Origin of the sequence: Thioclava sp. (assembly GCF_048263065.1) — a bacterium.
Lineage (GTDB): Bacteria > Pseudomonadota > Alphaproteobacteria > Rhodobacterales > Rhodobacteraceae > Thioclava.
Genome location: NZ_JBLXEM010000008.1, coordinates 1 through 53891, shown reverse-complemented (window position 1 = coordinate 53891; position 53891 = coordinate 1). Strand labels below are relative to the sequence as shown.

At 59.4% G+C, this 53891-nt stretch carries 62 protein-coding genes, 1 tRNA gene and 3 pseudogenes (1 of these 66 running past the window's edge); 22 read left to right on the top strand and 44 right to left on the bottom strand.

Annotation, left to right across the window (positions count from 1 at the left end; translation table 11 throughout):
• On the top strand, positions 1-505 hold the final stretch of the coding sequence (gene carB / locus ACN0SD_RS12635) for a carbamoyl-phosphate synthase large subunit (RefSeq protein WP_417808591.1). Its footprint begins 2825 nt before the window's first position; 505 of the gene's 3330 nt are visible here — the last part of the coding sequence; the start codon falls outside the window, past its left edge; the stop codon is at positions 503-505.
• 70 nt (positions 506-575) lie between these two features.
• On the opposite strand, the gene ACN0SD_RS12630 is transcribed toward carB, so the two are convergent.
• The 4 genes from ACN0SD_RS12630 to ACN0SD_RS12615 form a co-directional block, all read right to left on the bottom strand.
• Positions 576-1394, bottom strand: a complete 819-nt coding sequence (locus ACN0SD_RS12630) for a GH25 family lysozyme (protein WP_417808590.1) — start codon at positions 1392-1394, stop codon at positions 576-578.
• A gap of 123 nt (positions 1395-1517) precedes the next feature.
• Positions 1518-1751 carry a hypothetical protein gene (locus ACN0SD_RS12625; protein WP_417808589.1) on the bottom strand — a complete coding sequence of 78 codons (234 nt, stop codon included), beginning with the start codon at positions 1749-1751 and terminating at the stop codon, positions 1518-1520.
• Between the two features lie 88 nt (positions 1752-1839).
• Positions 1840-2184, bottom strand: a complete 345-nt coding sequence (locus ACN0SD_RS12620) for a carboxymuconolactone decarboxylase family protein (protein ID WP_417808588.1) — start codon at positions 2182-2184, stop codon at positions 1840-1842.
• Positions 2185-2312: 128 nt separating this feature from the next.
• Positions 2313-2873, bottom strand: coding sequence for a YqgE/AlgH family protein (locus ACN0SD_RS12615; RefSeq protein WP_417808587.1), 561 nt, complete (start codon positions 2871-2873; stop codon positions 2313-2315).
• A 193-nt stretch (positions 2874-3066) separates the two neighbouring features.
• Here ACN0SD_RS12615 and ACN0SD_RS12610 point away from each other — a divergent pair, with 193 nt between their 5' ends.
• The gene (locus ACN0SD_RS12610) at positions 3067-3873 is read left to right on the top strand and encodes a protein-disulfide reductase DsbD domain-containing protein (RefSeq protein ID WP_417808586.1); all 807 of its coding nucleotides are present in this window, start codon (positions 3067-3069) and stop codon (positions 3871-3873) included.
• 6 nt (positions 3874-3879) lie between these two features.
• Here ACN0SD_RS12610 and ACN0SD_RS12605 read toward each other — a convergent pair whose 3' ends face one another.
• From ACN0SD_RS12605 to ACN0SD_RS12595, 3 genes are all read right to left on the bottom strand, one after another.
• Complete coding sequence (locus ACN0SD_RS12605) at positions 3880-7248, bottom strand: efflux RND transporter permease subunit (protein WP_417808585.1); 3369 nt, start codon at positions 7246-7248, stop codon at positions 3880-3882.
• A gap of 1 nt (position 7249) precedes the next feature.
• Positions 7250-8710: an efflux RND transporter periplasmic adaptor subunit gene (locus ACN0SD_RS12600; protein WP_417808584.1), complete on the bottom strand. Its 1461-nt coding sequence runs from the start codon at positions 8708-8710 to the stop codon at positions 7250-7252.
• A gap of 158 nt (positions 8711-8868) precedes the next feature.
• The gene (locus ACN0SD_RS12595) at positions 8869-9693 is read right to left on the bottom strand and encodes a uracil-DNA glycosylase (protein ID WP_417808583.1); all 825 of its coding nucleotides are present in this window, start codon (positions 9691-9693) and stop codon (positions 8869-8871) included.
• A 97-nt stretch (positions 9694-9790) separates the two neighbouring features.
• Between ACN0SD_RS12595 and ACN0SD_RS12590 the strand changes: the two genes are divergently transcribed.
• From ACN0SD_RS12590 to ACN0SD_RS12570, 5 genes are read left to right on the top strand one after another with little or no spacing between them, the layout of a single operon-like run.
• Positions 9791-10756: an aspartate carbamoyltransferase catalytic subunit gene (locus ACN0SD_RS12590; RefSeq protein WP_417808582.1), complete on the top strand. Its 966-nt coding sequence runs from the start codon at positions 9791-9793 to the stop codon at positions 10754-10756.
• The gene (locus ACN0SD_RS12585) at positions 10749-11252 is read left to right on the top strand and encodes a hypothetical protein (RefSeq protein ID WP_417808581.1); all 504 of its coding nucleotides are present in this window, start codon (positions 10749-10751) and stop codon (positions 11250-11252) included. Before ACN0SD_RS12590 ends, ACN0SD_RS12585 begins: the two co-directional genes overlap by 8 nt.
• 49 nt (positions 11253-11301) lie before the next feature.
• Positions 11302-12576: a dihydroorotase gene (gene pyrC / locus ACN0SD_RS12580; protein WP_417808580.1), complete on the top strand. Its 1275-nt coding sequence runs from the start codon at positions 11302-11304 to the stop codon at positions 12574-12576.
• A gap of 30 nt (positions 12577-12606) precedes the next feature.
• Positions 12607-13215 (top strand): glycerol-3-phosphate 1-O-acyltransferase PlsY, encoded by a 609-nt coding sequence (gene plsY / locus ACN0SD_RS12575; RefSeq protein ID WP_417808579.1) that lies wholly within the window; start codon positions 12607-12609, stop codon positions 13213-13215.
• A gap of 21 nt (positions 13216-13236) precedes the next feature.
• Entirely contained in the window at positions 13237-13650 is a 414-nt protein-coding gene (locus ACN0SD_RS12570) for a DUF805 domain-containing protein (RefSeq protein ID WP_417808578.1), read from the top strand.
• A 135-nt stretch (positions 13651-13785) separates the two neighbouring features.
• Here ACN0SD_RS12570 and ACN0SD_RS12565 read toward each other — a convergent pair whose 3' ends face one another.
• On the bottom strand, positions 13786-14442 hold the full coding sequence (locus tag ACN0SD_RS12565) for a GntR family transcriptional regulator (protein WP_417808654.1): 657 nt from the start codon (positions 14440-14442) through the stop codon (positions 13786-13788).
• Positions 14443-14505: 63 nt separating this feature from the next.
• On the bottom strand, positions 14506-15201 hold the full coding sequence (locus tag ACN0SD_RS12560; protein ID WP_417808577.1) for a M48 family metallopeptidase: 696 nt from the start codon (positions 15199-15201) through the stop codon (positions 14506-14508).
• Positions 15202-15321: 120 nt separating this feature from the next.
• Here ACN0SD_RS12560 and ACN0SD_RS12555 point away from each other — a divergent pair, with 120 nt between their 5' ends.
• Entirely contained in the window at positions 15322-15651 is a 330-nt protein-coding gene (locus ACN0SD_RS12555; RefSeq protein WP_417808576.1) for a TIGR02300 family protein, read from the top strand.
• A gap of 191 nt (positions 15652-15842) precedes the next feature.
• A tRNA-Ala gene (locus ACN0SD_RS12550) sits at positions 15843-15918 on the top strand.
• A 1604-nt stretch (positions 15919-17522) separates the two neighbouring features.
• On the opposite strand, the gene ACN0SD_RS12545 is transcribed toward ACN0SD_RS12550, so the two are convergent.
• Both ACN0SD_RS12545 and ACN0SD_RS12540 read right to left on the bottom strand, forming a co-directional pair.
• Positions 17523-18011, bottom strand: coding sequence for a DUF3124 domain-containing protein (locus tag ACN0SD_RS12545; RefSeq protein WP_417808575.1), 489 nt, complete (start codon positions 18009-18011; stop codon positions 17523-17525).
• A 753-nt stretch (positions 18012-18764) separates the two neighbouring features.
• A complete protein-coding gene (locus ACN0SD_RS12540) occupies positions 18765-19082 on the bottom strand; it encodes a DUF1127 domain-containing protein (RefSeq protein ID WP_417808574.1) in 318 nt (105 codons plus the stop codon).
• 574 nt (positions 19083-19656) lie between these two features.
• On the opposite strand from ACN0SD_RS12540, the gene ACN0SD_RS12535 reads away from it, so the two are divergent.
• Both ACN0SD_RS12535 and rnk read left to right on the top strand, forming a co-directional pair.
• The gene (locus tag ACN0SD_RS12535) at positions 19657-20109 is read left to right on the top strand and encodes a hypothetical protein (RefSeq protein WP_417808573.1); all 453 of its coding nucleotides are present in this window, start codon (positions 19657-19659) and stop codon (positions 20107-20109) included.
• 85 nt (positions 20110-20194) lie between these two features.
• Positions 20195-20638 (top strand): nucleoside diphosphate kinase regulator, encoded by a 444-nt coding sequence (gene rnk, locus ACN0SD_RS12530; protein ID WP_417808653.1) that lies wholly within the window; start codon positions 20195-20197, stop codon positions 20636-20638.
• Between the two features lie 385 nt (positions 20639-21023).
• Here the strand turns inward: rnk and ctaD are convergent, their stop codons facing one another.
• On the bottom strand, positions 21024-22688 hold the full coding sequence (gene ctaD / locus ACN0SD_RS12525; protein ID WP_417808572.1) for a cytochrome c oxidase subunit I: 1665 nt from the start codon (positions 22686-22688) through the stop codon (positions 21024-21026).
• A gap of 437 nt (positions 22689-23125) precedes the next feature.
• On the opposite strand from ctaD, the gene ACN0SD_RS12520 reads away from it, so the two are divergent.
• A complete protein-coding gene (locus tag ACN0SD_RS12520; protein ID WP_417808571.1) occupies positions 23126-23551 on the top strand; it encodes an RrF2 family transcriptional regulator in 426 nt (141 codons plus the stop codon).
• A gap of 33 nt (positions 23552-23584) precedes the next feature.
• The gene (locus ACN0SD_RS12515) at positions 23585-24001 is read left to right on the top strand and encodes a DUF6522 family protein (protein WP_417808570.1); all 417 of its coding nucleotides are present in this window, start codon (positions 23585-23587) and stop codon (positions 23999-24001) included.
• Between the two features lie 357 nt (positions 24002-24358).
• On the opposite strand, the gene ACN0SD_RS12510 is transcribed toward ACN0SD_RS12515, so the two are convergent.
• Positions 24359-25267 carry a LysR family transcriptional regulator gene (locus tag ACN0SD_RS12510; protein ID WP_417808569.1) on the bottom strand — a complete coding sequence of 303 codons (909 nt, stop codon included), beginning with the start codon at positions 25265-25267 and terminating at the stop codon, positions 24359-24361.
• Positions 25268-25323: 56 nt separating this feature from the next.
• Between ACN0SD_RS12510 and ACN0SD_RS12505 the strand changes: the two genes are divergently transcribed.
• The 5 genes and pseudogenes from ACN0SD_RS12505 to rsgA all read left to right on the top strand — a co-directional run bounded on the left by ACN0SD_RS12505 (position 25324) and on the right by rsgA (position 29013).
• Entirely contained in the window at positions 25324-26313 is a 990-nt protein-coding gene (locus ACN0SD_RS12505; protein ID WP_417808568.1) for a quinone oxidoreductase family protein, read from the top strand.
• A gap of 3 nt (positions 26314-26316) precedes the next feature.
• A pseudogene (locus ACN0SD_RS12500) lies at positions 26317-26860 on the top strand (transposase); the annotation flags it as partial.
• Positions 26861-26931: 71 nt separating this feature from the next.
• Positions 26932-27105: pseudogene (locus ACN0SD_RS12495) on the top strand (IS5/IS1182 family transposase); the annotation flags it as partial.
• Positions 27106-27301: 196 nt separating this feature from the next.
• Positions 27302-27842: pseudogene (locus ACN0SD_RS12490) on the top strand (hypothetical protein); the annotation flags it as partial.
• A gap of 13 nt (positions 27843-27855) precedes the next feature.
• Positions 27856-29013, top strand: a complete 1158-nt coding sequence (gene rsgA / locus ACN0SD_RS12485) for a ribosome small subunit-dependent GTPase A (RefSeq protein WP_417808567.1) — start codon at positions 27856-27858, stop codon at positions 29011-29013.
• Between the two features lie 17 nt (positions 29014-29030).
• On the opposite strand, the gene ACN0SD_RS12480 is transcribed toward rsgA, so the two are convergent.
• A complete protein-coding gene (locus ACN0SD_RS12480) occupies positions 29031-29762 on the bottom strand; it encodes an SDR family NAD(P)-dependent oxidoreductase (RefSeq protein WP_417808566.1) in 732 nt (243 codons plus the stop codon).
• Between the two features lie 142 nt (positions 29763-29904).
• Between ACN0SD_RS12480 and argB the strand changes: the two genes are divergently transcribed.
• Genes argB through ACN0SD_RS12465 form a run of 3 tightly spaced genes read left to right on the top strand, consistent with a single transcriptional unit; the run spans position 29905 to position 31921 of the window.
• Positions 29905-30783, top strand: a complete 879-nt coding sequence (gene argB / locus ACN0SD_RS12475) for an acetylglutamate kinase (RefSeq protein ID WP_417808652.1) — start codon at positions 29905-29907, stop codon at positions 30781-30783.
• A 2-nt stretch (positions 30784-30785) separates the two neighbouring features.
• A complete protein-coding gene (locus ACN0SD_RS12470; RefSeq protein ID WP_417808565.1) occupies positions 30786-31406 on the top strand; it encodes a ferredoxin in 621 nt (206 codons plus the stop codon).
• Complete coding sequence (locus tag ACN0SD_RS12465) at positions 31403-31921, top strand: SixA phosphatase family protein (protein WP_417808564.1); 519 nt, start codon at positions 31403-31405, stop codon at positions 31919-31921. Before ACN0SD_RS12470 ends, ACN0SD_RS12465 begins: the two co-directional genes overlap by 4 nt.
• Positions 31922-32022: 101 nt before the next feature.
• On the opposite strand, the gene ACN0SD_RS12460 is transcribed toward ACN0SD_RS12465, so the two are convergent.
• From ACN0SD_RS12460 to rpmC, 29 genes are all read right to left on the bottom strand, one after another.
• The gene (locus tag ACN0SD_RS12460) at positions 32023-32814 is read right to left on the bottom strand and encodes an amino acid ABC transporter ATP-binding protein (RefSeq protein ID WP_417808563.1); all 792 of its coding nucleotides are present in this window, start codon (positions 32812-32814) and stop codon (positions 32023-32025) included.
• Positions 32815-32826: 12 nt separating this feature from the next.
• Positions 32827-34143: an amino acid ABC transporter permease gene (locus tag ACN0SD_RS12455; RefSeq protein ID WP_417808562.1), complete on the bottom strand. Its 1317-nt coding sequence runs from the start codon at positions 34141-34143 to the stop codon at positions 32827-32829.
• A 1-nt stretch (position 34144) separates the two neighbouring features.
• The gene (locus ACN0SD_RS12450) at positions 34145-35410 is read right to left on the bottom strand and encodes an amino acid ABC transporter permease (RefSeq protein ID WP_417808561.1); all 1266 of its coding nucleotides are present in this window, start codon (positions 35408-35410) and stop codon (positions 34145-34147) included.
• 138 nt (positions 35411-35548) lie between these two features.
• Positions 35549-36565: an amino acid ABC transporter substrate-binding protein gene (locus ACN0SD_RS12445; RefSeq protein WP_417808560.1), complete on the bottom strand. Its 1017-nt coding sequence runs from the start codon at positions 36563-36565 to the stop codon at positions 35549-35551.
• Between the two features lie 221 nt (positions 36566-36786).
• Entirely contained in the window at positions 36787-37497 is a 711-nt protein-coding gene (locus ACN0SD_RS12440) for an ATP12 family chaperone protein (RefSeq protein ID WP_417808559.1), read from the bottom strand.
• Positions 37494-38159: an HAD-IA family hydrolase gene (locus ACN0SD_RS12435; RefSeq protein WP_417808558.1), complete on the bottom strand. Its 666-nt coding sequence runs from the start codon at positions 38157-38159 to the stop codon at positions 37494-37496. Before ACN0SD_RS12435 ends, ACN0SD_RS12440 begins: the two co-directional genes overlap by 4 nt.
• Complete coding sequence (locus ACN0SD_RS12430; protein ID WP_417808557.1) at positions 38156-39196, bottom strand: RluA family pseudouridine synthase; 1041 nt, start codon at positions 39194-39196, stop codon at positions 38156-38158. The genes ACN0SD_RS12435 and ACN0SD_RS12430 overlap by 4 nt, the downstream gene beginning before the upstream one ends.
• Positions 39193-39570 carry a fluoride efflux transporter CrcB gene (gene crcB / locus ACN0SD_RS12425; protein WP_417808556.1) on the bottom strand — a complete coding sequence of 126 codons (378 nt, stop codon included), beginning with the start codon at positions 39568-39570 and terminating at the stop codon, positions 39193-39195. Before crcB ends, ACN0SD_RS12430 begins: the two co-directional genes overlap by 4 nt.
• A 44-nt stretch (positions 39571-39614) precedes the next feature.
• Positions 39615-40931: a replication-associated recombination protein A gene (locus ACN0SD_RS12420; protein WP_417808555.1), complete on the bottom strand. Its 1317-nt coding sequence runs from the start codon at positions 40929-40931 to the stop codon at positions 39615-39617.
• Between the two features lie 80 nt (positions 40932-41011).
• The gene (locus ACN0SD_RS12415) at positions 41012-41602 is read right to left on the bottom strand and encodes an acyl-homoserine-lactone synthase (protein WP_417808554.1); all 591 of its coding nucleotides are present in this window, start codon (positions 41600-41602) and stop codon (positions 41012-41014) included.
• Positions 41603-41656: 54 nt separating this feature from the next.
• Positions 41657-42268, bottom strand: coding sequence for an autoinducer binding domain-containing protein (locus ACN0SD_RS12410; RefSeq protein WP_417808553.1), 612 nt, complete (start codon positions 42266-42268; stop codon positions 41657-41659).
• A 244-nt stretch (positions 42269-42512) separates the two neighbouring features.
• A complete protein-coding gene (gene rplQ / locus ACN0SD_RS12405; protein WP_038130303.1) occupies positions 42513-42932 on the bottom strand; it encodes a 50S ribosomal protein L17 in 420 nt (139 codons plus the stop codon).
• Between the two features lie 144 nt (positions 42933-43076).
• A complete protein-coding gene (locus tag ACN0SD_RS12400) occupies positions 43077-44093 on the bottom strand; it encodes a DNA-directed RNA polymerase subunit alpha (protein ID WP_417808552.1) in 1017 nt (338 codons plus the stop codon).
• 119 nt (positions 44094-44212) lie between these two features.
• Entirely contained in the window at positions 44213-44602 is a 390-nt protein-coding gene (rpsK, locus tag ACN0SD_RS12395) for a 30S ribosomal protein S11 (protein WP_295536862.1), read from the bottom strand.
• A gap of 15 nt (positions 44603-44617) precedes the next feature.
• A complete protein-coding gene (rpsM, locus tag ACN0SD_RS12390) occupies positions 44618-44986 on the bottom strand; it encodes a 30S ribosomal protein S13 (RefSeq protein WP_417808551.1) in 369 nt (122 codons plus the stop codon).
• A 184-nt stretch (positions 44987-45170) separates the two neighbouring features.
• A complete protein-coding gene (locus ACN0SD_RS12385) occupies positions 45171-45824 on the bottom strand; it encodes an adenylate kinase (protein WP_417808550.1) in 654 nt (217 codons plus the stop codon).
• Positions 45825-45848: 24 nt separating this feature from the next.
• Positions 45849-47213: a preprotein translocase subunit SecY gene (secY, locus tag ACN0SD_RS12380; protein WP_417808549.1), complete on the bottom strand. Its 1365-nt coding sequence runs from the start codon at positions 47211-47213 to the stop codon at positions 45849-45851.
• 104 nt (positions 47214-47317) lie between these two features.
• Positions 47318-47785, bottom strand: a complete 468-nt coding sequence (rplO, locus tag ACN0SD_RS12375) for a 50S ribosomal protein L15 (RefSeq protein WP_417808548.1) — start codon at positions 47783-47785, stop codon at positions 47318-47320.
• A 470-nt stretch (positions 47786-48255) separates the two neighbouring features.
• A complete protein-coding gene (gene rpmD, locus ACN0SD_RS12370; RefSeq protein WP_038130290.1) occupies positions 48256-48444 on the bottom strand; it encodes a 50S ribosomal protein L30 in 189 nt (62 codons plus the stop codon).
• A gap of 12 nt (positions 48445-48456) precedes the next feature.
• Entirely contained in the window at positions 48457-49023 is a 567-nt protein-coding gene (rpsE, locus tag ACN0SD_RS12365) for a 30S ribosomal protein S5 (RefSeq protein ID WP_417808547.1), read from the bottom strand.
• 111 nt (positions 49024-49134) lie between these two features.
• Complete coding sequence (rplR, locus tag ACN0SD_RS12360; RefSeq protein WP_038130286.1) at positions 49135-49494, bottom strand: 50S ribosomal protein L18; 360 nt, start codon at positions 49492-49494, stop codon at positions 49135-49137.
• Between the two features lie 11 nt (positions 49495-49505).
• Positions 49506-50039, bottom strand: coding sequence for a 50S ribosomal protein L6 (gene rplF, locus ACN0SD_RS12355; RefSeq protein WP_417808546.1), 534 nt, complete (start codon positions 50037-50039; stop codon positions 49506-49508).
• A 10-nt stretch (positions 50040-50049) separates the two neighbouring features.
• A complete protein-coding gene (gene rpsH, locus ACN0SD_RS12350; protein ID WP_417808545.1) occupies positions 50050-50448 on the bottom strand; it encodes a 30S ribosomal protein S8 in 399 nt (132 codons plus the stop codon).
• A gap of 13 nt (positions 50449-50461) precedes the next feature.
• Entirely contained in the window at positions 50462-50767 is a 306-nt protein-coding gene (rpsN, locus tag ACN0SD_RS12345; RefSeq protein WP_417808544.1) for a 30S ribosomal protein S14, read from the bottom strand.
• A gap of 18 nt (positions 50768-50785) precedes the next feature.
• Positions 50786-51343 carry a 50S ribosomal protein L5 gene (rplE, locus tag ACN0SD_RS12340; RefSeq protein WP_417808543.1) on the bottom strand — a complete coding sequence of 186 codons (558 nt, stop codon included), beginning with the start codon at positions 51341-51343 and terminating at the stop codon, positions 50786-50788.
• A complete protein-coding gene (gene rplX, locus ACN0SD_RS12335) occupies positions 51343-51648 on the bottom strand; it encodes a 50S ribosomal protein L24 (RefSeq protein ID WP_417808542.1) in 306 nt (101 codons plus the stop codon). The genes rplE and rplX overlap by 1 nt, the downstream gene beginning before the upstream one ends.
• Entirely contained in the window at positions 51648-52016 is a 369-nt protein-coding gene (gene rplN, locus ACN0SD_RS12330) for a 50S ribosomal protein L14 (RefSeq protein ID WP_295536884.1), read from the bottom strand. Before rplN ends, rplX begins: the two co-directional genes overlap by 1 nt.
• 81 nt (positions 52017-52097) lie before the next feature.
• The gene (gene rpsQ, locus ACN0SD_RS12325; RefSeq protein WP_038130273.1) at positions 52098-52328 is read right to left on the bottom strand and encodes a 30S ribosomal protein S17; all 231 of its coding nucleotides are present in this window, start codon (positions 52326-52328) and stop codon (positions 52098-52100) included.
• Positions 52329-52339: 11 nt separating this feature from the next.
• The gene (rpmC, locus tag ACN0SD_RS12320) at positions 52340-52540 is read right to left on the bottom strand and encodes a 50S ribosomal protein L29 (protein ID WP_038130271.1); all 201 of its coding nucleotides are present in this window, start codon (positions 52538-52540) and stop codon (positions 52340-52342) included.
• A gap of 188 nt (positions 52541-52728) precedes the next feature.
• Between rpmC and ACN0SD_RS12315 the strand changes: the two genes are divergently transcribed.
• Complete coding sequence (locus ACN0SD_RS12315) at positions 52729-53454, top strand: 2OG-Fe(II) oxygenase family protein (RefSeq protein ID WP_417808541.1); 726 nt, start codon at positions 52729-52731, stop codon at positions 53452-53454.
• A gap of 104 nt (positions 53455-53558) precedes the next feature.
• Here the strand turns inward: ACN0SD_RS12315 and ACN0SD_RS12310 are convergent.
• Positions 53559-53891, bottom strand: a 333-nt coding sequence (locus tag ACN0SD_RS12310; protein ID WP_417808540.1) for an integrase core domain-containing protein, incomplete at its 5' end; no start/stop codon positions are given.

Sequence of the window (53891 nt, the reverse complement as noted above, 5' to 3'; positions counted from 1 at the left end):
TGTCGATACGCTGCTCGGGCCGGAAATGCGCTCGACTGGCGAAGTCATGGGCTGGGATCGCGACTTCCCGCGCGCCTTCTGGAAAGCGCAGCTTGGCGCAGGCACGGTGCTGCCCGACGAAGGCCGCGTGTTCTTCTCGATCAAGGATAGCGATAAATACGACGAACTGGCCGAAGCCGCACGCGATCTGATCGCGATGGGCTTTGAGATCGTGGCCACCAGCGGCACCGCGAAGTGGCTGGCCACGCATGGCGTCGAGGCACAATCGGTGCTTAAGGTCTATGAGGGCCGCCCCAATATCGTGGACCGGCTGAAAAACGACGAAATCGCACTGGTATTCAACACCACCGATGGCAGCCAAGCGATTTCCGACAGCCGCGACATCCGCGCCGTCGCGCTGTATGACAAGATTCCGTATTTCACCACGGCAGCGGCGAGTATTGCAGCCGTGTCGGCGATTAAAAGCCGGAAAGAGGGGGATGTAAGTGTGCGCAGTTTGCAATAAGTCGCTTGATCCAGAATGCAAAAGGCCGCCTCGAAAAGAATCGGGGCGGCCTTCTCTATGGGCAAGACCCTTACTGCCTGCGCACCGCCAACCAATTGCGCCACGCCGCGTCCGAGCCGTGAAACGCGTTCATATCGACCGTTCCGGGTACGCCGGGGACGACTCCGGTGCCGCTATATTGCCAGAACGTCCAGCGTGCATCGGCATAGCGTGACGACGGGTGCCCTGCGACCGAGCGCAGCCAGAAATCATAGCCTCGGAATTGATCGAGGCCGTTATCTTCCCAAAAATCAATCGTCGTGTAGATCACCGGTTTTGTGCTGTAATGCGCCTCAAGCGTGCGCAGGAACACTCGCATCTCGTCACGCACTTTGGCGGCGGCGGGGCGGCGCTGGCAACTGGGTGAGGTGTGGTTCCATTCGATATCCAGCACCGGGGGCAGATCGCCCGGATTGCGCTTGACCTGCTTGATGAACCAGCGCGCCTGCTCGGCGGCAGGGCGGCAGAAATAGTAGAAATGATAGCCCCCCACCGGCACGCCAGCGGCGCGCGCGGCACGGGCGTTCTGATGAAAACCGGGGTCGACATGATCGCCCCCCTCAGATGCCTTGAGCCACGCAAATGACACCCCGGACGCGCGCGCGCGTCGCCAGTCAATCACGCCCTGATAACGTGCAGCGTCGATGCCGTGGATCGGCTGATTGATCGGGGACATGCCCGACCAATCATGCGGCGCGGTATCGCCAAAGCGCGCGGGAATACCATCGGCGCGAAACTGCATCGCGTTCAGCATCCTTGGCTCCATCAGGCGGGCTGATTTCGGCTTACTCGTACATCCCGCCAGCGACAGCGCCGCCCCCGAGATGAAAATCCTTCTTGAAAGGCCCATACGCCGCTCCCTGATACGCCACTGAGATCACGATTTCATGAGAAGGCCCGGCTGTCACGGGGGCAGTTGGGTCTTTTTGAGGATTAAGCGACAAAACGCTGGCGGTTCAGGGGGGCATCAGACTTACTGCGCTTTGCCAAAGTTAGCCGCCGCGATCACACCATCGCCATTGCGGTCGCGCATCTTGAACCATGTGTCGGTCTCGGCCAAAAATTCTGCGCGCATGATGGTGCCGTCACCATTGGCATCAAGCATTGCCAAGCCTTCAGCCGTGGGCATATCCATCATCGCCTGATCGGTGGCCCGCCCGCCTTTACCTCGCCCCATGCCTTTGCCCGGTCCCTTGCCCTGTCCCATCCCCTCGGGCTGGTTGCCGCCCGGTCCTTTGCCAGCCCCGCGCCTTACGACGCGGGCCGAACATCATCATGTCACATCAGGGGGCAGTTCAGCCCTTGGCAGCCGCCAGTTCGTCCCAGCAAGCCATCGCGTGACCAGCATACATCACGCCGGGGCCGCCGCCCATTTGGATCGCCATCGCCAGCACATCGCTCAATTCCTCACGTGTGGCGCCCGCTTTCATTAGTGCCTCGGTGTGGAACATAATGCACGGCTCGCAGCGCAGCACAACTGCCATGCCCAGCGCGATAAATTCCTTGGTCTTGCCATCCAGCGGGCCGTTCTCCTTGACCGCCTTGGAGAGCGTCGCAAAGCCGCTCATCGTTTCGGGAATAGATTTGCCCATCACGCGCAACTCGTTGCGCATTTCGTCAATCTTGGCTTTGTAGCTCATGTCAAAAATCCTTTTCGTTCCGCTTGACGTCGGTGTCGCATGTCATGGCTACCATTGCGTTGACTTGCATCAAGATTTCGCTGCAGTCCAGCTATACCGCTGCCGCATACCGGCCCCGCATCGGCCCGTCAGGCGTGACCGGCAGCCGCCGAAAGCGTGCGCGGATCAACCCCCATCGCGGCCAGCGCGCGCAACCATTTCGTCGCATAATCGCCATCCAGCGCCAGATCAGCATCGCCTTCGCTCGTCAGCCAGCCGTTCTCAAGGATCTCGGCCTCAAGCTGACCCGGCCCCCAACCCGCATAGCCCAACGCCATCAACGCGCGATCAGGACCGCGCCCGGCAGCGATATCTTCGAGAATATCGCGCGTGCCAGTCATGCGAAGCCGGTCGGAAATCCGCATCTGCCCCTCCTCCGCGCCCCAATCGGGCGAATGCAGCACAAAGCCGCGCCCGGTCTCAACGGGACCGCCAAACAGGATCGGCGCGTGAATCGCTTGATCGGAATTGGGCGGGGTAATGCCAAGGTTTTGCAACAATTCCGGCAGATTTGGCTTGGGCAAAGGTTTGTTCACGATCAATCCCATCGCGCCCTCGGGCGAATGGGCGCAGACCGCGACGACCGCGTGCTCAAAGCGCGGATCGCCCATTCCCGGCATCGCAATTAGCAGTTTTCCGGTCAAATCCATCGCCAAACCCCTCTCGCGCGAGATACGCGTCCTTATAAGGTGGTCTGACAGGGCTGCAGGTTCAAGCCCGAAGACATCTTCCGCAATGCGTCGGCTCACTTGCGGCGCGAAAAGCGGCAGCGCGTGCGATTGTTGCAGCCTTCTGTCGCGTTTGTGACTTTGGTCGCGCGCTTTGTGAGGATAACCAAGGCGGATGATCAAACACTTGTTCATTCTCGTCCTCACCCTCGCCGCGCATCCGCATTTGGCTGCGGCACAGCAAAGCATAGACCACCCCACCCCGCCGGGATTGGAGGGCGCGCAATTGCTGCAAGGCTGGATGCGCGCCGATGGCACCCGCATGGCGGGACTGTCGATTGATCTGGAGCCGGGGTGGAAAACCTATTGGCGCGCGCCCGGCGATGCTGGCATCCCGCCGCAGATTGACTTCAAAGGCTCTGAAAACGTAGCGAAAGTCACGCTGCACTGGCCTGCGCCAGAGGTGTTTAAGTCCGCCGGGATGCGCACCATCGGCTATCACGCCGATCTCATTTTGCCGATTGAGATCACCCCCAAAGACCCCGCCAAGCCGGTCGATCTTAGCGCGCATGCGGCGATTGGAATTTGCGATCAGATTTGCGTGCCCGTCTCGTTGCATTTGCACGCCCATCTTGCGGGCCAAGGCAGTCCCGATTCTCTTATCACCGCCGCATTGCAGGCCGAACCCAAGACAATTTCGCTGCACGCGACGTGCAAAACGACACCCGTGCGCGACGGGGTCAAGCTGACCGCGCGGTTTGATCTGCCCCCGGCCATCGACCCTGAGGCGACCTTGTTTGAACTGCGCTCAACCCCGGTTTGGGTGTCTGAAAGCATAAGCCGCCGCGAGGGCGATACGCTGATCGCGACGGCCGATTTCGTGCCGCCCGAGGCAAAACCCTTTGACCTCGACCTCAGTGACTTGCGCATCACCGTGCTATCGGATCGCGGCGCGGTGCAGATTGACGGCTGCACTGAGTAAGCGCGTCTAGGCTTCGGGTGGCGCGACGTGACGGATGTGACCGCGCAGCAAGCGCGGCGCGATAATCCCCGCCCCGATCACGATCATCGCCGAGATCAGCGCAAAGCCCCCAAAAGCAGGCATCAAGGACGCGCCTGCCAACATCGCCCGCCCCAGCGTGATCGCGAATCCGACCAGCAGTAGCGCCGCCACGCCAGCCAGAACACCACGCAACCGCAGCACCCGCGCCCCATGGCGCACCGCCGTAATCTGACGCCCGAAATCAAGCTGGATCGCCAGCATCGCAGGTACCACGATCAGCACGATCACCATGCCAAATGCCAGACCGTAAACCAGCGTAATCACGGTGGATTTCAAAAACAGCGCCGAACTCGATTGCTCGTATAACAGCGGCGCCAGCCCCAGAACGGTGGTCAATGTGGTCAACAAAACCGGGCGCAAACGGTCTGACACCGCATCCACGATAGCAGGCACCAAGCCGCGCTTTTCGGCATATTCATCGACGGTGGAGATCAACACGATGGCATCGTTGATAATGATCCCAATCATCCCAATCCCACCGACGACGGCAAACATCGACATCGGCATTTGCCAGATATAATGCCCCCAGATCGCGCCGACCGCGCCAAAGGGAATGACCGACATCACAACAATGGGCCGCGTCCAACTGGCGAAAATCCACGCCAGCACGATATAAATCCCGATCAGGCACATGATCAGGCCGATCAGTGCATCCGACATAAAATCGCGCTCTTGCTGGGCCTGTCCTGACACCACCCAAGCTACGCCGCGTTCCTCGGAAATGCGCGGCAAAATCACGTCTTCGATCTGGCGGGTAACTTCATTGGCGCGCGCGGGGTCATCCTCGGAGATATCACCGGTCACAGACACCTGACGCACCCCGTCTTCGCGCCGGATCGTCGAAAATCCGGTTTGCGAGCGCACCGAGACGATATCGGCCAGCGGCACCCATTTCCCCGCAGGCGTGCGCAACTGCATCCGGTCGATGAAATCGGCGGCCAGTTCCTCGGGCGGCAGTTCTACGCGGATCGTGGCCGAACGCACGCCGTCGGGGAAACTCGCAGCCTCGGTGCCATTCAGGCGCGCGCGCAGCTCATTGCCCAAAGTGGCGATATCAAAGCCCAGCGCCTCGCCCTGTGGCGTCAGATCCAGCGTGAGTTCCTGCTTGTCATAAGCAAGGTTATCCTCGACCGCCGAGACCTCGGGGAACTGCGCCAGCGCGGTTTTGAAATCTTCGGCGGCATCCTTTAGCTCGCGCGTCTGCGCACCCGTAAACTGCACGGCAACGCCATCATCTGCCCCACCTGCGCGGAAACGACGAAAGCTGATTTCTTCGACCAATGGCAGGCGCGGCATCTCGTCTTGCAAGCGCGCGACGAAATCAAAGCTGGAATAGGGCCGGTAATCGGGGTCGATCACCTCAATCGAGATCGAGCCCAGCAGATCGGTATCCTTAGTATCGGCTGACGCCAGAGAGCGCCCCGATGCGCCACCGATTTGCGCGATGGCATATTCCACCGGATTGACGCCGTATTCGTCCTCAAACTCCTTGGCGACGCGATCAATCGTGACCTGCATCGTGCGCATCATTTCGGTCGTATCCGCGCGCGTCGCGCCCTCAACCATCGAGAACGCACCGTTCACCGTGCTTTGCTCGGGCGGGTTGAAAAAGCGCCATTGCACCTTGCCCGCCATCACGAACGACACCTGCCACGCCAGCAACGCAATCGCCGCCGCAATCACCGGATAGCGCAGCTTTACCACGGCGCGCGTGAACGGCTTCATCGCGCGGGCACGGAACCAGTCGAGCCCGGCATTCACCTTGCGCGAGGGCCAGTCATACCATTTCTGATCCGCGCTATGGGCCAAAGCGTGGCTCATGTGATTGGGCAGGATCAGGAAACATTCAATCAGCGAAGCCAGCAGCACCGCGATCACTGTGTAGGGAATGTCGACAATCATATTGCCCATCCGCCCGCCAATCACGGTCAGACCGGCAAAGGCGATCACCGTCGTCAGCGTCGAGGCAAACACCGGCGCTGCCATGCGCCGCGCGCCGCGTTCCGCCGCCACGACGGGTGCCTCGCCCAAATGGCGCGCGCGGAAATCAGCGTGCTCGCCCACCACGATCGCATCATCCACCACGATCCCCAGCGTCAAAATCAGCGCAAAGATCGAGATCATATTCAGCGTCATGCCGGAAAAATACATCACCGCCAAAGCCGCCGCCATCGAGGTCGGAATCCCCATTGCCACCCAGAACGCGGTGCGCGCATTGAGAAACAGGAACAGCAGCGCCAGCACCAGACCCAAGCCCAAAATGCCGTTGTTCAGCAGCAGATCCAGACGTTGCGTGATCTTATCCGAGCGCGTGCGCACGAGGTCCATTGACGTGCCTGCGGGCAGCGTGGGCTGCATCGTGTCGATGACGCCTTCGACCTTTTTCTGAATCGCAATCGCATCGCCCGCCGCCGAGCGCGCGATATTGATCACCACCGCCGGATGATCGCCAACGAAATAGGCGCGGTTACGATCGCCGCCATCGACGCGGATATTGGCCACATCGCCGACCGTCAGTTGCGAGCCGTCGTCTTCGGTGCGGATCACCAGCGCGGAAATCTCGGGCGCAGAACGCCGCTCGGTGCCTGTGGTGACACGCGCAGCCCCGCTGGCGACATCGCCTGCGGGATCGGTGGCGGCTTCCGCAGAGATCACACTGATGATCTGGCTCAGCGTCACATCATGAGCCATCATCGAAACTGTCGGCACTTCGACCACCGTTTCAGGGGCCGCAATCCCGGCCAGCGAGGTGCGCGTGACCCCCTGCTGATACAGCCGCACCACCGTTTCATCACCCAGCCGCCCCAGCTGTTCAGGCGAAAGCGGCCCGGTGATCACCAAATCGGTCACCGTGTCGCGCCACACACCGCGCGCGACTTCGGGGTCTTCAGACCCTTCGGGCAGATCGCCCGCCGTTGCCAGCGCGTTTTCCACATCATTGACAGCGCGCGACATATCCCAGTCGGGTTCGAACTCCAGCGAGATACGCGCCGATCCCTCAGAGGCGCGACTTTCCGAACTTTCGACCCCCTCCACCGCGATCAGCGAGGGTTCCAGCACCTGCACAATCGCGCGGTCCACCTCTTCGGCCCCCGCGCCATCCCATTGCACCGAAACCGTGATCGATTCCTCAACCGAGTCGGGGAAGAACTGCGCGCGCATCCGTGGCACCGCGACGATCCCGGCGCACAGCATGACCACCAGCACAATATTGGCCAGCGTGGCATGGCGCGTGAACAGGCCGATCAGCCCGCGCGATTCTGGCAAGTCTTTGAATTTGTTTGGACCCGCCATTTTATCCCCCGATCCGCGATTCAAGCTTTTCGACGGTAGCCACGGGAACCTCGTCTTGTTTCAACTCGGCCAGAAACCGCTTTTTGGCGTTGTCGGGCATCGCCGTATTGGCCTGCACAAAGGCGACCAGCTTAGCGCGACGCTCGGCATCAAGAGTGACGGTATCGGCAGGTTCAGGCGCACCGGTCTGCCCCGGACGCAACGGGCGCAGCTTGATCCCGCGCCCTAAAAGCGGCGTGCGCTCTGCCACGACCTCGGTCCCAGGTTTGAAATCGGCGCGAATGATTACGTTGTCGCCCTGACGGCGCAGCACGGTGACGGGGGCTTCCCCAAGACGGTCCCCGGGGCCCAACACCAGCACGGTATTCTGCGCATCCACCGCCGATGACGGGATTTCGGCCACGTTGTTCAAAGCAGGTTCTGCAAGGCGAACCGTCACGAAATCACCGGGGCGCAGCACCTGCGCGCCCTGCGCGATGGTTGCAAACAGCAAGCGGCCTGTCACACCGGCTTCGACAGCGGCAGATACGCGCGAAAGGGTGCCTTGCGCCTCAATCGCGCCCCCAGCGGAGTCAAGTGAGACCGTAACCGGTAAGTCGCGCAGATTGCCCTGCGCGTCGGTGAGGCGCGCGAATTGCCCGGTCGAGACGCGAAACGCGACTTCCAAAGCGCTTGGATCAATCAGCAGGCCCAGCATTTCGTTATTGGACACCAGCCCCCCCTGCACCGCGTTCACCTCGGCCAGACGCCCTGTAAATTCGGCGCGAATTTCCGTGTCGCGCAGCTTGCGCTCGGCCTCTGTGAGGGTGATTTTGGCACGCGTCAGCCCGGTGCGCGCGCTATCGAGCTGCGCCTGTGCCAAAGACAGCGCGGAGCGGCGATTGAGCACCGCCTGATTGGCTGCCGATGCTGCCAGTTCTGCCGTTTCCAACGTCGCCGTTGCGCCCACGCCCCGATCTGACAGCGATTGTTGACGGGCCAACGCTTTAGCGCGCAAATCGGCCTGACGCTGCGCGGCCACCACATCATCACGAGAGATCGCCAGCGCGCGTTCGGCCTGTGCCAGCGCGGCTTCGGCCTCTGACACCGAGGCTGCGGCACTATCGCGCGCCGCCGTTGCCTCTGCGGGGTCCAGCTTGACTAAAAGCTGCCCCTTCTCGACCGATGCGCCATCTTCGAAATTGGGGGCCAGTTCAACAATCGTGCCGGCACTTGCGGCGCGTAATTCCAGCTCACGCGTGGAGTTCACCTCGCCGTAAGCCGTCAGCGTGGGTGAAAGCGTGGTAAATTCGACCGCCATCACATTGGCCGCAAAGACGCGTTCGCGCGCAGTCGGGGCGCGCCCAGCGTCCGCCTTGCGTGCCTCTAACGCGCTGTAAATCGAAAACCCGCCGATCGCCAAAAGGCCAAGCGTCAGGGCCAGCAAAAACAGCCCCATCAGGGATCGGGTCAGAAACCGCATATCGTCTCCAGTGTCTTCCTAGGTGGGTCATTTCACAAACGCCCACAATCGCGCGAGATCATGTTACCCTGCCAAACCGGGCGTTGGGAACGTTTTCTATACGCGCCAAGACGTCACTTCCGTCACTTTTTCACGAAACTGCGACCGTTTATCGCGCTTTAGCCCTGATGATCGAGCCGCGCGCGGATCGATAGCAGATCCGCCCAAGCCTCGCGCTTGGCGGCAGGGTTGCGCAAAAGATAGGCGGGGTGGAGCATTGGCAGTGCGGGTCGCCCGAACGCCTCGGCCCATGTGCCACGCAGCCGGGTGACCCCGCGCTTACCCAAGCCTGCCATGCACGCGACATTGCCCATCAGCACCACCAGATCGGGATCGGCCAGATCGACATGACGGGTCAGAAACGGCAACATCTGCGCGATTTCATCGGGCTCGGGGTCGCGATTGCCCGGTGGCCGCCACGGCAAGACATTTGTAATATACAGCCCCGCGAGCGCATCCGGGGCATCCCGCGACAACCCGATGGCCGCAAACATCCGGTCCAGCAGTTGCCCTGCCTGACCGACAAAAGGCTGCCCCTTTTGATCTTCCTCACGTCCCGGCGCCTCGCCAATCACCATCACGCGCGCCCGCGCAGCGCCATCAGCAAACACCGTGTTGCGCGCGCCCTTTTTGAGATCGCACAAATCATAGGCGTCAATCGCGGCGCGCAATGCCTCAATTGATTCCGCCTTGCCCGCAAGGTCGCGCGCATGTGCCACTGGATCAGGGCCCGCAGCTTGCGCCATTTCGGCCACGGGGGGCAAATTGGGCGCAGCAGCCGCTGGCTCAGGCGTGTCGGGTTTGGTCTCGACCCGCTTTTCCGGCAGCGCGTAGCAATCAACGGGATCATCGCCAATCGCCGTATCCACTCCCATCTCAAGCTGCCATTCCAGCGCAGCGAGGGCGGCGTAATAGTCCAATTCGGGCGGGGCGTGAGTCTCCATCGCGCCAAGTTACGCGCGCGCGCCGCTGCGGTAAAGCGGCTGGACGCGCGCGCGCCCTTTTGCCATAAGCGGGCACAGTGAAAATCGGAGCAATCGCATGGCTTTTCGCCCACGCCACCTTCTGGGAATTGAACATCTCAGCCCCGAAGACATCCGCACCGTTCTCGACTTGGCCAATCAATATGTCGATTTTAACCGCCGCACGGTGAAAAAGACCGACGCGCTGGCGGGCATGACCCAAATCAACATGTTCTTTGAAAACTCGACGCGCACACAGGCCAGTTTCGAACTGGCAGGCAAGCGGCTGGGCGCGGATGTGATGAACATGGCGATGCAGACGAGTTCCGTGAAAAAGGGCGAGACGCTGATCGACACCGCGCTGACGCTGAACGCGATGCACCCCGATTTGCTGGTGGTGCGGCATGGCAGTTCGGGCGCGGTCGATCTGCTGGCGCAAAAGGTCGAATGCGCGGTGATCAATGCCGGTGACGGCAAACATGAACACCCCACGCAGGCGCTGCTGGATGCGCTGACAATCCGGCGCGAAAAGGGGCGCATCCATCGCCTGACCGTCGCGATCTGTGGCGATGTCGCCCATTCGCGTGTGGCGCGTTCGAACCTGCTTTTGCTGGGAAAAATGGAGAACCGCGTACGTCTTATCGCGCCGCCCACGCTGATGCCTTCAGGCGTGGCCGAGTTCGGCTGCGAGGTTTATGACGACATGCGCGAGGGGCTGAAAGACGCCGATGTGGTGATGATGCTGCGCCTTCAGCGCGAGCGCATGGATGGCGGGTTTATCCCGTCCGAGCGCGAATATTTCCACCGCTACGGGCTGGATGCCGAAAAGCTGGCCTATGCCAAGGAAGACGCCATCGTGATGCATCCCGGCCCGATGAACCGTGGCGTGGAAATTGACGGAACGATTGCCGATGACATCCACCGCTCGGTCATTCAGGAACAGGTGGAAATGGGTGTGGCGGTGCGCATGGCGGTGATGGATCTGCTCGCACGCAACCTGCGCGCCGACCGGGGCCGCGCCTTGACGGAAGAAACCTATGTCTAAGATCGAACGCGACGAGGTTCTCAACTACCGTCCCGGCCCCGACAGCGAATTGCCGCTGGATGAGGGCGAGCGCGTTCTGGCGACCTTTCTGCCTGATCGCAAACGCTATTGGACCGATCACGCGATTCTGGCGGTGCTGGGGGTGGTGCTGGCCTCGGCGGCGCTGTTCTGGCTGGGCCGTCCTGCGCAGGTGCCGATTGCCAGCATTGCGATTGTGATCGGCATGGCCGCGCGCGGGCTGTATTTCCGCTCTGAGGCCTTCGCGCGGCGTTGGCAACTGACCGACCGCCGCCTGATTGGCCCACAAGGGCGTCAGGTGATGCTGCTAGAGCTTGCGACCGTGCGCGCGCTGATGGGCGATGTGCAACTGGTGACAAAATCGGGCGGCAAACACCTGATCCGCCACCTCGCCGACGCCGGCCCCGTGGTCGCGCAGATCGAGCGCATGAAAAACCAACGCGCCGCCCAGCGCGCGACTGAGGGCGACGCCGAATGAGCCCCGATTTCTCGCGCATCGACATCTTCCGCCTCAAGGAGGCCATGGCATGACCCTGTTCTTACAAAATGCCCGCCTGATCGACCCCGAGGCGCTGAGCGAAACCACCGGAAATATCGTCATCGATAACGGCAAGATCGCTGCGATTGGCGACATGTCCGCCCCGCCCGACGCGCAAGTGATCGACTGCGGCGGCAAATACTTGGCCCCCGGCATCGTGGATCTGGGCGTCAAGATCGGCGAACCCGGTGAGCGGCACATGGAAAGCTTCCGCTCGGCGGCGTTGGCGGCGGCGGCGGGCGGGGTCACCACGATTATCGCGCGCCCCGACACGGCGCAGGCCATCGACAACCCCGAAACGCTTGAATTCGTCACCCGGCGCGCCGCTGACGCCCCCGTGCGCATCCTGCACATGGCGGCGCTGACCAAGGGGCGCGAAGGCCGCGAGATGACCGAGATCGGCTTTCTGCGTGATGTGGGCGCTGTGGCCTTCACCGATGGCACGCATGTCTGCGAGCAAACCAAGGTTTTGCAGCGCGCGTTTAGCTATGCCGCCAGCCTCGGCGCGCTGGTGATTGGCCATCCCCAAGAGCCGGGCCTGTCCAAAGGCACGGTCGTAACATCGGGCAAATTCGCCAGCCTACGTGGCTTGCCCGGCGTCTCGCCCATGGCCGAGCAAATGGGGCTGGAGCGCGACCTCGCCCTCGTTGAGATGACTGGGCTGGCCTATCACGCCGATCAAATCACCACCGCGCGCGCCCTGCCAACACTGGTGCGTGCCAAGGCGGCAGGGCTTGATGTGACGGCGGGTGTATCGATCCATCACCTCACGCTTAATGCGCTGGATGTGGGTGACTACCGAACCTTCTTCAAACTCACCCCGCCCCTGCGCGATGAAGACGACCGGATGGCCGTGATCGGCGCAGTGGCCGAGGGCGTAATCGACGTAATCTGTTCGATGCACACCCCGGCAGACGAGGAATCCAAACGCCTGCCCTTTGAAGAGGCAGCTTCAGGCGCGGTCGGTCTGGAAACGCTGCTGCCCGCCGCGATGCGCCTGTATCACGCGGGGCAGCTGAGCCTGCCGCAGCTGTTTCGCGCAATGTCACTGAACCCCGCGCGCCGCCTTGGCTTGCCCCAAGGTCGGCTGGCCGAGGGCGCGCCCGCCGACCTCGTGCTGTTTGATCCGGACGCTCCTTTCGTTCTCGATCGCTTCAAACTGCGCTCAAAATCCAAGAACACACCCTTTGATACCTCCCGTATGGAGGGCAAAACACTTGCGACTTTCGTCGCGGGCGTGCAAGTTTACAGCAGCGAAGAATAAAAATAACGCGATCAGAGGCGAGGGCAGGCAATGCCAGGAGTTGAAAACGGGGCCACCTGGCTAGGGCTGGTGGCCGCTTTAGGCTATTTATTAGGATCCGTGCCGTTTGGCATGGTGATCACGCGACTGCTTGGTATGGGCGATCTGCGCAAGATCGGATCAGGCAATATCGGCGCAACCAACGTGCTGCGCACCGGGAATAAACCGGCGGCGCTGGCGACGCTTCTGCTTGATAGCGGCAAGGGCGCGATTGCGGTGCTAATTGCGCGCTATTTCCTTGGCGAGACAGCGGCGCAGGTCGCAGGGGCCGCCGCCTTCATCGGCCATATCTACCCCGTTTGGCTTCGTTTTAATGGCGGCAAGGGCGTGGCGACCTTCCTTGGCACGATGATCGCGCTGGCTTGGCCCGTCGGGCTGGCAGCCTGTGCGGTCTGGCTGCTGACGGCGGTGGTCACGCGCATCTCGTCGCTATCTGCGCTGGTGTCGGCGGCAGCGACCGTGCCGCTGGCCTATGCGCTGGGGCATCGCGACCTGATGATGCTGGCGGCGGGGCTTTCAGTGCTGATTTTTTGGCGCCATCGCGGTAATATCGCGCGACTGGCCGCAGGCGTTGAGCCCAAAATCTGCAAAAAGGGCTAAGCCCAGAGCGAAGGAAATAGTATGATGAGTTTTGGTGACAGCGTTCGTACCTGCCTAAAGCAGAAATACGCAACCTTTGCAGGCCGCGCCCCGCGCGCGGAGTTCTGGTGGTTCACGCTATTTTATATGCTCGTGCAAATCGCCACGAATATCCTCGACACGCTGTTTTTCGGCACCGGAAAGGTCGCCAGCGGCCCCGGTTTCTGGGCCTATAACAGTCATGGCGGGCCACTCTCTCTCATTGCTGGCCTTGCCCTGCTGGTGCCCGCGCTCGCGGTCACCGTGCGCCGCCTACATGACAATGGCAAATCGGGATGGTGGGTGCTGTTGTCCCTGATCCCGCTGATCGGCGGATTGATTTTGCTGTTCTTCTTCGTGCAGCGCTCCCAACCCGGTGACAACGCCTACGGCCCCGACCCGCTCCGTCAGGTCTGAACCATAGTCTGGGGCTCTGCCCCCGGCCTGCGGCCTCCCCCGGGATATTTCGCTCAAGAGGAAGACAGGCAGCTTTCCAACTTCCTCCTGATCCAAATATCCTGCGGGGGTCCGGGGGTGCAAAACCCCCGGCGCTCACCACCCGCGCTGCGCCAAATGCCGCAACCCGTTGGTAACATCTGCGCGCACGGCCAAACGCAGCGCAGGCTCATCGCCTGCGCGCAGGGCTGCTAGGATCATGCGGTGATGGCGCGGCGGCTCGTTGCGCTGCACCCGGCCATAGAGCGCGCGCATCGTCGGCCCCAGTTGCAACCAAACGGTCTCGGCCACAGCCAGGATCGCGGGTGATTGGGCGCGCAAATACAGCGTGCGGTGAAAATCCAGATTCGTGCGGATATAGCCCACCGCATCATGTTTCGCGACCGCCTCGGCATTGGCGGTATTGATCGCGCTTAGCCGGTCGATCAGCGCGAAATGGGCGCGCGGCAAGGCGCGCGCTGACAGTTCCGGCTCAATCAGCGCCCGCAGCGCAGCCAATTCCTCAATGCGCTCGTTGGACAGCTCGGGCGTGCTAACCCGCCCCGAGGCCGTCAGCGTCAACGCCCCTTCTGCCACCAATCGGCGCAGCGCCTCGCGCACCGGGGTCATCGACACGCCATGCTGCTTGGCCAGACCGCGCAGCGTCATCGGCTGACCGGGCAGCAACTCACCCACCATGATCTGCTGGCGCAGGAAGCGATACAGCCGGTCATGCGCGGCGGTTTCAATGGGGCGGGTCGAGATCGTCGTCATGGCGCGATTTGTGATCACATTCACACGCCCCGTCAATCGCGAAAGATGCAAACGCGTCTAAGATCAGTCGCGAAACCAGACCGCATGCAGGCGCGAGCCCTCACGTTTCAGCCAAGCGCGCTCGGCCTTAAAGCTGGGCCGAAGATACGCCACCTGCGCCCAGAACGCACTGGAATGATTCATTTCGACCAGATGGGCCACTTCATGGGCGGCGACGTAATCCAGCACCTCAGGCGGCGCCATGATCAGCCGCCAGCTATAAGACAGCGCCCCGGTGTGGCTACACGAGCCCCAACGCGAGCGGGTATCACGCAGCGTGATTCGCGCAATCGGGCGATCAAGCAATGCTGCGTAATGCGCGCTTGCCTGATGCAGACGCAACCGCGCGGCATGTTTAAAAAACGTCTCGATGCGCAGACCAAGCTTATCCGGGTCTTGTGGGGCCAGCAGCCGATCCCCCTCAATACGCGGCGAACGCAGCGCGCCGGGCTCCAACATCAGCTCGCGCCCCTCAAAGGGTACTGTCTCGCCAAATCGCAACATGCGCGGCGGAGAGATCCCCCCAAGCGTACGGCGCAGCCACTCTGTTTGACTGCGCGCGAAGGCCAACGCCTCGCGTTCCGAAGCCCCTTTCGGGATCGTCAGCGCCACACGCCCATCGGCCCGCGACACCCGCAACGAGAACCGCCGCGCGCGCGCCGAGCGGCGAAAGACCAGCTCTAGCTCGGGCAGTTCGGGAATGTGGGGCGGGCTGGGCACGCGGGCTCTCCTTGGGCAGTTGGGACGCAGATCGCAGATAACCGCACGAAAGGCTTTGACACCCAGCGGGAGGTGTGGCAGTTGGCTGCGACTCTGATATTACCTGCGCAGGAGATTTCCATGCCTAAAGAGGAATGGGGCGTCAAGCGTCTGTGTCCGCATTGCGCGAACCGCTTTTACGACCTGAATAAAGACCCGATGACCTGCCCGGTCTGCGCCAACAGCTTTACGCTGGAAAGCCTGACCTCGGCACGCGGCCGCACGCTTGTGGCAAGCAAAGCAAGCCCAGCCAAACCCGATGAACCAGTCATCGAGGAAGAAGAAGATCTCGACACCGATACCAATGATGTCGAACTCGACGATGATCTTCTGGAAGATGACGACGACGATGATAACGTCTCACTCGACGAGATCGCCGATGTGAGCACGGAAGACAAAGAAGACAACTGATCAAGGTTGGGCTTCGTTTGAATTGACAGGCGCGGCAGGGAGACCTTCCGCGCCTTCAGTCTGTAGGCCACAGGGAGCATTGGGCGCATGTCAAATTTCCCCGTCGCGCAGAAAAACCCTCTTGCACCCGCTTGGCGCTTTGCCTATACGCCTCCCACGCAACGCGGCTTCGCCCGATGCAGTACTTCGATGGGGCCTTAGCTCAGCTGGGAGAGCGCCTGCATGGCATGCAGGAGGTCAGGGGTTCGATCCCCCTAGGCTCCACCAAACCATCCTTGAAAAGCGCCAGATAGTTTGTCCATTTGCGACGCTGATTTGTCCATTTTGTTGAGGATAGAGCGCCAACGGATCACGCCAGCCGTAAGCTAACGTTCGTGCGCGCTGCAGCGAATGCTACCTGAGAGCCCTATTTAACGATTTGCCGCCGCGCCGCATATGGTGGCTATCACGGTAGAGGCGAAAACCCTCAGCAACTGCTTGAGTTTTGAACGGGCTTTGTGGCGTCGTCAAATGACGTGTTTTGCGCATGTGCCAAAAAGGAGGTTTTCTGGAACATCCCTGAAGGCCCGCCGTGCGGACTTTGCGGATAACGAAAAGCACTGTGATTACTTGGGATTAGTTCACCCACAACAGGCCTCATAATTTCGTTTGTTTGTGCCTGGCAAATATCGGTTCGGTCCATCTATTAGTAAAAAGAACAGAGTATACCGCCCGATAATTTAGGTCAGAACATGATGCAAACCGAGGTGTTTTCTTCCGAACCCGCGTAAAATCGCGAAATTGAACTTGAAGGCATCGCAAAAATTGCCACCCGCGCTCTTAGGGTTGCAAAATTTTCGGCAAGATCGTGACATCGCTGATGGGGTTCCATCCCGATCGTTGACGTCAAATACACCTGATCCTGTGATCATATCCATTTATCAGGAGAGCGTAAGTGTTAAGCCAACAGCTCAAATCGCCGGGTTCAAAATTCGTTATCGCGCCAATTCTGTTTGGCTTTTTCGTTTTGTGCGCCGTTGTTCTATCCGCGAGTTCGACTGCCGCAGAAGGGTGGCGCAAGGAGAATTATATCTGTCCTAGCTTGGGGCGCAAGATGACCCGGACGGAGGCCATGGAAGCCTTTCGCTTTGGCTTGCTTGACAGCAGCTATAATCGCGGTGCCAAGCTTCCGGCTCTTGGCGAACTCCTCGCAAAAGACCCTGACTGCTGCCCCGATTATGTTCGGCGAATATCACGCCTCGTTCCTCTCTGCTGAAGTGCTTGCATCGTCTGTCCATCGCAACATCCTATGCCCTCAGGGCTTTGGGTGTTGCACTTGAAACTTGAGCCTAAGCCGTGACGTCGTGTCGTTCAAAGCTGAAGAGGAGTAACTTATGACAGAAGTCAAACTTTCTCAGCTGGTCACTTTCTAGCTCCGTTGTCAAAAAAACGATTTGCGGAAAGATTGTAGTGGTCCTGCTTTCTTGGACTGGTTTGCCGCTCAGCTAAGATGCATCCGGGTTAGGTTTCATACCGCTTGGTCCAGCGGAATACATCGAGACGCTCTACAGCCCTAAACGCAAGCACACGAACAACGGCATGCTGTCTCCCCCTCTCGGTGATTACAGGCAATCAACTGCCGGCAACGGGTGACTGCGAAACCAGACAACAGAAAATGAACGAGGCAGGGGCTTAGGAAACTAGAGGCACCTCAGAGAGCACTAAAATTTCAGAAAGAATGATCTTCGCTTTCGGTGCCGATCGCGTGCCCGAAGTCAATCGTGAAGCGAGGCAGGAGGCAGGGCTTTCCTCGTTCGGTTGGCAAGTGCGTCAAAAAAGGCTTCGCCGAAATGCCCGGCTTGAGCGGTAGATCAGACGATCTTCGGTTTCGGCTAAGGCAGTCGTTCAATGACACGGCCGGCGGACACGAACGATATGCCGCGGGTTCCGCTACCGCCAATCATCACCGCTTCAACTGCTGGCACCGAAACGGCGCTTTCCGATGTCCATTCTACCAAGAAATTGGCACCGGAATTGCCGGTTTGATCATTGAGTGGCGCCAAATAAGATGCGGATTCGAACGGCTCGAGCATCACAGGGGCCGTGACCAAATTCTTTTGATGAGCTCCAGCACGATCAAAATAATCTACCCGCATTACAGTGATTGAAACCTTCGAGTCGGTGTTGTGTATAACGACCGTCGATGCGAGGGGTTGAAGAATTCCCTCATGTGTAAAGACTTTGGAGTAAGCCGGAACGTAAATTTTTTCGTAGGTCGCTCTGGCAACGACCGATGTCATTTGCTCGTCTGCATTCGCGTGTGAAACGGAAAGCAACGAGAGAAAGCAGATTATGCTGAAGAGATGTTTTCCGGATTTCATAATCTTTTCGAGGTCCTTGCTTGCTCTGGCCGCGGCTGCCCCCGACCGCAGAGGGTATAGGTGAAATGGACCGTTCAAGGCAAGGCGGGCGTCGCGTTCCCGGGCGTCGCGGCGTCGTCCTCTGCCAGCAAATCCGCATCGAAACCGGCCGTGCCCTCTTCGCGCAGCATCATCGCGCGAAAAGGGCATCGTGGACCGCCAAGACCTCCAGCGTGCGGGCCAAAACCGAGTCGTCTTGCGGAAACTGGCCCACCATCGTCAAAAAGTGTGTCAGTTTCCTGATCGTCGGCCCTCCGTTCTTTTGACCGTCTGTGGCGATGTTTGCCAAAACGCCGCCCGGTCGTTGATGTGTCAGCGCCCCGTCGGGCGCCCAAAGTTCGAGAGCGTCGTCCATATTGCGCCATACACCGCCGCAGCGGGCATCGTGGCGAGCGCGAGGCTCGTTCTCATCGGGTCGGGAACAGGATAGCCGTCGTTTGCCCGTCGGTCGACCAGCACGCCGCAGCGGGGCAATTGGCGGCTGGGCCGCCCCCCATCATCTTCCCAGCGGGCGAGGCAGGCGGGGCTTGGGTTGCCGACCGTTCTTCCCGCTAGAGGACGTTGGTGCGATCTGAACGTTTCGGGGAAAAGTTCTTCGAAATCGGCCTTGCAAATCATCATTGGTCTGGCTCCTTCTGACCTGTGGCGTTTTTCTAGCTGAGGATGTGTCGCGCCATTGGTTGGCAATGGCGCGACGGGGTTTGCGAACGATGTTCACGCCGCCTTGCGATAGATATCGTCGTAAGTTTCGTTCGGGTTCCCGGACGGCGCCAAAGGCGTCATGCGCAGCTCGCGGTCGCTGAGACCATCGACCATGCGCGCAATGTCACCGCGGTGGATTCCGATGTCTCGAAGCATGCGGTCATCCATGGCCTTTAGAGCAACGATCATCTTGCGTCGCTCCCACCGCCGGGTGGCCGTACGCAACCATCGACGTAGCGCCCCGCCACTCTCTTTGTCTTTGGCGCGTTGCGCGACGTAGTAGCCGTGAAGATCATCGATATAGGTTCGGATCGGAGGAAAAGTTTGCATGCCATTCTCCATTGCATAGGTACTGAAGCCATGACGTCTGCCCCTGCGGTCATACGCGATCAGCTTGCAAATCTCTGCAAGTTAGGGGGCGGCGGCGCAGAGGCCTCCGTCAATTCATGTGATCATTGGAAGATCAGGATGAGCCCCGAAGCGTGGGAAAGCCATACCAGCCAGCCCCGCCCGGGGTTACCGGCGGTTCAGTAGTTTTCCTGCAAGCCGCAGGAACCTCCTATGAAACCTGAACATCATCATGATACTAATATGGGCCTTGTCGACGAAGCTTTCAATCGGCGGCCAGCCTGCTTGCGATCCTTCGGCACGGAAGCGCCGATGGGCAAGGATTTCGGGTCATAACTGGCCGTCTGAGCCATTTCTGGTGCCCGTTCAGATTGACTTGTTGAAATCCAATACCTAGCTTTATTGTCATGTTGGCACACGAAGATCATTTCCGCTTTCTTCTTCTGAACCGCCCGGCTCCCCGGGGGGCGAGGCGCGTGCGCGCCTGACATACCTCCCGGGGTTTCCTCATAGTCCTGAATTGAACACGTGACGGTCCATCGTCCGAGGAGGAATTATGTCCAGCATCAGCGATACCCAACTGTCTGTTTTTCAAGACCACTCAGGTCTAACGACACGGCCGTGCAAGTGGTCGATTTTGCCCGACGCCGATCACCGGCAACTTCAGCGGCATCTGGAGTTGTGCGACGCCGCTCGGCAACCCGCCTCGACCTTGCTTGCCTATGTCCTGCAGCACAAAATCATGGCAACGAAACCGGTCGGAAACATTCATGCCAGCGATCTCGTAACCGGGGGGTGTCGCGTCATCTATTCAGTAGATGATGGGCCGATCCAGACCGGATTACTGGCCCACCGTGCCAGAACCGGGCAGGCCAGCGGCGTCATACCCGTTTGCTCACTGCTGGGCGCCACGCTGATCGGGATGCGGGTCGGGCAACGTGCCCCTCTGCTACGTGAGGATAAAACGATCGGCACGATCTCGGTCCTGAGCGTGGTCCAACCGAGCTGATCTGATGTTCTACCTTTCAGCCGCCCGAAATCCCATCAACCCAAGACGTTCTTTTCACGGCCCATACAAGGAGGCTATCCAAATGATGACTCAAACGACCAGTCCGACCAAAACGCGCCAGATGCGCAAGCCGAAGATCGTCATCAATGCAGATGATCTCGGGCATATCGAAGCCTTGGCGGAAGGCGCGATGCAACGCAATCCTACGCTGGCCGAGCGTTTGCTTGACGAGTTGGGCCGCGCGCGCATCGTGCCTTCCGCAAAGATGCCCAAGACCGTCGTCGGAATTGGCAACACGGTAACCTACAGGGATGAAACCACCGGAAAGGAAAGTCGCGTGATTCTGGTTTATCCCGAGAATGCCGACATAGCGCGCCATCGAATTTCTCTGATGACACCGATCGGAGTGGCGCTTCTGGGCCTGTCCGAAGGGGCTTCGTTCTACTGGGATACGCGCGATAATCAGCGCCGGATGCTGACGGTCACGCGCGTCGAGCAGCCAGTCGTCGCGGAGACCGACGGGAAATGATGAGGATGCAATCGGCGAAGGCACTCCCGACCGCAAATGTCGCCCCCGGAGAGAGCAATCTGATGAAGTGCTGTTCGTCTGGCGCGTTCACCGGGCAAACGCAAATCGCCGCCACCAAACCTCAGTTCTTCGGAGTGCGCGCCATGTTTATCGATCCCGTGCGCGGGACATGCGGCAACTGCAACGAAGCCCTGCCCCGCGCAGCCCCTAACCGATGCCCGCTTTGCCGTGAACCGATCCGTGGATCTTCTCCGACGCAACAACGGATCTCCGCGCAGGCGCCGCAGGTCAGCCGCAACGCTGTGCCTAAGAGACCGACCTTGCGAGTTTCCGCTCAAGGTTGCTGCATGTGCATAGCGCCGCACAGCCCAGTTTCATGGCCCAATTAGTCGGCGGGATGGCGCTCCCAATCTTCGGGTTTTGGCAGTTCCTCGAACGTGTGTTCTGGCACCGGCGAAGGCAGCGTCCACTCCAGGGTATCGGCGTAGTCGTTCCAGTAATTCGCGCGTGTCTCGCGCTTGCCCGCCAGCAGCGTGTAAAAGATGATCCCGATGAACAGCAGGAACGACGCGAAGGAAAGCAGCGCCCCCCAGCTTGAGACCGCGTTCCAGATCGCAAAGGGCTCGGGATAGTCGATGTAGCGGCGCGGCATCCCTTGGCGCCCCAGAAAATGCTGCGGAAAGAATGTCAGGTTTGCGCCGATGAAGAACATCCAGAAATGCAGCTTTCCGGCCCATTCCGGGTATTGCCGCCCCGACATTTTCGCAAGCCAGTAATAGATGCCCGCAAACAGTGCGAAGACTGCGCCAACGCTCATCACGTAGTGGAAATGCGCGACCACATAATAGGTGTCGTGGTAGACGCGATCCGCGCTCGCCTGCGCCAGAACGACGCCCGTGACACCGCCGATCGTGAAGAGAAAGATGAAGCCGATCGCGAACAACATAGGTGTTCTGAACTGGATCGACCCCTGCCACATTGTCGCGATCCAGGAAAACACCTTGATGCCAGTCGGCACGGCAATGGTCATCGAGGCGATCTGGAAATAGCTCTGTTGCGTGATTGACATGCCGGCGGTGAACATGTGATGGGCCCAGACAACAAACCCCAATATGCCAATCGCGATCAAGGCCCAGACCATGGGAAGGTAACCGAAGATCGCCTTTTTCGAGAATGTCGCAATGACATGGCTCACGATACCGAAGCCGGGAAGGATCACGATGTAAACCTCGGGGTGGCCGAAGAACCAGAACAGATGCTGGTAGAGCATCGGATCCCCGCCGCCGGAGGGGTCGAAAAAGGTTGTCGCGAAATTCCGGTCGGTCAGCAGCATGGTAACCGCCCCCGCCAGCACCGGCACTGCCATAAGCAGCATCCATGCGGTAACGAAGATCGACCAGGCGAAAAGCGGCACCTTAAAGATCGTCATCCCCGGCGCGCGCATGTTCAAGAACGTGGTGATCATGTTAATCGAACCGAGGATCGAACTTGCGCCCGAGACGTGTATCGCAAAAATAGCCAAATCCATCGAGATGCCGCCGTCTAGCACCGAGAGCGGCGCATAAAACGTCCAGCCCACTCCGGCTCCATGCGACCCGTCCCCTCCCGGCGCCAGAAATGACGCGAAGGCGAGGGCGGCTCCGGCAACGAAGAGCCAATAGCTGAGACTGTTGAGCCGCGGAAACGCCATGTCGGGGGCGCCGATCATCAGCGGCATGAAATAGTTTCCAAACCCTCCGAAAAGGGCCGGTATGACCACGAAAAACATCATCAGCACGCCGTGATACGTGACGAGGATGTTCCACATATGTCCGTTAGGCGAACATTCGGCGGCTGACGGCCAGAAACGCAGACCTTCGAGACACAGATACTGCACCCCGGGTTCCATAAGCTCCAGCCGCATGTAGACCGAAAACAGCACTGCGACCAAGCCGATGGCGGCGGACGTGAACAGGTAGAGAATACCGATGTCTTTGTGATTGGTGGACATGAACCAGCGGGTGAAAAAGCCCCTGCGGCCATGGTCCTGTTCCAGCATCGCCTCGCTCATGGCAGCCTCCTGCGGCTGGGTTCCAAATCAATCCTAGGTGTCATTTTCGAACCGTGGGAAAAGAGCGCTGTTTTCAAGATGGATATGTCTGCTCCGGCCCACCTTGAACCGGGCCAGACTTGCGAAGAGCGTCTGCCAAGTCCCTTGATTACTGCGATCATGATCCCCTCCATTGGTTGGCGGCGAATAGTCGACCCCTTCGGGCCGGTCGAAAACCAAATTGTGGGTGTCGGGCGTGATCCGCTTCAGCATCGGATGTTATGTCACAGGCGACCTCCACTCACCGCCCAAACACACGCCCTTCTTTGCGTTACCCCACGCATCGCAACACCGTCTGCCCAGCTTCGGCCATCCGAATCCGTCACATAATTGGTATTTACAATGCCAATTATCTTCCGATATATTAAATATTGTCAATACCAATTAAAGGAACGTGAATGCGCCTTGCTTCTTTCACCGATTATGGTTTGCGGGTCTTGATGCGTCTGGCCGGAACACCTGACGAAGCCATCTCGACGGGGCAGATAGCTGACGAATTCGAGATTTCGCAACATCATCTGGCCAAGGTCGTCCGGGATCTCGGTCGCGGCGGCTTCGTCAGCAGCCAGCGCGGGCGAAGCGGTGGACTGAAGCTTGCCAGACCCGCGCAAACAATCACACTGGGGGAGGTCGTGCGTCACCTTGAACAGCGCTTCGCCATGGTCGAGTGCTTCCGCGCCGATGGCGGTTCCTGCGTGCTGAAGCCGCGATGCCGACTGAAACCCCGGCTGGCCGCCGCGCGGGAGGCATTCATTTCGGAACTCGATCGGTCAACGATCGCTGATTGCGCGTGGCCGGATAGCCCAGTGATCGCGGCGGAGTAAATCAAGCGAGGTGCTGTAAAATGGAGAAGGCCGATGACACAGATCGAATTTGCCGAGGGCATGATCCAGATCGACGCTGACGTGCTCGCCAAGGCGTTTCGGATCAGCACGGGTGAGCTGAGGCAATCCATGCGCGACGGCACAATTACCAGTCGCTTCGAGCGAGGAGAAGCCGAAGACGCGGGCAAAGTTCGCCTGACCTTCTATTCGGCGACTAAACGGGTTCGCCTGACCGCAGATGAAGAAGGAAATATCCTAACACGCAGCGTTGCCGATTATACAAGACGCGCGTTGAATGCCTCAAAGACGAACGTCCCGCCAAACCAAGTCGGCGGCTTGCGACAGGATCGGCTCGACACGCTTCTCGACATCGCATTGCAGGGAACGTTCCCGGCCAGCGACCCGGTAGCCATCTGCTTTGACCCGCCGAAACAGGTTGGCAACAATTGATCGTCACGCATCCGGTGGCCGAGGTTTATACGCATTCCCGGGTGCGGTTTGTCGCGGTCGGGGCCATGTAGTTGGCCTGCATCGCCAGAGCCGTGACCGGGCCAGAGCCATGACCGGGATCGTAACGGCTTTGCGCATCACCTTTGCGAGATGGGAAGGGGACGATAGCCGATCTGATAGCGCTGCAGGTCATCCGGCAGGGTGACTGCGGATTTGCCGGTGCGGTCGATACCGACGAGAAGGTAAAGCTTGCCCTCAGCGTTTTGGATTTCGACAATGTCGATATAGAAGCCCCCCTCTCGGCGATACAGACATCGCCAAGAGGGGGCAACAAAGCCGACGCACGCCTTCTATTCCTCAGGATGAAAATTGCGCCATCAAAGACTCGGTCAGATGTTTGCGCACCAACCTGACCCTCGGCGGAGCCTGTTCGTGGATCAAAAGCCAAAGATCCGACGTCAGGGGCGGCACGTCTTCCAGTCCCGGCAGAAACCCCGCAGGGCGGGCGATGAAATCGGGGAGCACGGCCCAGCCTGCATCCATTCGAACCGCCTCGACCTGCGCGGCAAAAGAAGTCAACTGCAACGAAGGCCTTACCCCCGGGCAATGGCTTGCGAGCCAGTCCGCCATGGTCAGAAACCTCAGATCCTCGACCCAACCGATCACTTGATGGCCGATCAGGTCATCAGGGCCTTGCGGTTGTCCATGCTGCCCGACATATCCGGACGACGCGTAAAGGCCGAAACGGATCGCACCGACCTTGCGGATACGATAGTTTCCGTGGCTGGGCCGCACCAGACGAATGACGATATCGGCCTCTTCGGCGCCGAGGTGCGCGGGCTGAACCGCAGTGCGCAACTCGATCCGAATGCGCGGATAGCTCGCCATGATGTCGATCAGAACAGGCAGCAGCACTTCCTGACCTAACAGCTCGGGGGCCTCAATCCGGACCGGCCCCGCCAGATCATCGCCAGTCTCGCGCGCATTGCGCTCGAAAATGCGCATCTGTGCTCCGGCGCGCTCGGCTTCGGGCACCAAAGCTTGGCCTGCTTCGCTTAACGCATAGCCATCGCGGTGTGGGCGAAACAGTTCCACCTGTAGCCCTTGCTCCAGCGCGTCGATTCTACGCGAGACCGTGGACGGGCTGACGCCAAGCGTCAGGGCCGCCGCAGAAAGCGATTTGCCCTGTGCTAAGGCAAGAAAGAATTTCAGGTCGTTCCAGTCCATGACGCTTTGCAATTTCGCAAAGCCTGTCGCCAAAAACAAGCATCGACTTCTATTGGAAATGACGCAAAATGACGAAAAGCAAAGGAATCCGTGTCATGAGCCAGACCACAACAGCAATTCGATTTTCCAATTTTGGCGGCCCAGAGGTTTTGTTGCCCGTCGAAGTGCCTCTCGCGGCCCCCGGCAATACCGAGATCCAGATCCGCCAAACAGCAATCGGGTTCAACTACATTGACGTTTATCACCGCAAGGGCGTCTTCGGCCCGAAACTGCCTCTGCCCGCCACCCCCGGCGTAGAGGGCGTGGGTGAGGTAACTGCCGTCGGTACAGAGGTCAGCGGTTTCGCCATTGGTGATCGCGTGGCCTATGTCGGCGGCCCGCCGGGCGGATATGCGCGCCATCGCAACCTACCCGCAGCCCGGGCGCTGCTTGTGCCGGATGATCTTGACAGCACGATCGTGGCCGCAAGCCTGTTCAAAGGTTTGACCGCTGAATATCTGACCCATCGCTGCGTCAACCTGCAACCCGGAGACACGGTTCTGCTGCATGCGGCAGCCGGTGGTGTCGGCGCGCTCGCCAGTCAGTGGTTGAAGGCACTTGATGTCACGGTGATCGGAACCGTTGGAACCGACGAAAAAGCGCAGCGGGCCCGCGCCCAAGGCTGTGCACATGCCATCGTCTACACGCGCGATGATTTTCGCGACGAGGTAAAACGGATTACGGGCAGCAAAGGGGTCAAGGTCGTCTATGACTCGGTCGGAGCCGATACGTTCGAACGCTCTCTCGACTGCCTGCAACCGCGCGGAACGATGGTCAGTTTCGGCGAAAGCTCGGGGCCTGTAGCTCCGTTGCAGATCGGCACGCTTGGGGCGAAAGGGTCGCTCTATCTCACGCGCCCGTCGATCGCGCATTACACCGCAGACCGCGGTGAGTTCGAAGCCGCGGCGGAGCGGCTATTCACTGCCATCCGGGACGGTGTCTTGACAGTAGAAATGCCCCACGCATACCCCCTTACAGACGCTGCAAAAGCACATGCGGACGCGGAAAGCCGCAAAACCATGGGGGCGCTTGTGCTGGTGCCTTAGCGAGAAGACAGGCATCTGACCCTCGCCTATCGCTGGTTTTGTCGCCTCGATCTGAACAATCGCGTGCCCGATCAGTCCACCTTTTCCAAGAACCGCCATGCGTTGCCCGGCGGGCAATGGCACGGCAAATGCCGAGTGGGCCCGTTTCCGCGAGAGAAATTTGCTGCGTTGCCTGTTTGAGGCCGCTGTGGCGAGGTGCATTGCAGAGGGTCTGGTCACCGGGCAACGTATAGCCATTGATGCCAGTCTGACAGAAGCTGATGCCAACAAGCAGAACTCGACTCCGGAGGAAAAACCGGGCGCGGCAAACATCGTCCCAGTAGATCCCCTCGCGCCGTGCGCGAGTATCTGGACACGCTGGATGAGGCCGCGTTTGGTGCGGCAAGCGAGGTGCTACCCCAGTTTACATCCCATTCCGACCCGGCCAGCCAATGCCTCTTGGTGATTGCGCACATTCACCTGCCGGTAACAAACGGCGACGCGGAAGAGCCCAGCATTCTTTAGCTATTTCGACAATTATCTCATCGACACGGACCACGGCGTGATTGGTCTCTCTCGGGAATATTTAGATGCACGAGACGGGCCAAAACAGATGAATAGGTGATCGCGATGACGCTTCGAAAGAATGTGGAAATGCTCTTCGCCCACCTCAAACGCATCCTCGGGCTTGGCAGGCTCCGATGACATGGCCAAAACGGTGCGAAGGACGGATTTCTACTCGCTGCCACCGCCCAAAACCTCCGTGAATTGGCCAATATCCTTCCTGCACCGCAGCAAACCCGAAAAGCCTGATAGAAAAGGCACTCACGACCTAATTCATGCAACCATTTCTGCGATCGCGACACCGTGTTTTTCAACAGATTCGGCGCAGAGTTGTCATTCGCTGGGCGAGGCTCAGGACCCGTTAAATTGCTTGCCGTCGTCTTGATTATACATGGCAAGCTGAACCATTGCCCGACTCGGCATTGCGCAGCAATGGCCCGATAGGGGGCGCATAGAAGGTGGTATGAATACTAAACTGCATGCCTCCACCGATACCGACGGGCGGCCAATCCGGTTCTTCATGACGGCGGCCCCCCTTTGGGTGATGCGTGCATCGCCTGCCGAGCAACGGATCAGAGATGACATTGGCGCAGCGGCGCTCCTGAGCGATCTGCCTAAAGCCGAGTGGCTCTTGGGTCGCTTTCATCGAAACTGCGTGTCGGCTGCCGGGCTGCGGATAGCGGCTAGCGGCTAGCGGCTAGCGGCTATGACGCCGACTGGTTCCGCGACGCCCTGAAAGGCAAGGGGATCAAGCTCTGAATTCCGGGGCGCAAAGCCCGCAAGACCGTCATCAAAGACGACAAGCGCCGCTGCAAAGGCCGCAACCGCATTGAAATCATATTCGGCGGGCTCAAGGATTTCCTCTCATCGATTATGCAAATCGATTACTAGACAACGGGCACTGCGTCGCAACCTGCTAAGACAGGTGCCCGAAGGTGTTCCTCTCCGCCATCGCACTCACCGCAACCGTCATGTTCTGGTTATGAGACTTGTGCCTAAATGAACGATGATATCGCACAGCCGCCCGCGACTGGCGCAAATCTGTTGCTGCCTGATCGGCGCAAAAGTGGCGCGGCGATGCGGAAACACTTGCATCATCGCGGCAGCGCGGCCATGCAGGTCGGCGTGACCCAGTCTAAAGATCAATCCGCGCTTTCCTTGCCCGACCTTGGCTGGTCGGCGTTTTTTGCCGACCAACTGACACCCGAGGAAACGGCGCTGGCCTGCATGCGCATCGCAAGCGTTCACCGCTCGCGGCTGTCGGCACAATCACAAACGGGGGCCGTGCGGCTGGCCCTTGGGCATCAGGTCAAAACAACGGATTTTGCCGTTGGCGATTGGGTGTTGGTCGATCCCGACACCCTGACAGTGCAGCGCCGCTTGACCCGCAAATCCCTGCTGGAACGCCATGCCGAAGGGGCCCGTGTGCCGCAGTTGATCGCGGCCAATGTGGACACGCTGTTCATCGTCACGTCTTGCAACGATGATTTCAATCCCGCCCGGCTGGAACGCTATCTCGCGCTTGCCAATGAGGCGGGCACGACCCCGGTGATCGTGCTTACGAAAAGCGATCAGACCGACGATCCGGCGCAGTATCAGCAACAGGCCGAAGCCCTGCAACGCGGCCTTGTTGCGGTGACGCTGAATGCCAAAGCCCCCGATGCGATCACGCAACTCGCGCGCTGGTGCGGGCCGGGGCAAACGGTGGCCTTGGTTGGCTCGTCCGGCGTCGGGAAATCGACGTTGCTCAACACGCTGTCGGGTAAGTCTGGCGACGAGGCCCAGCCCACAGGCGCCATTCGAGAAGATGACGCGAAGGGGCGTCATACCACCACGTCGCGATCCTTGCATGCGATCGCGGGGGGCGGCTGGGTGATTGACACGCCAGGGATGCGATCACTCCATGTCAGCGATGCTGCGGCCGGACTGGACAAGCTGTTTGCCGAAATTACCGAACTTGCGCCCAACTGCCGCTTTCGCGATTGCACCCATGAACATGAGCCCGGCTGCGCGGTGCGTGCAGCAGTCGAGGCGGGCACGTTGGACCCTGCACGGCTGGAACGCTGGCGCAAGCTGCAAGACGAGAACCGCCTGAATACGCCGGTGCAAACCGGACCGCGTGGCAATCGAACCACCGTGCCGCGCAAACGCCGCTAAGCCCCACACATCAGTGCTTAGACGTGCTGGCCTGCGTTAACCTCAATCTCGGTGCCCGTGACATAGCTTGACGCATCCGAGCACAGAAACCAAATCACATCGGCCACTTCCGAGGGTTGCCCAAGACGGCGCAGCGGCAAGGTATCAACGATCTTTTGCGTTCCCGGCGACAGGATCGAGGTCTCGATTTCCCCCGGTGCAATCGCGTTCACCCGCACGCCCAAAGGCCCGAAATCATGCGCCATCTCGCGCGTCAGTGCCTTAAGCGCGGCTTTTGACGTTGAATAGGCCGCCCCCGCGAACGGATGCACCCGCGAACCCGCAATCGAGGTCACATTCACCACCGCACCGCTGGCCGCAGATAGCTCTTCGACCAAGCCGCGCGCCAGCACGATGGAGGAAAAGAAATTGACGTGAAATACCTGCCCCCATGTGCGCAGATCGGTGTCGAGCGTGTTCAACCGCCCGCCATCTTCGGCCTTGGGCGAAATCCCCGCGTTGTTGACCAACGCATCCAGACGGCCAACCAGCCGCTCGCGGATCTCAGAAATCGCCTCGATGGTGCGACTTGGGTCGGCCAAGTCGATCTGGATGTGGTCCTCGCGACCACCGCCCCACGGGCATTCTTCGGGGAAGGGTTGGCGCGAGCAGGTAATCACGCGCCAGCCCTCGGCGGCAAAGCGTTTCACCGTGGCATGCCCAATCCCCCGGCTTGCCCCCGTCAGCAACATCACCTTGCGATCATCCATTAGGTCGTATCTCCTTGCGTTGCGCCGACCCTATCCCGTTTTGGGCCAAGCGCAACGCCCCGCCCTTCCCAAGCCCGGATTTTGGGGCTAGCAAGTGAGGGTCCGCGCCCTCCTCAGGAACCAGCAGATGAGAAAACAGACGATGAACCAAGACTGGATCGCCACCGCCCGCACCTTGTCCGAGGCTCTGCCCTATCTACAACGCTATTCCGGCGCGGTCGTGGTGGTGAAGTTTGGCGGCAACGCGATGGGCGATGAGGACGCGATGGCAGAATTTGCCCGCGATATCGTGCTGATGCGTCAGGTCGGGATGAACCCGGTCGTCGTGCATGGCGGCGGCCCGATGATCAACGAAATGCTGGGCAAGCTGGGGATCGAAAGCAAATTCGTGCGCGGCAAACGGGTGACCGACAAGGCCACAGTCGAGGTGGTCGAGATGATCCTCTCGGGGCTGGTGAACAAGCGCATCGTGCAGGCGATCAACGATCAGGGCGGGCGTGCGGTTGGTATCTCGGGCAAGGATGACGACCTGATGGTGTGCGAGGCCGACGACCCCGAGCTGGGGTTTGTCGGCCGTCCGGTCGAGATGAACGTGCAGGTGATCCGCGATCTTTATAACGCCGGCATCATTCCGGTAATCGCGCCGGTCGCCACCGGCATGGCCGATAACGAGACCTTCAACGTCAATGGCGACACGGCTGCGGGGGCCATTGCGGGCGCGCTTCAGGCGGATCGTTTGCTGCTGCTGACCGATGTCGCAGGCGTCAAAAATAAAGAGGGTGAGGTGATTACCCAACTCACTCCCGAAGATATAGAGGCGCTGATCGCAGATGGCACAATCGCGGGAGGCATGATTCCGAAAGCCGAAACCGCGCTCAAGGCGCTTAGCGAGGGCGTGCGCGCCGTGGTGATCGTAGATGGACGGGTGCAAAACGCCTGCCTGCTAGAACTGTTCACCGAACATGGCGCAGGCTCGCTGATCCGCTCGACAACGCCGCGCGTGCCACCGCAGACGCGCTAGACATGCTGCCGGGCCTGAGTGACGCACTGACCCCTCATCGCCTGTTTCTCTCGGGCGCGCTGCATGAGGGGGCACAGACGATTCTGCTGATTTCGCCCGATGAGCCGGGATTTTGGGCCCATGTCACCGCCCAGCCCGAGTTCGGCGATGGTGCGCCCGATCCGCTTGATCGCTGGTCAAGCCGTGTGATCAGCGCATTGGCCGCGCAATTTGGCGCACAGGCGCGCTTTCCCTTTACCGGGCCACCGTGGCACCCGTTCGTGCGTTGGGCGATCGACTCGGGGCAAAGTTTCGAGTCGCCCATTCACTTGATGGTTCATGCGCGCATGGGGCTTTGGGCGAGTGTGCGCGGCGCGCTGGTGCTACGCATGCGCCTGCCCCTGCCTGCCCCCGCCACCAATCCCTGCAATGGCTGCGCGACTCCCTGCACCACTGCCTGCCCGGTCGCAGCCCTTGGTCCGCAGGGCTATGACGTGCCCGCCTGTCACGCCCATCTGGACGCACCCCAAGGGCAGGCGTGTCGAAATTCGGGCTGCCTTGCACGGCGCGCTTGCCCCGCCGGTGAAAGCTATGGCAGGCTGGCGAAACAATCTGCATGGCATATGAGGCAATTTCACCCATGACCCCAACCGGCCACCATCGCCTGATCCTCACCCGCCACGCAAAATCAAGCTGGGATGATCCGCTTATCGAAGACCAAGACCGCCCGCTAAATGCGCGCGGCCGCCTCGCCGCCACCGAGTTGGGCGACTTTCTTGCCTCGCGGGGGCTGGAACCCGAAGAGGTTATCTGCTCAAGCGCGCTGCGCACCCGCGAGACATGGGACCGTGTGGCTGGTGCCGTGATCGAGACTCGTCCTGAGTTGCGCTACAGCGACCAACTCTATCACGCGAGCCCCGAAACCCTGCTCGAAGTTCTTAGAACAGCCCACGCGCCCACGGTGATGATTCTGGGCCATAACCCCGGCATCGCGGAATTCGCCCGCCAACTGCTCGCGCGCGAGGTCCTCGATCCGAATTTCCGCCGCTTCCCGACGGGCGCGACGCTGATCGTGGATTTCCAGATCAAGGATTGGGCCGATCTTGAACCCGGTCAGGGCTCGATGCTCGACTTCTTCACACCCACGCGAGACCGATAGAAGAAGGGCCGGGGAACGCCTCAGCCCTTCCAAATTCGTGAAATGTTTTGGGGGACCGCCAAGGCTTTGGTAGTCGGGAGCAACGCCCCTGCCCCCCCCTATTAGTGCCCCAGAATCTGGCTCAGGAACTGCTTGGTGCGATCCGATTGCGGGTTGTTGAAGAAGTCATGCGGGTTGTTTTGCTCAACGATCTGACCGTCGGCCATAAAGATCACCCGGTTCGCCACGGCCTGCGCAAAGCCCATCTCGTGGGTCACACACAGCATGGTCATGCCCTCTTCGGCCAGCTCGATCATCGTATCAAGCACCTCTTTGATCATCTCGGGATCAAGCGCCGAGGTCGGCTCGTCAAACAGCATGATCCGCGGCATCATGCACAAGCTGCGCGCAATCGCCACGCGCTGCTGCTGACCGCCCGAAAGCTGACCGGGATATTTGTCAGCCTGCTCGGGGATCTTCACCTTCTCAAGGAAGTGCATCGCCGTTTCGATGGCTTCTTTCTTGGGCGTTTTGCGCACCCAGATCGGGGCCAGCGTCAGGTTTTCAAGGATCGTGAGATGCGGGAACAGGTTGAAGTGCTGAAACACCATCCCCACTTCGCGCCGGATCTTGTCGATATTCTTGAGGTCATTGGTCAGCTCGATCCCGTCGACGATGATCTTGCCCTGCTGATGTTCCTCAAGACGGTTGATGCAGCGGATCAGCGTCGATTTCCCCGATCCTGAAGGCCCGGCGATAACAATACGCTCGCCGCGCTGCACGGTCAGGTCGATATCGCGCAGAACGTGAAACTGGCCATACCATTTGTTCATGTTCTCGATCTGGATCGCAACTTCATCGCTGACCTGCATGTGGCTGCGGTCAACTTCGCGTTCGAAATGTGGTTCACTCATGTGTGTTCTTCCTTAGTGATTGTCACGTTGCAGTCGGTTCTCGAGATGCATCGAGTAACGCGACATCGCGAAGTTCAGGATGAAGAAGATGGCGCCGACAAAGACGAAGGGTTCCCAGTAGATCCCTTTCCAATTGAAGTCGGCGCGGATGAAGTCGGGAATGCCTTTGAGCGGATCAAACAGCCCCACAAAGACGACCAGCGTGGTGTCTTTGAACATCCCGATAAAGGTGGACACGATGCCCGGGATCGAGATTTTCAGCGCTTGCGGCAGAATAATCAGCCGTTGCGCCTTCCAGTAATCTAGACCCAATGCATCCGCAGCCTCGTATTGCCCGCGCGGCAGGGCGGCCAGACCACCCCGGATCACCTCGGCGATATAGGCAGCCGCGAACATCGTCACGAGGATCATCACCCGCAGAATGATGTCAAAGTTCGTGCCCGGCGGCAGGAAGTAGTTCAGCAGCAAAGAGGCCACGAAGAGCAGCGTGATCAGCGGCACGCCACGGATGAACTCGATGAAGATGATCGACAAACCCTTGACCAGCGGCATATCCGATTGCCGCCCCAACGCGAGGATAATCCCCGCAGGCAACGACATCGCAATGCCCCCGACGCCCAGCGTGATCGCCAGCAAGAAGCCCCCGAACTTGGCCGAGTCGACATGCTCGATCCCCAACGGGATCATGGAATGAAACAGGTCAATCAGCGGCCCGACGGCGAAAAGGAAATACAAGATCGCCACAATCGCCCCGGCCGAGAAGCCCGCGATAGAGCCATACTTCCCCACAACGCTAGACACGACCCAGCCTAGCGCAAACCCGGCCAGCACCAATAGCGGCGCCCAGATCGAGCCGCCCCAAAGTAGCCAGACGGCGAGGAACGGAAAGAGCGGCGTAAACCAGACGACCTTTTTGGGCACCCACTGAAACATCAACGGGCCAACGGCCACGAACAACAGCGCAAAGGTCAAAACCGGACGCCAGTACAGCTCACTCGGGTAGAACCCGAAAAGAAATTGGTGCCAGCGCTCGTTGATCATCGCCCAGCACGCTCCGGTTGCCCCGGCACCGTAGCGCTCGGTGATGATCGCGCGACATTCCTTGAGTGAGTTGGCATCCCAAACGCCATGGGCGAACCACGGGTAGAAATGCATCACGAAGCTATAGGTAACGTAAATGCCCAGCAGCGTGAGCAGCGTGTTGAACCATCCCGAGAACAGGTTCTCGCGTAGCCATTGGATCGCCCCTGATTGCCCGGCAGGTGCGGGTTGCTGGGGCAGCATCGTGTCGCGCACATAGGCGACAGTTTGGGCGTGCGTGTCGCTCATATCACCGCTCCTTCAGCTTGACGCGATTGTTGAAAATATTCATCCCGCCGGAAATCAGCAGCGAAATCACCAGATAGATCAGCATCATCAGCGTGATCGCCTCTAGCTCGCGCCCCGTTTGGTTCAGCGTGATGCCCCCCAGTGTGCCGCGCAGATCGAGATAGCCGACTGCGATGGCAAGCGAGGAGTTCTTCGTCAGGTTCAGATATTGCGAAATCAGCGGCGGAATGATCACCCGCAACGCTTGCGGCAAAATCACCAGACGCATCGTGCGATTGGGCCGCAATCCAAGCGCAAAGGCGGCCTCGGACTGCCCCTTTGAAACGGCTAGAATACCGGCGCGCACGATCTCGGCGATGAAGGCGGCGGTATACAGCGACAGCCCCGCCCAAAGCGCAATAAAAGCGTTGGACACGTTCGTGCCCTTGGTAAAGTTGAACCCTTTGAGTGCCGGCTCTTCTGGGTTAATGCCCAAAACAGTGACAAGGATCGCCACCGGCAGCACCCAGATCGCGAGGTTCTTCCACCACGTTGTTGGTCGCACACCGGTTTTCGCCTGCATCTGAGTGGCGCGTTTGTTCAGCGATTTTGTCACGAACCAGCTTGCCAGCAGCACCAGCACAATCGCGAGGAAGTTCAGTGAAATCGGGGCCAGCGCCGTATCAAGCGAGCCAAGACTGCGATCAAAATGGATCGAGGGGATCGCGGTATAGCGGTTGGTGAAGGCGACCGATTCAAATAACATCGAGGTCTTGGCCTCGCCGGTCGCCGCGTTGACCTTATAGGCGTTGGGAGAGGGTGCAACTTCCGTCAGCAGCGCAAGCGCCACCAAGATCCAAAGCAGCACAGGAATATTGCGAAAGACTTCGACATAGATCGTCATCATTCGCGCAACGAGCCAGTTTTTCGACAGGCGCAGCACGCCGACGAGCACGCCGATAAAGGTTGCCGCGATACAGCCTAGGAATGACACCCACAGCGTATTCAGCAAGCCAACCAACAGCGCGCGGCCATGGGTCATGTCGTTGTTATACGGGATCAGGGCGTTGCCGATATCATAGCCAGCACGCTGTCCAAGGAAACTGTAGTTGAAATCCTTGCCCAGAGCGTTGAGGTTCTGGATCGTGTTATCGACCAGCCAGCCGACAAACCCCATCACCAAGAACAGCACCACGATCTGGATCGTCATCGAGCGGTAACGCGTATCATATATAAGCTGGCTGAGCCGGAAGCCTGTGTGCTCCGGCGCGTCTGGCGCAGTAGTCATCTGTATTTCCCCTGTTGCCGTAGCGCTTTTTGTTATGTGGCCATTCTATGTCGGGCCTTGGGGATGGTCTCCCCCGCGCACGGTCTTTTGATAAAAGGTCAGGGGCGCGGAATGAACCGCGCCCCTGCCAGTGTCGTCTTAGCGGAAGGGAGGAGCGTACATCAGGCCGCCCTGCGTCCACTGAGCGTTCAGCCCGCGTGCCAGACCGATCGGGGTCTGCTCACCAATGGTTGCGGCAAAGATCTCGCCGTAGTTTCCATTCGCCTTGATCGCGTTCACAGCCCAGTCTTTGCTCAGGCCGACCATCGCGCCAAGATCACCCTCGGTGCCAAGCAAGCGCTTGATTTCCGGGTTCTCAGTGCTTTTCGCCAACTCGTCGATATTGGCCGAGGTCACGCCGTATTCTTCGGCTGCGATCAGCGCGTAAACCGTCCAGCGCACGATATCGGTCCACTGGTCGTCACCCTGACGAACGGCCGGTGCGAGCGGCTCTTTCGAGATGATTTCCGGCAGGATCACGTAATCGCTGGGATTTGCGAAGGCTGCGCGCGTTGCGGCCAGACCCGATGCGTCGGTGGTGTAAGCGTCACAAGCGCCAGCCAAGAACTGTTGCTCGCCCTCAGCATTGGAATCAACAGTGATCGGCTGATAGCTCATGTTGTTGGCTTTGAAGTAGTCAGCCAAGTTCAGCTCTGTCGTGGTGCCGGTCTGGATACACACGGACGCGCCGTCGAGTTCCTTGGCCGAAGTCACGCCGGAATCTTTGCGCACCATGAAGCCCTGACCATCGTAGTAGTTGGTCGCGGTGAATTGCAGCTTCAGGTCGGTGTCGCGCGAGAACGTCCAGGTGGTGTTGCGCGCCAGCAGATCGACTTCGCCCGAACCCAGTGCGGTGAAACGCGTCTGACCCGAGGTCGGCACGTATTTCACTTTCGAGGGATCGCCAAGCACGGCACCCGCAACAGCCTTACAGATCGCGACATCAAAGCCCGACCAGTTGCCGTTTGCATCGGGTGCGGCAAAGCCGACAAGCCCGGTGTTCACACCGCAGATCAGCTCGCCACGTGCCTTCACGTCGTCAAGCGTTGCTGCACCAGCAACCCCGGCAGCCAAGGTGGCCGCAGTCAGCGCGCCGATAAACACGGATTTCTTCATTTTTACCTCTTCCTGTTTCGCCGCCCTGTGGGGAGCGGTTCTTGGACGGCCCGCAGTGGACCAAATTACAGTGTCCAGTGACACATCGTAACGAAAGTGTGGTCCAGATCAGGAAAGAAGGTCAAGGCCGCTTTCGGGTTTCCGTGAGGCCATTTGCACATTTGATCGGCAATAGCCGTTGAAATAGGCGCATTCTTGGTCGGAAAGGAAATCGCGACGGCTCACGAATGGGCGAGTGCCCAGATTCGCGCCGCTTGTAACAGCGCCTCATTTTTTAGAGATGCGAGGTCATCAGCATCTTCATCCGCGCCCCATTGCTCGCTTTGCCAGTCCTCGTCGATGCGCGACAAATCCCACGCCTGCTGCGCATCCAGCCGCCCGCGCGCCACCGCAAGCCCCAAAACCAGCGATCCGGTGAGCGAGATCAGATCGTGCATCGCCGCCAGTGCAAACGGATTGAGGGCCGCCAATTCTGCGCGCAAACGGGCCAGTGCGGCTGCGTCCTGATCGACCGGAATCACCCCGGACGTGACAGCAAGCCGCGCGCCATATTCGCCCTCTGCCCAATTCAGTAGCGCGTCCCAAGCCTGCGCCTGACGCGTGATCAACTCTTCGGGACCGTCGGCGCGATAGCACAGCAAATCGGTGCCGCCATACTCGGCCAGCAGACCGACCACCTCGTCAAACTGCACCGCGACCTTGTCGATCGCGGCATTGGCCGAGCGGGTGACGGGCATCGTCTCGGGGCGGATCGCGCCCTCTTGCGCATCCCATTCCGCCGCAATCGCCTGCGCCATCGCAAGGGTCGGCACGCGCAACTCGGCCTTGGCGGGTGTACGCAGCGGGCGGCCATCCAGCATAACGCCGAAATCTTGCTTGCCGGCATCGACCGTCGCCTCTTTCCAAAACCGTTTCGCGGCCCATTCGCTCATGCGCGCATCCCCCACACGTCAAACAGCGCCGCTTCCAGCGCGTCAAAATCGCTGACCATCCGGTGCGCACCTGCGGCTTCAAGCTCAGCGCCCGGATGATAGCCCCAGCGCACACCAATGGTGCTGACCCCTGCGGCGCGACCCATCTCAATATCATAGCTCGTATCGCCAATCATCACCGCGTCCCCTGCTCCGACGCCCGCCTCGGCCAGCGCGGCGGCAATCATCGACGGGTGCGGCTTGGAAGGATGATCATCGGCGGTTTGCAGACTGACAAACAGTCCGTTTAGCCCGTGATGCTCGATCAGCGCGCGCAAGCCACGGTGCGATTTGCCCGTTGCCACCGCCAACAGCAGATCGTCGCGCGCCGCCAAACGATGCAGCAGCGCCGCCGCACCGGGATAAAGCGGCGCAGGATCAGCCGCACGCGCGCTCATGTAGCTTTGCTTGTAACCCTCGACGATGCGCGCCTGCGTGCCGCCATCCAGATCGGGCGCAAGGCGCGCCACCGCGACGGGCAGCGACAACCCAACGATCTGCAACACCGCCGAGGCAGCAGGGGCCGCTAGACCCGCCGCCTCAAACCCCATCCCCATCGCATGGGTGATATGGGTCTGGCTGTCCGAAATCGTGCCATCCACATCAAAAATCGCCAGCTTCATGCAAGATCCTCAAACGGGTCGGCGGGCACGTCGCGCTCGTTCCAGCCCAGCGTATTCCATGTGCGCTTCATGTGATCGGGCATCGGCGCGACCAAAGTGATGCGCTTGCCCGAAATCGGGTGGTCGAAACTGATCTGGCGGGCGTGCAGATGTAGCTTGCGGCTGATCTCTCCGCCCAGTTGCGCGCCCCAGCCATCGCCCAGATTTTCCTGCCCCGAGCCGCCATATTTACCATCGCCCACAATCGGATGACCGATCTCTGCCATATGCGCGCGCAGCTGATGGGTGCGCCCGGTGATCGGCACCAGCGCGACCCAGGACGCCCGCGTTCCCAGCGCATCCAGCACCGCGTAATCGGTCGTGGCCCGTTTGGCATATTCGGTCTGATCGACCTTGGACGGGTGGATGCAATGCATCTTTTCGCCCTCGCCGCCACGCCCATGCCCCGGCGCCTTGACCAGACCAAAGCGCACCGTGCCCATTTTCGGGTTGGGCACACCGGCGACGGCCGCCCAGTAAATCTTGCGCGTGGTCTTAGAACGAAACGCCTCGGACAGGCGGCGCGCGACGCGATCCGTGCGCGCCAAAAGCAGCACGCCGGACGTGTCTTTATCAAGGCGATGCACCAGCTTTGGCTTATCCTTGTAGCCAAATAACAGCGCCTCGGCGAGCCCGTCGACATGGCGATTGCCCTGCCCCGAGCCGCCCTGACTGGGCAGACCAGCGGGTTTGTTGAGCGCTATGATATGTTCGTCCTTCCACAGCACGCAGCCCTGAATAAACTGCGCATCTGCGTCAGAGATCCCCTCAACGTCATTGGGCGGTGGCGCATCAGGAATCGGCGGCACACGCACGGTTTGGCCAGGCGCTACACGCGTGTTAGCCTTGACCCGACCGCCATCGACGCGCAGATCGCCCTTGCGACACATCTTCTCGATCATGCCTTGGGAAAGCTGCGAAAACCGCCGCTTGAGAAAACGATCAAGGCGTTGCTCGCCCTCATCCTCGGTAACCTGAATTTGCTGCACACCGCTCATAAAACTGCCCTCATCATCGAAACGCCCGCAAACAACCCGACCAGTGCGGCAAGAACCGACAGCGCGATATACGCGGCTGCCATCCCGGTCTGGCCGCGCTCTATCAACCGATAGGCTTCCAGCGAGAACGAGGAAAACGTGGTAAACCCGCCCAGCATTCCGGTTGCCAGAAAGGCGTTCCAATGGGTCAGTTGCTTGGCCCCCAGAAACACAATCAATGCCCCCATGAAGAACGACCCGAGGATATTGGCCGTAAGCACGCCCAGCGGCATCGGCTGCGGCCCGAAGCTGCGCATCATGCCTACCCCCAAAAGATAGCGCCCCGAAGCGCCGATCGCGCCGCCAAGCGCAACCTGCAAAACCGTTGTCAGCATTGGTGTCTCCTTTGTCGCCCTTGGACCGAAGGGGGCGGCAAATGTCAAGTTTGGCGACGCTCGCGCTGCTTGGAGAACCAATCGAGGCGCTTTTTCAACTCGCGTTCAAAGCCGCGCTCGACGGGCTGATATAGCACCGGACGCTTCATCGTCTCGGGAAAGAAGTTCTGCCCCGAAAAGCCGTCTTCTGAATCGTGATCATATTGATAGCCCGCACCGAACCCCTGGCTTTCCATCAGCTTGGTTGGCGCGTTCAGGATATGTTTGGGCGGCGGTTCAGAACCGGTCTGCTTGGCTGCGGCGCGCGCCGCCTTGTAGGCGACATAGCCCGCGTTCGATTTCGGCGCGAGTGCAAGATAGAGCACCAGTTGCGCCAGCGCCAACTCGCCTTCGGGGCTGCCAAGGCGTTCGTAAGTGTTCCACGCGTCGATGCTAAGGACCTGAGCTTGCGGATCGGCCAGACCGATATCTTCGACCGCCATGCGGGTCAGGCGACGCGCCAGAAAGCGCGGGTCTTCGCCGCCTTCCAGCATCCGCGCGAACCAGTAAACGGCGGCATCCGGATCGCTGCCGCGCACCGATTTATGCAAGGCCGAGATCAGATTATAATGCTCATCGCCTGACTTGTCGTATTTCGCGGCGCGCTTCATCAGCCGCGTGGACAGCGCATCGACATCCAGCGGCTTGCTCAGCTTCCACGCCGCCACCTGCTCAATCAGGTTCAGCAACGCGCGCCCGTCGCCATCGGCCATTTCCAGCAGCGCCTCGCGCGCCGGCCCCGTTAGCGGCAAGGCCCGATCCAGTGCCTTTTCTGCGCGCTGCGCGAGGCGTTCCAGATCGGCCAGATCAAGCCGTTCGAGGATCATCACCTGCGCCCGGCTTAACACAGCGGCATTCAACTCAAAGCTGGGATTTTCCGTGGTCGCGCCAACCAGAAGGATCGTGCCATCTTCCATATGGGGCAGGAAACTATCCTGCTGAGCCTTGTTGAATCGGTGGATTTCATCGACGAACAGCAACGTGCCCCGCCCCTGCGTGGCGCGCAGTTTGGCGGCCTCGAACACTTTGCGCAGATCGGGCACGCCGGTAAAAATTGCGGAAATCTGCACGAAGGCGCGATCAGATGCATCCGCCAACAGCCGTGCAATCGTGGTTTTACCCACACCCGGCGGCCCCCACAGGATCAGTGAGCCAAGCGAGCCCGCCGCCAGCATCGCCCCCAGCGGCGCATCGGGGCCAAGCACCTGCTCCTGCCCGATCACCTCGGACAGGGTGCGCGGACGAATGCGGTCAGCCAGCGGGCGCGGTGCCTGCGGCGCGCCAGCGGTGGGATCAGAGGGGGTGTCAAACATATCGGCCATATCTAGGGCAAACTAGTGCTAAGCCGGGGCATGGGAAAGCCCCCGCGCGCGTGGGGTCGCGCGGGGACGCGTTTTATAGGTCAATGGAGGTTCTGCGAGAAATCCATCGAGACCACTTGGTTGTCGATCCCGTCGATCTCCATCACCGGGCCCATCGCGGTCATATCAATGCCCACGCGCCCGGCCCAACGTGGCCAGTTCGCGTTCAGCAACGTCAACGCCGAGCGTGCACCCAAGCGACGTGCGGCGCTGCCGATCTCCATCACCAGCTTGGCATGAACGCGACGCCGGATTCCGGCAGGCACGTCATGGGCGACGAACAGCCGCGAGCTTTCCCAGACGGTTTCGGACACAGGCGCCTCGTCATACAGCAAATGGGACGGAATCGTCTTGAGCAAGCCACGCTGCGCATCACGGATCATGTAGGTATAGATGCCGCATTTCGTGGTCGTGGGCGTCAGACGGTTGCCTGCCAGCACCTTGCCCAGTTCGTCATGGACGACAACCCAGCGACTGGCCGGAGTGTCATATTGGTCGTATTCCATGCCCATCGCTTCGGGCAGATCCCATTTGTTTTGCACGATGAACAACTCGCGCCGCGCCCGAAGCATGTTGGCAAACAACGTGCCATGGTTGTGGAAATTATCGAATGAAAGTGTGGTGGTCTGCATGTCTTCCTCCTGCAGGGTTGGGTGGTCAAACAGCCGTGCGGAGGGCAACAAACATTAAAGCAGTCGATAGTCCTTTGCGCGTTGGATAGCTTCGGCCGTTGTTCTGGCCATCAGCCTCGTTCGCGCAGAATTCAGCCGCGCCTTGAGAGCGCTTTCTGATATACCCAGTTTCGCGGCTGCCGCCGCATGTCGATCGCCCCCAGCAACACAGCGCAGCGCCTCGATCTGGGCTTTCGTCAGGCTTTCGGGAGGCTGAGTTAGCTCGTGCAACTCGCACACGATCTCCATCAAACTCTCGATCTCTTCGTCGCTATATTCCCGGTCGTCGCGCGCAAAACTTGCGATTGTACGGGATTTAATCGGGCCACAGGAAATTGTGCACCCGTATTTGAGGCCGAATTTTCGCGCCTCGACGAAAAGATGAAACGGATCAGGCAGACCCGGATCACTCCATCGGATCGAGCCGTTGGAAGAGAACCCCCAGGCTGTCATTGGATCGCGCAATACAAACCCGTTTTCCGTGTAATGATCCAACCAAGCCTTACTATAGGTTTGGTAAGTCATTAGCGGGGCGGTAAAGCGGATATGCAATCCAACAAAATACCCAAGCGGCGCCCTGCGGCCCAGCTCTTTTAACTTCAGATCGATTCTACTCTGTATCGACATATCTTTTTAGACAGGTTGAGGAAAAATCGGTCAACTTTAAAGTGAATTATACCGAGGCTTTTCTTGTTTCTTTTTCAATGATTACGCAATTTTTAACGGTTTGCAAAGTGCAGGATGCCTCCTTTCTTCAAGAATGATTAGGCCATTTCTAAGGCGATTCCTGAGAAGCATGAAAAAAACCCGCCGATGAGGGCGGGTTTTCGTCTTAGCGACATTTTTAAGCAACGAACTCGGTGCCCGAGGATCAATCCTCAGCGGCTTCTTCGGCTTCGACGCGGGCTTTGTCAGCCTTGCCTTTGGCGGCCGGATCACGATCAACGAATTCAATGATCGCCATCGGAGCCATGTCGCCGTAGCGGAAGCCCGCCTTCAGAACGCGAACGTAGCCACCCTGACGCTCTTTGTAGCGCGGGCCGAGAATTTCGAACAGTTTCGCAACATACTGATCTTGCTTGAGCTGGCTGGCAGCCTGACGGCGTGCGTGCAGATCGCCGCGCTTGGCAAGCGTGATCAGCTTTTCGATGACCGGGCGCAGTTCTTTGGCTTTAGGCAGAGTCGTTTTGATCTGCTCGTGCTCGATCAACGAGCCGGCCATGTTAGCAAACAGCGCTTTGCGGTGTTCGTGGGTGCGGTTTAGGCGGCGGTAGCCGCGAGCGTGACGCATGTGAAGTCTCCAAATCTAGCGTTTTACTTTGTCAGGCTGGCGATGCGTGTCACCAACTCACCTTGGGATCTTGCGATCCAGATCGTCCCCGGCAGTTCCGGGCATTTGTGAGGGGCGTCTATCCAACGCCCCCCTATTCGTCAATCAGAACTGGTCTTCGAAACGCTTAGCAAGATCTTCGATGTTTTCCGGCGGCCAGTCTTCGACTTCCATCCCAAGATGCAGCCCCATGCCCGAAAGCACTTCCTTGATCTCGTTGAGCGACTTGCGGCCGAAGTTCGGCGTGCGCAGCATCTCTGCTTCGGTTTTCTGGATCAGATCGCCGATATACACGATGTTGTCGTTCTTGAGGCAGTTGGCAGAGCGCACCGACAGTTCCAGCTCGTCCACTTTCTTGAGCAGAAGCGGGTTGAACTCGAGACCATCATCCGCGTCTTGCTTGCCAGCCGATTCCGGCTCGTCGAAGTTGACGAAGATCGACAGCTGGTCTTGCAGGATGCGTGCCGCAAAAGCCACCGCATCATCTGCCGACAACGAGCCATCGGTTTCGACCTTCATCGTCAGACGGTCATAGTCGAGAACCTGACCTTCGCGGGTCGGGTGAACTTCGTAGGCAACCTTCTTGACCGGCGAGTAGATCGCATCAATCGGGATCAGACCGATCGGCGCATCTTCGGGACGGTTTTTGTCAGCGGCAACATAGCCCTTGCCAGTGTTCACGGTCAGTTCCATGAACAGATCGGCGCCGTCATCAAGGTGGCAGATCACGTGCTCTTTGTTGAGCACTTCGATGCCCGAGGTTTCGGTGATGTCGCCTGCGGTGACAACGCCCGGACCCTTGGCCGAAATCGAGAGGCGCTTGGGCCCTTCGACATCCATGCGCAAAGCCACGCCTTTGAGGTTCAGCACGATATCGGTCACGTCTTCACGCACACCGGCCACGCTGGAAAACTCGTGCAGCACGTTGTCGATCTGAACGCTGGTAATTGCAGCGCCTTGCAGCGAGCTGAGCAAAACACGACGCAGCGCGTTGCCCAGCGTCAGGCCAAAGCCGCGCTCCAGCGGTTCCGCTACGATGGTCGCTTGGCGCAGCGGGTCATTGCCCGGCTTCACGTCAAGCTGCGTGGGCTTAATCAATTCGGCCCAATTCTTGTGGATCATGCGTTTGCCTCCATACTTGTCCCAGACCCATGTCCAAAGTCGGGACGCCCGAGGAAAAAACCGAAAAACACGGTTGGGCCGCGCGGGAAGTCCGCACGGCCCAACCGTTGAAACTTAGATCAGACGCGGCGACGCTTCGGCGGGCGGCAACCGTTATGCGCGATCGGCGTCACGTCGCGGATCGAGGTCACTTGCAGACCCACAGCCGCCAGCGCACGCAGAGCCGACTCACGACCCGAACCGGGGCCTTGAACTTCGACATCAACGGTCTTGAGGCCGTGATCCTGTGCCTTCTTGGCAGCATCTTCGGCAGCCATCTGGGCAGCATAAGGCGTCGATTTACGCGAGCCTTTGAAACCCATCGTGCCAGCCGAGCTCCACGAAATCGCGTTGCCCTGAACGTCAGAGATCAGAATCTTGGTGTTGTTGAACGAGGAATTCACATGCACAACGCCAGTGGCGATATTCTTGCGTTCCTTGCGCTTAGCGCGAACTTTTTCACGAGCCATCTGTCCTGCCTCCCCTTACTTCTTCTTGCCAGCGATAGCTTTCGCCGGACCTTTGCGCGTGCGCGCGTTGGTATGGGTGCGCTGGCCGCGCACGGGCAGGTTGCGACGATGACGCAGGCCACGGTAGCAGCCGAGGTCCATCAGACGCTTGATGTTCATCTGGGTCTCACGACGCAGATCGCCTTCAACGGTCAGATTGGCGTCGATGTGCTCGCGGATGGCAAGCACTTCGCTGTCGGACAGATCATTGACGCGACGGGTCGAATCGATGCCAACGGCTTCGCAGATTTGACGCGCCGTGTGTTGACCGATTCCGGTGATGTATGTCAGAGCGATCGGGACGCGTTTCCCGGTCGGAATGTTGACGCCAGCAATACGTGCCAAAGCGTTTATCCTTTCGTTGCGGTTCCGTGATCCCAGAACCTTTTTTCACAACACAAGGCCCGAAACTGGCGCTTCGGGCCCGTGATTCCTTCCCCAAAGAATCTTTCCCAAGCGGAAACGATTCTGACAAGAGACGCCGTGACCTAGAGGCAAACGCCCGCAGGGTCAAGCTTTGTTTAACAGATTAGCGCTGCTGATCGAGAACACGTGAGATAGCTTGCGAAACTGCGTCCATTTCGGCGAGCCCATCAATCTGGAACAACTCGCCCGCGTGATAGTAATAGCCAATCAACGGTGAGGTCTTTTTATAGTATTCCATCAAGCGGGTGCGCAGGCTTTCCTCGTTGTCATCCGCGCGGCGTTTGAGGTTGGTGGACCCGCACACATCGCATTTGCCCGGCACTTTCGTCGGTTTGGTTTCGTCGTGATAGACCTCACCGCAATCACCGCAGGTAAAGCGCCCGGTGATGCGTTTGACGAGCGCCTCGTCATCGACCTGCATCTCGATCACCGCATCCAGCTTTTGGCCCATACGCGACAGCAACCGCCCCAACGCATCTGCCTGCGCCAGCGTGCGCGGGAAGCCGTCAAAGATGAACCCTGCCCCCTCGTCGGCGGCCAGTTTTTCTTCGATCAGACCGATCACGATCTCATCGGTCACAAGCTGACCCTTGGCCATCACCTCGGCAACCTTGTTGCCCATCTCGGTGCCCGAGTCCTTGGCCTCGCGCAGCATGTCACCAGTGGACAGCTGAACCATGCCGCGCTCTTCGACCAAACGGCGGGCTTGGGTGCCCTTGCCCGCGCCGGGCGGGCCCAAAAGGATGATATTGGTCATCGTCTGTATCCCCGAAATCTCGATTTAGCGGCGTGCGGGCGGCTTGCGCGGCCCTTTCTTCTTGCCACGGCCCCGCAGTTGCGAGCGCTCGATCAGGCCCTCATATTGGTGGGCCAGAAGATGCGACTGGATCTGGTTGATCGTATCCATCGCCACCGACACAACGATCAGCACCGAGGTGCCACCGAAATAGAATGGGATCGAAAGTTGCGAGCGCAGGATCTCGGGCAGCAGACAGACAGCAGCCAGATAGCCAGCGCCGATCACCAGAATGCGCGAGACGACATAATCGAGATAGTCTTCGGTCTTTTTGCCAGGACGAATGCCGGGCACAAAGCCGCCTTGGTTCTTCAGATTTTCAGCCACTTCGTCGGATTTGAACGACACGTTGGCGGTGTAGAAATACGCGAAGAACACGATCATCGCTACGTAGAACAGCAGATACAGCGGCTGTCCGGGGCCGAAATAGGCTAGGATCGTCGACATCACCGGGCCGGTATTAGAGCCCGAAAACGTCGCGATCGTTGTCGGCAGCAGCAACAGCGAGCTGGCAAAGATCGCCGGGATGACGCCTGCGGGGTTGACCTTGATAGGCAGGTGGCTGGTGCCGCCATCATAAACCTTCATGCCAACCTGACGGCGCGGATATTGAATATGGATCTTGCGCAATGCGCGCTCCATGAACACCACGAAGGTGATCACCAAAGCGATCATCAGCATCACGCCAAGGATAACGGGGGTCGAGATCGCACCCGCCCGGCCCTGCTCTAGGAAGCGTGCAAGGGCTGCGGGAATTTCCGCAACGATGCCGGTAAAGATGATCAGCGAGATGCCGTTGCCGATGCCGCGCGCGGTGATCTGCTCACCCATCCACATCAGGAACATCGTGCCGCCCACCAGCGTCACCACCACAGCGGCGACAAAGAACAGGCCCGGATCATGCGCCAGATCGCCCTTTTCAAGGCTCACGGCCAAACCCCACGCCTGGAACGTCGCCAAAGCAACGGTCGAATAGCGCGTGATCTGGTTGATCTTTTTGCGGCCCTGCTCGCCCTCTTTCTTCATCTGCTCCAGCGCGGGGACCAATGCGGTCAGCAACTGGATGATGATCGAGGCCGAGATGTAGGGCATGATGCCAAGCGCAAATACGCCCATACGCCCCAGCGCGCCGCCGGTGAACATCGACAGCACCCCGCCCAGACCCGAGCCGGCGCTTTGCATAAAGTCACGCAGCGATTGCGCGTCGATGCCGGGGACCGGAATGTAGGTGCCCAAACGGTAGATGATCAGCAAACCGATAGTGAAGAAGATGCGCTGGCGAAGCTCGGTGGCTTTGCCCAGGGCGTCCCAGCTCAGGTTCGCCGCCATTTGCTCTGCAGCAGATGCCATATGCCTGTCTCTTTCATGTAAGCAGCCGCCAGACCGTTTCCCGGTCGGGCGGCGCCTTGGAAAACTAAGACTGTGTAATCGGGCGCGCGCCCGCTCACAACAGCTTATTCAGCGGCAGTTGCCACCGTGATCTTGCCGCCAGCCTTTTCGACCGCTTCAATCGCGGATTTCGAGGCGCCCGTGACCGTGATCGTGACCTTCGAGGAGATCTCGCCTTTGGCCAGAACGCGCACGCCATCCAGCTTGCGACGCACCAGACCCGCTGCGATCAGCGCGTCTTCGGTGATCTCGGCTTTGCCATCAAGCTTGCCTTCAGCGATGAATTTCTCGATCTGGCCGAGGTTCACCACGTTGAATTTCTTTGCATTCGGAGGCGTAAAGCCACGCTTGGGCAAACGGCGATAGAGCGGCATCTGGCCGCCCTCATAGCCGTTCAGAGCCACACCGGAACGCGATTTCTGACCTTTGATACCACGGCCAGCCATCTTACCTTTGCCCGAGCCGGGACCACGCGCAACGCGCTTGGCTTTTTTCGCAGCGCCGGGATTGTCGCTTAGTTCATGCAGTTTCATGTCGCTTCTCCTTGCCGGAACACCACCATCGAAGCGTTTTGGGTGGGACACGGCTTTTCGTGATTGATTCTGTTGCGGCCAAGGGGCCACCGGGGGCGTATAGAGCGAACGCCGCAGCGGATCAAGGGCTACCCGCACTCTAATGGCAGTGAACACGGCCCGCTTTTTTATCCATGTGGCAGCATTGTCCAGCCGGGGAGCTTTTGCGGCAGCCTCCGCCGTGCTCAACCGTATCGACCGCTCGAAGCGATGATAGCGGGGCTTCCTGTGCAGCAGCGATGGACATCCAAGAAATAGCGCATGCTGACACAAACAATAATCGTAAAATCATAATCGCCTCCAAAATGGATTAACGTTTTGTTAACCTATTTCAGGGTGCGGTTTCCGACAAGAAAATGTTGTCAAAACAACAAAACGCCCCGGCTGTTTCCAACCGGGGCGTCTATATCTCTACCAAACCAAGCTCACGCTCAGCCGCGCTCTTCGATGATTTTCACCATGTGCGGGATCTTGGCGACCATGCCGCGCACGGCGGGAGTGTCTTCAAGTTCGCGGGTGCGGTTCATCTTGTTCAGGCCCAGACCTTTGAGGGTCGCGGCTTGAATCGCGGGGCGGCGGATCGGCGAGCCGATCTGTTTGACGACGATCGTTTTAGCCATTGTCCGTTCTCCTTACGCTTCCGCAGCTTCGGCGGGTGCCTCGGCCTCGGGTTTTTTCAGGATGTCGGCCACTTTCTTGCCACGGCGTGCGGCCACCTGACGGGGGCTTGCTTCTTTGCCGAGGCCATCAAGCGTGGCGCGGATCATGTTATAGGGGTTCTGCGAGCCGATCGACTTCGCAACAACGTCCTGCACACCGAGCATTTCGAACACGGCACGCATCGGACCACCTGCGATGATCCCGGTACCAGCCGGAGCGGTGCGCATGACCACTTTACCAGCGCCGTGACGGCCCTCAATATCGTGGTGCAGCGTGCGACCATCGCGCAGCGGCACGCGCATCATGTTGCGCTTGGCGGATTCAGTTGCTTTGCGGATCGCCTCGGGCACTTCTTTTGCTTTACCCTTGCCGAAACCGACACGGCCGCGCTGATCGCCAACAACGACGAGAGCAGCAAAGCCAAAGCGCTTACCACCTTTAACGGTTTTGGAGACGCGGTTGATCGCAACCAAGCGATCTGCGAATTCCGGCGTTTCGTCGCGGTCTTGGCGGCCCCGACGGTTATCACGTTCTGCCATGCGGCAATTCCTTTCAAGATGGCGCGCTTGCACGCCAGTTTATGCAATCCAAGTGGGCCGCCCAAGGACGCCCCCGGATCATCGGGGGGACGCGAACGTCCCCCACCAGTCTTAGAACTTCAAGCCACCTTCACGCGCAGCATCGGCCAAAGCCTTGATTTTGCCGTGAAAGAGGAAGCCACCGCGGTCGAAATAACAAGCTTCGACACCGGCTTTCTTGGCGCGCTCGGCGATAGCAGCACCGATTTTGGTGGCTGCTTCGACGTTGTTCTTGCCCACGACACCGAAATCTTTTTCGAGCGTCGAGGCCGAAGCCAACGTCACACCGTTCACGTCGTCGATCAGCTGAACGCTGATGTTTTTCGACGAACGGTGCACCGAAAGACGGGCGCGACCAGCGGCCATCTTGCGCAGTTTGTTCCGGACGCGCAGGCGGCGCTTGAGGAACAGATCTCTTTTGCTGTTTGCCATTTTTGCGCCCCTTACTTCTTCTTGCCTTCTTTGCGGAAGACATACTCGCCCTTGTAGCGAATACCTTTGCCCTTATAGGGCTCGGGTGCGCGCCACTCGCGGATGTTGGCCGCAACTTGGCCCACCTGCTGCTGGTCGATACCTTCCACAACGATTTCGGTTTGCTTGGGGGCCGTAACGGTCACTCCTTGCGGAACCTCGAAGTTCACTTCGTGCGAGTAACCGAGCGACAGTTTCAGGACATTGCCCTGCATCTGCGCACGATAACCAACCCCTTGGATTTCAAGCTCTTTCTTGAAACCTTCCGAGACACCCTGCACAAGGTTCGCAACCTGCGAGCGGGCCATACCCCACTGCTGGCGCGCACGCTTGGACGAGCCGCGCGGCGTGATTTTGACGGCGTTCTCTTCAATCGTGAAGGTCACGTCGTCCGTGGCGGTGAATGTGCGGGTGCCCTTGGCGCCCTTCACTTCGATGGTCTGGCCCGACAGAGACGCCGTAACGCCGCTGGGAAGCTCGACCGGTTTTTTACCAATACGAGACATTGAGCCCTCCTTAGAACACGGTGCAGAGCACTTCACCGCCAACATTGGCAGTGCGTGCAGCCGCGTCAGACATCACACCTTTAGATGTCGAGACGATGGAAACGCCAAGACCCTGACGAACCGTCGGCACATCCTTCGCGCCCATGTACACACGACGACCGGGGGTCGACACGCGCTTGAGCTCACGAATAACGGGGGTGCCTTCGTAGTATTTCAGGCTGATTTCAAGCTCCGGGTGCCCTGCGGCATTCGAAGCGGCTTCATAACCGCGAATATAGCCCTCGTCCTGGAGCACATCGAGCACCCAAGCGCGCAGCTTGGAGGCCGGCGTGCGGACGGTGGATTTACCGCGCATTTGCGCGTTGCGGATGCGGGTCAGCATATCGCCGAGAGGATCGTTCACAGACATATCTCGGTCTCCCTTACCAGCTCGACTTTACCATGCCGGGGATCTGACCGTAGGAGGCCAGGTCGCGCAGCATGATCCGCGAGAGTTTAAGCTTACGATAGTAAGCGTGGGGGCGGCCGGTCAGTTCACAACGATTGTGAAGGCGGACAGCCGACGAGTTGCGGGGAAGTTCGGCGAGTTTCAGAGACGCTTTAAAACGCTCTTCCATCGGACGTTCTTGATCCGCAATGATTACCTTGAGCGCGGCGCGCTTCGTCGCATACTGTTTGACCAGTTTTTGACGCTTCACTTCGCGCGCAACCATGGATTTCTTAGCCATTAATCTCTCTCCCCGCGATCAGCTGTTGAACGGCATGTTGAAAAGTTTCAACAGCGATTTCGCTTCGGCATCCACGTTGGACGTGGTGCAGATGATGATGTCCATGCCCAGCACTTCGTCGACTTTATCAAAGTCGATTTCCGGGAACACGATCTGTTCTTTCAGGCCCATGGCGAAGTTGCCACGACCATCAAAGGACGGCTTCACGCCACGAAAGTCGCGCACGCGCGGCATTGCAACGTTGATCAGGCGGTCGAGGAATTCATACATCCGGTCGCCACGCAGCGTGACTTTACAGCCCAGCGGCATTTCTTCCCGAACGCGGAACCCTGCAATCGACTTTTTCGCCATGGTCATGACGGCCTTTTGGCCTGCGATGAGCGTCAGCTCCTCGGCGGCTTGCTTGACCTTCTTGGTGTCCTTGACGGCTTCACCGACACCCATGTTCAGGACGATCTTGTCCAGACGCGGGATCATCATGTCGTTTTTATAGCCGAACTCTTCTTTCATCGCGGCGCGAATCTGGTCGGTATAAGCGGCCTTCAGGCGCGGCGTGTAACTTGCTTGATCGAGCATCAGAGCGCCTCCCCGGTGGTCTTGGCGAAACGCACTTTCTTGCCGTCTTCCTCACGGAAGCCAACGCGGGTGGCTTTGCCATTTTTGTCCATCAGCGACAGGTTCGACAGCGCGATCGGCATAGCCTTAGGCTGGCGACCACCCTGTTCGGTCTGGGTCTGACGGGTGTGACGGATGGAGACGTTCACGTCTGCCACGACTGCTTTGCCAGCTTTGGGCGAGACAGAGGTGATTTCCCCCTGCTTACCTTTGTCTTTGCCAGCAAGCACGATGACCTTGTCACCTTTACGGATCTTAGCAGCCATTACAGCACCTCCGGAGCAAGCGAGATGATCTTCATGAAGTTCTTTGCACGCAGCTCGCGCACGACCGGCCCGAAGATACGGGTACCGACCGGCTCACCATTGTTGCCAAGGATGACGGCAGCGTTGCGGTCGAAACGGATGGCGGTGCCATCTTCGCGACGAACTTCTTTGGCGGTGCGTACGACGACGGCCTTACGGACGTCACCTTTCTTTACGCGGCCGCGCGGGATGGCTTCCTTGACGGAAACGACGATGACATCGCCAACCGACGCGTAGCGACGGTGCGAACCACCCAGGACCTTGATGCACTGAACTCGGCGAGCGCCGGAGTTATCAGCAACATCCAGATTGGTCTGCATCTGGATCATTAGGTTTCTCCCGACCTATGGGGACCACCGTGCAGTCAGGGGCCCCAGGGTTTCGATTGAGCTGAACGCTCGTCTTGGCCGTTAGGCCGTGACGACCGTCCAACGCTTGGTCTTCGAGATCGGCGCGCATTCTTCGATACGAACAATGTCACCGGTCTTGAATTGGTTAGCCGCGTCATGGGCGCGGTATTTCTTGGATTTCCGGATCGTCTTTTTGAGAACCGGATGCGTGAAGCGGCGCTCAACCGAAACCGTGATGGTTTGGTTGTTTTTGTCCGAGGTCACGGTGCCTTGAAGGATACGTTTGGGCATGAAAGCTCTCCTTAGTTCGCGGCTTCAGCAGCTTTGTGGTTCAACACGGTCTTGATCCGCGCAACGTTGCGGCGAACCTTGCGCATCCGCGCGGTGTTCTCGAGTTGACCGGTGGCTTGCTGGAAGCGGAGGTTGAAGGCTTCCTTTTTCAGCGAAACGAGCTCGTCTTTCAGCTCATCAGGCGTCTTAGCCTTGAGTTCTTGGGCGTTCATCCCGGGTCCTTTCTTGGCATCAGAGGGCCCCATAGGGTGACCCTTGATCTGATGGGTTATGTCGGTCCTGACTTCAGGAACTCGCGGCATCTAACAGAGAGAATCAGATATGGCAAGGATTCATTGGCCTTTGCCCCGCTTTGGCGTATGCACGGGGCAACCCTACCCCTATCAGCTCGGAAAATCCCATGTCGAAACCCAAATCGAAATCGCCCGCTAAAGACGCCAAGAAGGCCGAAGCGAAAGCCATCGAGAAGGCCGCTACGACATCCTCTGGCATAGCCGCTGCGACATCTCAGATCGAGTCGCTGTTTGTCACCCGCCTCTATCGCGCCCCTCTTTCAGCCTATGCGCCGAAAGTCGACGCCGCCGAGTTGGAACATTCCTGCTATGCCATCGCCGAGGATGACGAGGCCGGTCAGCAATGGTGCGAGGAGAACGACTATCCGGGCTATACCAGCTACGCCTCGCTGACCGACCTGCCGTGGCGGTTTCCGATCTTCAAGGACATCGTGAAGGCGCTGGACAAACATATCGCGGCCTTTGCCAAGGATTTGGAATTTGATCTGGGCGCGGGCAAGCTGGTGCTGGAAGACATCTGGATCAACATCCTGCCCGAGGGTGGCACCCATGCCTCGCATATCCACCCCCATTCGGTGATTTCCGGCACGACCTATGTCGCGATGCCCGAGGGGGCATCAGCCCTCAAACTCGAAGACCCGCGCCTTGCAATGATGATGGCCGCCCCCACGCGGGTGAAGACCGCGCGGCGCGAGCTGCAACCCTTCATCTACGTCAAACCCGAAATCGGCGACGTGCTGCTCTGGGAAAGCTGGCTGCGCCACGAGGTGCCGATGAACATGGCCGAGGAAGAGCGGATCTCGGTGAGTTTCAATTATAAGTGGGTGGATTGAGGGGCGCTACGTGCGAAGGCCGGAGCGCGGATGAAGCTGCCGTTAATCAGTGGCAAATGAAGGGCTGAATCGTCCCGGTTTCACCGGAGACCTTTAGCTTCATTTCACGCGACCATATCGAGCACGTCGCGCTGTGCATAGAAGTTCTCTTCAGCCTCTGCTGGCGGGATGTTTCCGATGGGGCCAAGCAGGCGTCTGTGGTTGAACCAATCGACCCATCCGAGGGTGGCCATTTCCAGATCTTGCATGTTGCGCCATGGACCCTGGCGGTGGACCAGCTCGGTTTTGTAGAGACCGTTAATCGTCTCAGCGAGGGCGTTATCATACGAGTCCCCGACGCTGCCGACCGATGGTTCGATGCCTGCTTCGGCCAAACGCTCGGTGTATCGAATGGACAAATATTGCCCGCCGCGGTCCGAATGGTGGATCAAACCGCC

Excerpts from the sequence above, each read along its gene's own strand:
- ACN0SD_RS12630 (WP_417808590.1), bottom strand. The coding sequence starts at position 1,394 with ATGGGCCTTTCAAGAAGGATTTTCATCTCGGGGGCGGCGCTGTCGCTG.
- ACN0SD_RS12625 (WP_417808589.1), bottom strand. The coding sequence starts at position 1,751 with ATGGGACAGGGCAAGGGACCGGGCAAAGGCATGGGGCGAGGTAAAGGC.
- ACN0SD_RS12620 (WP_417808588.1), bottom strand. The coding sequence starts at position 2,184 with ATGAGCTACAAAGCCAAGATTGACGAAATGCGCAACGAGTTGCGCGTG.
- ACN0SD_RS12615 (WP_417808587.1), bottom strand. The coding sequence starts at position 2,873 with ATGGATTTGACCGGAAAACTGCTAATTGCGATGCCGGGAATGGGCGAT.
- ACN0SD_RS12610 (WP_417808586.1), top strand. The coding sequence starts at position 3,067 with ATGATCAAACACTTGTTCATTCTCGTCCTCACCCTCGCCGCGCATCCG.
- ACN0SD_RS12605 (WP_417808585.1), bottom strand. The coding sequence starts at position 7,248 with ATGGCGGGTCCAAACAAATTCAAAGACTTGCCAGAATCGCGCGGGCTG.
- ACN0SD_RS12600 (WP_417808584.1), bottom strand. The coding sequence starts at position 8,710 with ATGCGGTTTCTGACCCGATCCCTGATGGGGCTGTTTTTGCTGGCCCTG.
- ACN0SD_RS12595 (WP_417808583.1), bottom strand. The coding sequence starts at position 9,693 with ATGGAGACTCACGCCCCGCCCGAATTGGACTATTACGCCGCCCTCGCT.
- ACN0SD_RS12590 (WP_417808582.1), top strand. The coding sequence starts at position 9,791 with ATGGCTTTTCGCCCACGCCACCTTCTGGGAATTGAACATCTCAGCCCC.
- ACN0SD_RS12585 (WP_417808581.1), top strand. The coding sequence starts at position 10,749 with ATGTCTAAGATCGAACGCGACGAGGTTCTCAACTACCGTCCCGGCCCC.
- pyrC (WP_417808580.1), top strand. The coding sequence starts at position 11,302 with ATGACCCTGTTCTTACAAAATGCCCGCCTGATCGACCCCGAGGCGCTG.
- plsY (WP_417808579.1), top strand. The coding sequence starts at position 12,607 with ATGCCAGGAGTTGAAAACGGGGCCACCTGGCTAGGGCTGGTGGCCGCT.
- ACN0SD_RS12570 (WP_417808578.1), top strand. The coding sequence starts at position 13,237 with ATGATGAGTTTTGGTGACAGCGTTCGTACCTGCCTAAAGCAGAAATAC.
- ACN0SD_RS12565 (WP_417808654.1), bottom strand. The coding sequence starts at position 14,442 with ATGACGACGATCTCGACCCGCCCCATTGAAACCGCCGCGCATGACCGG.
- ACN0SD_RS12555 (WP_417808576.1), top strand. The coding sequence starts at position 15,322 with ATGCCTAAAGAGGAATGGGGCGTCAAGCGTCTGTGTCCGCATTGCGCG.
- ACN0SD_RS12545 (WP_417808575.1), bottom strand. The coding sequence starts at position 18,011 with ATGAAATCCGGAAAACATCTCTTCAGCATAATCTGCTTTCTCTCGTTG.
- ACN0SD_RS12540 (WP_417808574.1), bottom strand. The coding sequence starts at position 19,082 with ATGCAAACTTTTCCTCCGATCCGAACCTATATCGATGATCTTCACGGC.
- ACN0SD_RS12535 (WP_417808573.1), top strand. The coding sequence starts at position 19,657 with ATGTCCAGCATCAGCGATACCCAACTGTCTGTTTTTCAAGACCACTCA.
- rnk (WP_417808653.1), top strand. The coding sequence starts at position 20,195 with ATGACTCAAACGACCAGTCCGACCAAAACGCGCCAGATGCGCAAGCCG.
- ctaD (WP_417808572.1), bottom strand. The coding sequence starts at position 22,688 with ATGAGCGAGGCGATGCTGGAACAGGACCATGGCCGCAGGGGCTTTTTC.
- ACN0SD_RS12520 (WP_417808571.1), top strand. The coding sequence starts at position 23,126 with ATGCGCCTTGCTTCTTTCACCGATTATGGTTTGCGGGTCTTGATGCGT.
- ACN0SD_RS12515 (WP_417808570.1), top strand. The coding sequence starts at position 23,585 with ATGACACAGATCGAATTTGCCGAGGGCATGATCCAGATCGACGCTGAC.
- ACN0SD_RS12505 (WP_417808568.1), top strand. The coding sequence starts at position 25,324 with ATGAGCCAGACCACAACAGCAATTCGATTTTCCAATTTTGGCGGCCCA.
- rsgA (WP_417808567.1), top strand. The coding sequence starts at position 27,856 with ATGAACGATGATATCGCACAGCCGCCCGCGACTGGCGCAAATCTGTTG.
- ACN0SD_RS12480 (WP_417808566.1), bottom strand. The coding sequence starts at position 29,762 with ATGGATGATCGCAAGGTGATGTTGCTGACGGGGGCAAGCCGGGGGATT.
- argB (WP_417808652.1), top strand. The coding sequence starts at position 29,905 with ATGAACCAAGACTGGATCGCCACCGCCCGCACCTTGTCCGAGGCTCTG.
- ACN0SD_RS12470 (WP_417808565.1), top strand. The coding sequence starts at position 30,786 with ATGCTGCCGGGCCTGAGTGACGCACTGACCCCTCATCGCCTGTTTCTC.
- ACN0SD_RS12465 (WP_417808564.1), top strand. The coding sequence starts at position 31,403 with ATGACCCCAACCGGCCACCATCGCCTGATCCTCACCCGCCACGCAAAA.
- ACN0SD_RS12460 (WP_417808563.1), bottom strand. The coding sequence starts at position 32,814 with ATGAGTGAACCACATTTCGAACGCGAAGTTGACCGCAGCCACATGCAG.
- ACN0SD_RS12455 (WP_417808562.1), bottom strand. The coding sequence starts at position 34,143 with ATGAGCGACACGCACGCCCAAACTGTCGCCTATGTGCGCGACACGATG.
- ACN0SD_RS12450 (WP_417808561.1), bottom strand. The coding sequence starts at position 35,410 with ATGACTACTGCGCCAGACGCGCCGGAGCACACAGGCTTCCGGCTCAGC.
- ACN0SD_RS12445 (WP_417808560.1), bottom strand. The coding sequence starts at position 36,565 with ATGAAGAAATCCGTGTTTATCGGCGCGCTGACTGCGGCCACCTTGGCT.
- ACN0SD_RS12440 (WP_417808559.1), bottom strand. The coding sequence starts at position 37,497 with ATGAGCGAATGGGCCGCGAAACGGTTTTGGAAAGAGGCGACGGTCGAT.
- ACN0SD_RS12435 (WP_417808558.1), bottom strand. The coding sequence starts at position 38,159 with ATGAAGCTGGCGATTTTTGATGTGGATGGCACGATTTCGGACAGCCAG.
- ACN0SD_RS12430 (WP_417808557.1), bottom strand. The coding sequence starts at position 39,196 with ATGAGCGGTGTGCAGCAAATTCAGGTTACCGAGGATGAGGGCGAGCAA.
- crcB (WP_417808556.1), bottom strand. The coding sequence starts at position 39,570 with ATGCTGACAACGGTTTTGCAGGTTGCGCTTGGCGGCGCGATCGGCGCT.
- ACN0SD_RS12420 (WP_417808555.1), bottom strand. The coding sequence starts at position 40,931 with ATGGCCGATATGTTTGACACCCCCTCTGATCCCACCGCTGGCGCGCCG.
- ACN0SD_RS12415 (WP_417808554.1), bottom strand. The coding sequence starts at position 41,602 with ATGCAGACCACCACACTTTCATTCGATAATTTCCACAACCATGGCACG.
- ACN0SD_RS12410 (WP_417808553.1), bottom strand. The coding sequence starts at position 42,268 with ATGTCGATACAGAGTAGAATCGATCTGAAGTTAAAAGAGCTGGGCCGC.
- rplQ (WP_038130303.1), bottom strand. The coding sequence starts at position 42,932 with ATGCGTCACGCTCGCGGCTACCGCCGCCTAAACCGCACCCACGAACAC.
- ACN0SD_RS12400 (WP_417808552.1), bottom strand. The coding sequence starts at position 44,093 with ATGATCCACAAGAATTGGGCCGAATTGATTAAGCCCACGCAGCTTGAC.
- rpsK (WP_295536862.1), bottom strand. The coding sequence starts at position 44,602 with ATGGCTCGTGAAAAAGTTCGCGCTAAGCGCAAGGAACGCAAGAATATC.
- ACN0SD_RS12385 (WP_417808550.1), bottom strand. The coding sequence starts at position 45,824 with ATGACCAATATCATCCTTTTGGGCCCGCCCGGCGCGGGCAAGGGCACC.
- secY (WP_417808549.1), bottom strand. The coding sequence starts at position 47,213 with ATGGCATCTGCTGCAGAGCAAATGGCGGCGAACCTGAGCTGGGACGCC.
- rplO (WP_417808548.1), bottom strand. The coding sequence starts at position 47,785 with ATGAAACTGCATGAACTAAGCGACAATCCCGGCGCTGCGAAAAAAGCC.
- rpmD (WP_038130290.1), bottom strand. The coding sequence starts at position 48,444 with ATGGCTAAAACGATCGTCGTCAAACAGATCGGCTCGCCGATCCGCCGC.
- rpsE (WP_417808547.1), bottom strand. The coding sequence starts at position 49,023 with ATGGCAGAACGTGATAACCGTCGGGGCCGCCAAGACCGCGACGAAACG.
- rplR (WP_038130286.1), bottom strand. The coding sequence starts at position 49,494 with ATGGCAAACAGCAAAAGAGATCTGTTCCTCAAGCGCCGCCTGCGCGTC.
- rplF (WP_417808546.1), bottom strand. The coding sequence starts at position 50,039 with ATGTCTCGTATTGGTAAAAAACCGGTCGAGCTTCCCAGCGGCGTTACG.
- rpsH (WP_417808545.1), bottom strand. The coding sequence starts at position 50,448 with ATGTCTGTGAACGATCCTCTCGGCGATATGCTGACCCGCATCCGCAAC.
- rpsN (WP_417808544.1), bottom strand. The coding sequence starts at position 50,767 with ATGGCTAAGAAATCCATGGTTGCGCGCGAAGTGAAGCGTCAAAAACTG.
- rplE (WP_417808543.1), bottom strand. The coding sequence starts at position 51,343 with ATGCTCGATCAAGCAAGTTACACGCCGCGCCTGAAGGCCGCTTATACC.
- rplX (WP_417808542.1), bottom strand. The coding sequence starts at position 51,648 with ATGGCTGCTAAGATCCGTAAAGGTGACAAGGTCATCGTGCTTGCTGGC.
- rplN (WP_295536884.1), bottom strand. The coding sequence starts at position 52,016 with ATGATCCAGATGCAGACCAATCTGGATGTTGCTGATAACTCCGGCGCT.
- rpsQ (WP_038130273.1), bottom strand. The coding sequence starts at position 52,328 with ATGCCCAAACGTATCCTTCAAGGCACCGTGACCTCGGACAAAAACAAC.
- rpmC (WP_038130271.1), bottom strand. The coding sequence starts at position 52,540 with ATGAACGCCCAAGAACTCAAGGCTAAGACGCCTGATGAGCTGAAAGAC.
- ACN0SD_RS12315 (WP_417808541.1), top strand. The coding sequence starts at position 52,729 with ATGTCGAAACCCAAATCGAAATCGCCCGCTAAAGACGCCAAGAAGGCC.